The sequence below is a fragment of the Arthrobacter sp. UYCu511 genome (assembly GCF_040547105.1).
Taxonomy (GTDB): domain Bacteria; phylum Actinomycetota; class Actinomycetes; order Actinomycetales; family Micrococcaceae; genus Specibacter; species Specibacter psychrochitiniphilus.
The window spans coordinates 1-57,671 of sequence record NZ_JBEPPB010000008.1; the positions used below are offsets into that span (position 1 = coordinate 1).

General features: G+C 60.2%; 50 protein-coding genes, 3 tRNA genes and 1 riboswitch (1 of these 54 running past the window's edge). Of the genes, 48 read left to right on the top strand and 5 right to left on the bottom strand.

The features are described 5' to 3' along the window. The first annotated feature begins 325 nt into the window (after positions 1-325). The 8 genes from ABIB48_RS11755 (at position 326) to ABIB48_RS11790 (ending at position 7,754) form a co-directional block, all read left to right on the top strand. Positions 326-398, top strand: a tRNA-Pro gene (locus tag ABIB48_RS11755). Positions 399-487: 89 nt separating this feature from the next. Then, entirely contained in the window at positions 488-1,858 is a 1,371-nt protein-coding gene (tig, locus tag ABIB48_RS11760; protein ID WP_354213073.1) for a trigger factor, read from the top strand. A gap of 277 nt (positions 1,859-2,135) precedes the next feature. After that, positions 2,136-2,756, top strand: a complete 621-nt coding sequence (locus ABIB48_RS11765; protein WP_110106324.1) for an ATP-dependent Clp protease proteolytic subunit — start codon at positions 2,136-2,138, stop codon at positions 2,754-2,756. Between the two features lie 35 nt (positions 2,757-2,791). After that, entirely contained in the window at positions 2,792-3,466 is a 675-nt protein-coding gene (locus ABIB48_RS11770; protein WP_110106325.1) for an ATP-dependent Clp protease proteolytic subunit, read from the top strand. Between the two features lie 184 nt (positions 3,467-3,650). Next, the gene (gene clpX, locus ABIB48_RS11775; protein ID WP_315913626.1) at positions 3,651-4,937 is read left to right on the top strand and encodes an ATP-dependent Clp protease ATP-binding subunit ClpX; all 1,287 of its coding nucleotides are present in this window, start codon (positions 3,651-3,653) and stop codon (positions 4,935-4,937) included. A 118-nt stretch (positions 4,938-5,055) separates the two neighbouring features. Continuing rightward, entirely contained in the window at positions 5,056-5,682 is a 627-nt protein-coding gene (locus ABIB48_RS11780) for a DsbA family protein (protein WP_110106327.1), read from the top strand. A 420-nt stretch (positions 5,683-6,102) separates the two neighbouring features. Next, on the top strand, positions 6,103-6,834 hold the full coding sequence (locus ABIB48_RS11785) for a glycosyltransferase (protein WP_502914131.1): 732 nt from the start codon (positions 6,103-6,105) through the stop codon (positions 6,832-6,834). A gap of 101 nt (positions 6,835-6,935) precedes the next feature. Beyond that, entirely contained in the window at positions 6,936-7,754 is an 819-nt protein-coding gene (locus tag ABIB48_RS11790; protein ID WP_354213075.1) for an SGNH/GDSL hydrolase family protein, read from the top strand. Positions 7,755-7,903: 149 nt separating this feature from the next. On the opposite strand, the gene valS is transcribed toward ABIB48_RS11790, so the two are convergent. Beyond that, entirely contained in the window at positions 7,904-10,525 is a 2,622-nt protein-coding gene (valS, locus tag ABIB48_RS11795; RefSeq protein ID WP_354213076.1) for a valine--tRNA ligase, read from the bottom strand. A 51-nt stretch (positions 10,526-10,576) separates the two neighbouring features. On the opposite strand from valS, the gene ABIB48_RS11800 reads away from it, so the two are divergent. From ABIB48_RS11800 to ndk, 7 genes are all read left to right on the top strand, one after another. Then, positions 10,577-11,047, top strand: a complete 471-nt coding sequence (locus tag ABIB48_RS11800) for a MepB family protein (RefSeq protein WP_354213077.1) — start codon at positions 10,577-10,579, stop codon at positions 11,045-11,047. Positions 11,048-11,259: 212 nt separating this feature from the next. Further along, positions 11,260-11,604, top strand: coding sequence for a DUF488 domain-containing protein (locus ABIB48_RS11805; protein ID WP_354213078.1), 345 nt, complete (start codon positions 11,260-11,262; stop codon positions 11,602-11,604). A gap of 50 nt (positions 11,605-11,654) precedes the next feature. Beyond that, complete coding sequence (locus tag ABIB48_RS11810; RefSeq protein ID WP_354213079.1) at positions 11,655-12,419, top strand: SDR family oxidoreductase; 765 nt, start codon at positions 11,655-11,657, stop codon at positions 12,417-12,419. Positions 12,420-12,849: 430 nt separating this feature from the next. After that, positions 12,850-16,140 (top strand): isoleucine--tRNA ligase, encoded by a 3,291-nt coding sequence (gene ileS / locus ABIB48_RS11815; protein ID WP_354213080.1) that lies wholly within the window; start codon positions 12,850-12,852, stop codon positions 16,138-16,140. After that, complete coding sequence (locus ABIB48_RS11820; protein WP_110106334.1) at positions 16,141-17,523, top strand: bifunctional folylpolyglutamate synthase/dihydrofolate synthase; 1,383 nt, start codon at positions 16,141-16,143, stop codon at positions 17,521-17,523. Positions 17,524-17,526: 3 nt separating this feature from the next. After that, a complete protein-coding gene (locus tag ABIB48_RS11825) occupies positions 17,527-17,991 on the top strand; it encodes a DUF4233 domain-containing protein (protein WP_354213081.1) in 465 nt (154 codons plus the stop codon). Positions 17,992-18,033: 42 nt separating this feature from the next. Continuing rightward, on the top strand, positions 18,034-18,450 hold the full coding sequence (gene ndk / locus ABIB48_RS11830) for a nucleoside-diphosphate kinase (RefSeq protein ID WP_110106336.1): 417 nt from the start codon (positions 18,034-18,036) through the stop codon (positions 18,448-18,450). 169 nt (positions 18,451-18,619) lie between these two features. On the opposite strand, the gene ABIB48_RS11835 is transcribed toward ndk, so the two are convergent. Continuing rightward, positions 18,620-19,255 (bottom strand): vitamin K epoxide reductase family protein, encoded by a 636-nt coding sequence (locus ABIB48_RS11835; RefSeq protein ID WP_315913637.1) that lies wholly within the window; start codon positions 19,253-19,255, stop codon positions 18,620-18,622. A 370-nt stretch (positions 19,256-19,625) separates the two neighbouring features. On the opposite strand from ABIB48_RS11835, the gene ABIB48_RS11840 reads away from it, so the two are divergent. From ABIB48_RS11840 to ABIB48_RS11915, 16 genes are all read left to right on the top strand, one after another. Next, the gene (locus ABIB48_RS11840) at positions 19,626-23,216 is read left to right on the top strand and encodes an Rne/Rng family ribonuclease (RefSeq protein ID WP_354213082.1); all 3,591 of its coding nucleotides are present in this window, start codon (positions 19,626-19,628) and stop codon (positions 23,214-23,216) included. Positions 23,217-23,332: 116 nt separating this feature from the next. Then, a riboswitch (TPP riboswitch) is annotated at positions 23,333-23,431 on the top strand. Then, on the top strand, positions 23,422-25,122 hold the full coding sequence (locus ABIB48_RS11845; RefSeq protein ID WP_354213083.1) for a bifunctional hydroxymethylpyrimidine kinase/phosphomethylpyrimidine kinase: 1,701 nt from the start codon (positions 23,422-23,424) through the stop codon (positions 25,120-25,122). Its footprint overlaps the riboswitch before it by 10 nt. A 393-nt stretch (positions 25,123-25,515) precedes the next feature. Continuing rightward, the gene (gene rplU / locus ABIB48_RS11850) at positions 25,516-25,824 is read left to right on the top strand and encodes a 50S ribosomal protein L21 (RefSeq protein WP_110106340.1); all 309 of its coding nucleotides are present in this window, start codon (positions 25,516-25,518) and stop codon (positions 25,822-25,824) included. A gap of 60 nt (positions 25,825-25,884) precedes the next feature. Continuing rightward, positions 25,885-26,142, top strand: a complete 258-nt coding sequence (gene rpmA, locus ABIB48_RS11855) for a 50S ribosomal protein L27 (protein ID WP_044573643.1) — start codon at positions 25,885-25,887, stop codon at positions 26,140-26,142. 173 nt (positions 26,143-26,315) lie between these two features. Then, a complete protein-coding gene (obgE, locus tag ABIB48_RS11860; RefSeq protein ID WP_354213084.1) occupies positions 26,316-27,932 on the top strand; it encodes a GTPase ObgE in 1,617 nt (538 codons plus the stop codon). A gap of 5 nt (positions 27,933-27,937) precedes the next feature. Beyond that, positions 27,938-29,083, top strand: a complete 1,146-nt coding sequence (gene proB / locus ABIB48_RS11865; RefSeq protein WP_315913641.1) for a glutamate 5-kinase — start codon at positions 27,938-27,940, stop codon at positions 29,081-29,083. A 95-nt stretch (positions 29,084-29,178) separates the two neighbouring features. Continuing rightward, positions 29,179-30,459: a glutamate-5-semialdehyde dehydrogenase gene (locus ABIB48_RS11870; protein WP_110106342.1), complete on the top strand. Its 1,281-nt coding sequence runs from the start codon at positions 29,179-29,181 to the stop codon at positions 30,457-30,459. A gap of 457 nt (positions 30,460-30,916) precedes the next feature. Further along, positions 30,917-31,162 (top strand): hypothetical protein, encoded by a 246-nt coding sequence (locus ABIB48_RS11875; RefSeq protein WP_110106343.1) that lies wholly within the window; start codon positions 30,917-30,919, stop codon positions 31,160-31,162. Next, positions 31,137-31,838, top strand: a complete 702-nt coding sequence (nadD, locus tag ABIB48_RS11880; protein ID WP_110106344.1) for a nicotinate-nucleotide adenylyltransferase — start codon at positions 31,137-31,139, stop codon at positions 31,836-31,838. Before ABIB48_RS11875 ends, nadD begins: the two co-directional genes overlap by 26 nt. Then, a complete protein-coding gene (locus tag ABIB48_RS11885; RefSeq protein ID WP_354213085.1) occupies positions 31,838-33,568 on the top strand; it encodes a hypothetical protein in 1,731 nt (576 codons plus the stop codon). Before nadD ends, ABIB48_RS11885 begins: the two co-directional genes overlap by 1 nt. 32 nt (positions 33,569-33,600) lie before the next feature. Continuing rightward, positions 33,601-33,993, top strand: a complete 393-nt coding sequence (rsfS, locus tag ABIB48_RS11890) for a ribosome silencing factor (RefSeq protein ID WP_110106346.1) — start codon at positions 33,601-33,603, stop codon at positions 33,991-33,993. A gap of 46 nt (positions 33,994-34,039) precedes the next feature. Further along, positions 34,040-34,807: a histidine phosphatase family protein gene (locus ABIB48_RS11895; RefSeq protein ID WP_110106347.1), complete on the top strand. Its 768-nt coding sequence runs from the start codon at positions 34,040-34,042 to the stop codon at positions 34,805-34,807. A gap of 110 nt (positions 34,808-34,917) precedes the next feature. Then, a tRNA-Ala gene (locus ABIB48_RS11900) sits at positions 34,918-34,993 on the top strand. 61 nt (positions 34,994-35,054) lie between these two features. After that, positions 35,055-35,130 (top strand) — tRNA-Ala (locus ABIB48_RS11905). Positions 35,131-35,327: 197 nt separating this feature from the next. Continuing rightward, positions 35,328-36,056 (top strand): FadR/GntR family transcriptional regulator, encoded by a 729-nt coding sequence (locus tag ABIB48_RS11910; protein ID WP_354213086.1) that lies wholly within the window; start codon positions 35,328-35,330, stop codon positions 36,054-36,056. A gap of 58 nt (positions 36,057-36,114) precedes the next feature. Next, positions 36,115-36,531 (top strand): YchJ family protein, encoded by a 417-nt coding sequence (locus ABIB48_RS11915; RefSeq protein WP_170120958.1) that lies wholly within the window; start codon positions 36,115-36,117, stop codon positions 36,529-36,531. Here the strand turns inward: ABIB48_RS11915 and ABIB48_RS11920 are convergent. Further along, on the bottom strand, positions 36,525-37,523 hold the full coding sequence (locus ABIB48_RS11920) for an MIP/aquaporin family protein (protein WP_110106350.1): 999 nt from the start codon (positions 37,521-37,523) through the stop codon (positions 36,525-36,527). The two genes, ABIB48_RS11915 and ABIB48_RS11920, sit on opposite strands and share 7 nt — an antisense overlap. Positions 37,524-37,664: 141 nt before the next feature. Between ABIB48_RS11920 and ABIB48_RS11925 the strand changes: the two genes are divergently transcribed. Next, on the top strand, positions 37,665-38,903 hold the full coding sequence (locus ABIB48_RS11925; RefSeq protein WP_354213087.1) for a class I SAM-dependent methyltransferase: 1,239 nt from the start codon (positions 37,665-37,667) through the stop codon (positions 38,901-38,903). 75 nt (positions 38,904-38,978) lie between these two features. Further along, a complete protein-coding gene (locus ABIB48_RS11930) occupies positions 38,979-40,244 on the top strand; it encodes an ROK family transcriptional regulator (RefSeq protein WP_315913648.1) in 1,266 nt (421 codons plus the stop codon). Here the strand turns inward: ABIB48_RS11930 and ABIB48_RS11935 are convergent, their stop codons facing one another. Then, the gene (locus tag ABIB48_RS11935; protein ID WP_110106351.1) at positions 40,245-40,442 is read right to left on the bottom strand and encodes a hypothetical protein; all 198 of its coding nucleotides are present in this window, start codon (positions 40,440-40,442) and stop codon (positions 40,245-40,247) included. It abuts the gene before it with no gap. 161 nt (positions 40,443-40,603) lie between these two features. On the opposite strand from ABIB48_RS11935, the gene ABIB48_RS11940 reads away from it, so the two are divergent. The 9 genes from ABIB48_RS11940 (at position 40,604) to ABIB48_RS11980 (ending at position 51,141) form a co-directional block, all read left to right on the top strand. Beyond that, positions 40,604-41,611: an AAA family ATPase gene (locus ABIB48_RS11940; protein WP_354213144.1), complete on the top strand. Its 1,008-nt coding sequence runs from the start codon at positions 40,604-40,606 to the stop codon at positions 41,609-41,611. 27 nt (positions 41,612-41,638) lie between these two features. Beyond that, positions 41,639-42,583: a DUF58 domain-containing protein gene (locus ABIB48_RS11945; RefSeq protein WP_354213088.1), complete on the top strand. Its 945-nt coding sequence runs from the start codon at positions 41,639-41,641 to the stop codon at positions 42,581-42,583. After that, entirely contained in the window at positions 42,573-43,043 is a 471-nt protein-coding gene (locus ABIB48_RS11950; RefSeq protein ID WP_354213089.1) for a hypothetical protein, read from the top strand. The genes ABIB48_RS11945 and ABIB48_RS11950 overlap by 11 nt, the downstream gene beginning before the upstream one ends. Then, a complete protein-coding gene (locus tag ABIB48_RS11955; RefSeq protein ID WP_354213090.1) occupies positions 43,034-44,017 on the top strand; it encodes a VWA domain-containing protein in 984 nt (327 codons plus the stop codon). The genes ABIB48_RS11950 and ABIB48_RS11955 overlap by 10 nt, the downstream gene beginning before the upstream one ends. Beyond that, positions 44,014-45,012, top strand: a complete 999-nt coding sequence (locus ABIB48_RS11960) for a VWA domain-containing protein (protein WP_354213091.1) — start codon at positions 44,014-44,016, stop codon at positions 45,010-45,012. The genes ABIB48_RS11955 and ABIB48_RS11960 overlap by 4 nt, the downstream gene beginning before the upstream one ends. Further along, a complete protein-coding gene (locus ABIB48_RS11965; protein ID WP_354213092.1) occupies positions 45,009-45,806 on the top strand; it encodes a hypothetical protein in 798 nt (265 codons plus the stop codon). Before ABIB48_RS11960 ends, ABIB48_RS11965 begins: the two co-directional genes overlap by 4 nt. 389 nt (positions 45,807-46,195) lie before the next feature. Continuing rightward, complete coding sequence (locus ABIB48_RS11970; RefSeq protein WP_110106358.1) at positions 46,196-47,158, top strand: methylenetetrahydrofolate reductase; 963 nt, start codon at positions 46,196-46,198, stop codon at positions 47,156-47,158. Between the two features lie 81 nt (positions 47,159-47,239). Continuing rightward, positions 47,240-49,555 carry a 5-methyltetrahydropteroyltriglutamate--homocysteine S-methyltransferase gene (gene metE, locus ABIB48_RS11975; protein ID WP_354213093.1) on the top strand — a complete coding sequence of 772 codons (2,316 nt, stop codon included), beginning with the start codon at positions 47,240-47,242 and terminating at the stop codon, positions 49,553-49,555. Positions 49,556-49,728: 173 nt separating this feature from the next. Beyond that, entirely contained in the window at positions 49,729-51,141 is a 1,413-nt protein-coding gene (locus ABIB48_RS11980; RefSeq protein ID WP_354213094.1) for an aldehyde dehydrogenase family protein, read from the top strand. Positions 51,142-51,197: 56 nt separating this feature from the next. On the opposite strand, the gene ABIB48_RS11985 is transcribed toward ABIB48_RS11980, so the two are convergent. After that, entirely contained in the window at positions 51,198-52,130 is a 933-nt protein-coding gene (locus ABIB48_RS11985) for a LysR family transcriptional regulator (RefSeq protein WP_110106361.1), read from the bottom strand. A 443-nt stretch (positions 52,131-52,573) separates the two neighbouring features. Here ABIB48_RS11985 and nrdH point away from each other — a divergent pair, with 443 nt between their 5' ends. From nrdH to ABIB48_RS12015, 6 genes are all read left to right on the top strand, one after another. Continuing rightward, positions 52,574-52,828 carry a glutaredoxin-like protein NrdH gene (nrdH, locus tag ABIB48_RS11990; protein ID WP_110106362.1) on the top strand — a complete coding sequence of 85 codons (255 nt, stop codon included), beginning with the start codon at positions 52,574-52,576 and terminating at the stop codon, positions 52,826-52,828. A 129-nt stretch (positions 52,829-52,957) separates the two neighbouring features. Further along, positions 52,958-53,434 carry a class Ib ribonucleoside-diphosphate reductase assembly flavoprotein NrdI gene (gene nrdI, locus ABIB48_RS11995; protein WP_110106363.1) on the top strand — a complete coding sequence of 159 codons (477 nt, stop codon included), beginning with the start codon at positions 52,958-52,960 and terminating at the stop codon, positions 53,432-53,434. A gap of 14 nt (positions 53,435-53,448) precedes the next feature. Further along, positions 53,449-55,569 (top strand): class 1b ribonucleoside-diphosphate reductase subunit alpha, encoded by a 2,121-nt coding sequence (nrdE, locus tag ABIB48_RS12000; protein ID WP_110106505.1) that lies wholly within the window; start codon positions 53,449-53,451, stop codon positions 55,567-55,569. A gap of 109 nt (positions 55,570-55,678) precedes the next feature. Then, complete coding sequence (gene nrdF, locus ABIB48_RS12005; RefSeq protein WP_354213095.1) at positions 55,679-56,656, top strand: class 1b ribonucleoside-diphosphate reductase subunit beta; 978 nt, start codon at positions 55,679-55,681, stop codon at positions 56,654-56,656. Between the two features lie 156 nt (positions 56,657-56,812). Next, positions 56,813-57,277 (top strand): inner membrane protein YiaA, encoded by a 465-nt coding sequence (gene yiaA, locus ABIB48_RS12010; RefSeq protein ID WP_354213096.1) that lies wholly within the window; start codon positions 56,813-56,815, stop codon positions 57,275-57,277. Between the two features lie 74 nt (positions 57,278-57,351). Continuing rightward, positions 57,352-57,671, top strand: partial view of an NUDIX domain-containing protein gene (locus ABIB48_RS12015; RefSeq protein ID WP_354213097.1) — the 5' portion only. It continues 226 nt past the right edge of the window; 320 of the gene's 546 nt are visible here — the first part of the coding sequence; it begins with the start codon at positions 57,352-57,354; its stop codon lies off the right edge, out of view.

Below are 57,671 nucleotides of genomic sequence, written 5' to 3' on the forward strand. Positions count from 1 at the left end.
GATCTACAGAGCGATATTCTCGGGCCATGCACCAATCATTAAACGCCGCCAGAGAAAACCCCCGCAACGCCGCACCCCAAAAAGCAACAAGCTCTGGACAGGCCTCCAAACATAACAACTACCTCCTGGACGCTCTGGCGCCGGCTGCGACTGGGCCAGCGGCCGGAGAACGTAAGGGAACAGCGGCGGGTGAGTGTCCGGCGTCGTGCCTCAAAAGCCGCTACTTACGAGCGATTCGCTACGCGCCATGGGCCGTGAAAAGCACCCCGTAAACCCCCGATTGTGCATCTGGGTACTTTTGCCCGTAGACTGTTCCGGGCAACTACGGGGCGTAGCGTAGTGGCTAGCGCGCCTGCTTTGGGAGCAGGAGACCGCAGGTTCGAGTCCTGTCGCCCCGACTTCAGCATTATTCGGTTCACGGTTGGTCAGTGACTGCCCATGTGCTGGGCCTAAATATCCATCAACAGACCATCAGGAGTACCACGCTGTGAAGAGCGCTGTCGAAAACCTCACACCCACTCGTGTAAAGCTTGACGTTGAGGTTTCCTTTGAGGAATTGAAGCCCAGCATCACCGAGGCCTACAAGACGATTGCCACACAGGTACAGGTACCTGGCTTCCGCAAGGGCAAGGTCCCCAACAAGCTGATCGATCAGCGCGTTGGCCGTGGCTACGTTCTGGAAACCGCCATCAACTCCGGCCTCAATGGCTGGTACCAGGATGCTGTGGTCGAGAACAAGCTCATCCCGTTGAGCCGTCCCGAGGTAGAAATCACCGAGGTTCCTGACCCCACCGCAACCGACGGCGTTGTCAAGTTCCACGTTGAGCTGGATATCCGCCCCGAGATTGAGCTGCCCAGCTACGAAGGCATCGAGGTTGAGGTTGCCGCTGTTGAGGCTACCGAAGAAGATAACGTCAAGGCTCTGGATGAGCTGCGCGCCCGCTTCGGCACCCTGGTTGCTGTTGACCGCCCGGCCGTTGACGGTGACTTCCTGACCATCAACATCGCTGCCAAGATCGACGACGTCGAGGTTGACGCTGCATCGGATCTCTCCTACCAGATTGGCGCAGGCAACATGCTTGACGGCCTGGATGAGGCCGCAACCGGCCTGTCCGCTGGCGAGGAAGCCATCTTCAACACCAAGCTTGCCGGCGGCGAGCACGCTGGTGAAGAAGCTCAGGTCACGCTCAAGGTGACCTCAGTGAAGGAACGCGAACTGCCCGAGGCAAACGATGACTTCGCTCAGCTGGCTTCTGAGTTCGACACCATTGACGAACTCAAGGAAGACCTGGCCAAGCAGGCCGCCGAGTCCAAGACCGTAGAGCAGGGTGTTGAGGCCCGCGACAAGGTTCTTGAGAAGCTCGTAGAGCTCGTTGAGGTGCCCGTCCCGGATTCGGTGGTTGCCGATCAGCTCGAGCAGCACTTCAAGGCCGAGAACGCTCACGGCCCCGAAGAGCATGACACCGAAGAGCACCGCGCCGAGGTCAAGGAAAACACCGAGAAGGCCTTCCGTAACGAGATCATCCTCGATGCCATCGCTGAGAAGGAAGAGATCGGCGTCAGCCAGGCTGAACTGATCGATTACATCGTCTCCTCGGCCAGCCAGTACGGCATGGACCCGAACCAGTTCGCACAGATGCTCGATTCCTCCGGCCAGGTCAACATGATTGTTGGCGAAGTACGCCGCCGCAAGGCTCTTGCCGTTGTCTTGGGCAAAGCCACCGTGACGGATTCCGAAGGTGCCGTAGTGGATCTGACCGACTTCGTCTCAGTTGCTTCTGAAGAAGAAGACATTGCTGGCGAGGACGAGGTCATCGAGGCCTCAGCAGTTTCCGATCCGGGCGAAGTCCGCATCTAATGCTGCTTGCCCCATGACAGGGCAACAAAGATTGAACACCGTTGCCGGTTCTCCCAGGAGAGCCGGCAACGGCTTTTTTATGCCCACGGATTAACGCCCGTGGGAGCGCTTTCATTCCCCTACGCGTAGGGCGAACGGGGATCGTGCGCCGACAGCGAACAGCACCGCCACGGGCCCCAAAGGCTTGTGAAAAAGGGCTACTGTCCAAGTAGTGAACATTAGTGATGGTTCCGCCGGGCACGCTCGGCAGGCCACACGAAGGAGAGGTAAACCCACCATGGCACAGCAAACCACCCCCACGATGGCCAGCGCGGACTCAAACGGTCAAGATCAGTACATTTTCAACCGCCTGCTGAAGGAACGCATCATCTGGTTGGGCTCGGAAGTTCGCGACGACAACGCGAATGTCATCTGCTCGCAGCTGTTGCTGCTCTCGGCCGAGGACCCTGACAAGGACATCTTCTTGTACATCAACTCACCCGGCGGCTCAGTGACAGCCGGCATGGCGATCTATGACACCATGCAGTACATCCCGAATGACGTTGTCACGGTCGCCACCGGGCTGGCAGCCTCCATGGGCCAGTTCCTGCTCTCCTCGGGCACCAAGGGCAAGCGCTACGCAACTCCCAACGCACGCATCCTCATGCACCAGCCATCAGGCGGCATTGGAGGAACGGCGTCGGACATCAAGATTCAGGCCGAGCTGATCCTGCACATGAAGAAGGTCATGGCTGAACTGACGGCAGAGCAGACTGGCCAGAGCATCGAGAAGATCCTCGTGGACAATGACCGCGATAAGTGGTTCACCGCAGAGCAGGGCTTGGAATACGGCTTCTTCGATAAGATTGCCCGCCACGCCGGCTCCGTTGCCGGTGGCGGCGGAACCAACGCCAAGTAATTCGCCAAAGCACAAGATTTCAGGAGCAACAAGACATGACTTACAACTTTGGCAGCACAGCATTTGGCAACACTGCCGGCAACCTACCCACCAGCCGCTACGTGCTCCCTCAGTTCGAGGAGCGCACACCCTACGGCTTCAAGCGCCAGGATCCGTACACAAAGCTCTTTGAAGACCGCATCATCTTCTTGGGCGTCCAGGTTGATGACGCCTCAGCCGACGATGTCATGGCCCAGCTGCTGGTGCTGGAAGCTGATGACACGGACCGCGACATCACCTTGTACATCAACTCTCCCGGTGGATCATTCACGGCCATGACGGCCATCTATGACACCATGCAGTTCATTCGCCCCGAGATTCAGACCGTATGCCTGGGCCAGGCCGCCTCCGCAGCCGCCGTGCTGCTCGCCGCCGGTGCACCCGGTAAGCGTTTGGCCCTGCCGAACGCACGCGTGCTGATCCACCAGCCGGCACTCTCCGGCGGTCAGGGTGGACAGGCCTCCGACCTGGAAATCCAGGCTAACGAGGTCATGCGTATGCGTGAATGGCTGGAAAACACGCTGGCTGACCTTTCCGGCCGCACGCCTGAGCAGGTCAGCAATGACATTGAGCGTGACAACATCCTCACGGCCGCCCAGGCCAAGGAGTACGGTTTGATCGATGAGGTACTGGCGCCGCGCAAGATGAAGCCGGCGGCCATCACTCGCTAAAGTACTTGCGATTGCCGGAACAAGGGAGGAAATCCCTTGTTCCGGCGTTGGCATACCAGCCAATGTCAGTGCCGTGGCTTAGAGTGGAATGTAATTGGTAGGACGTTCTCGGCACCAGCTGTGGAATGAAGAAGTAGTAGAAGTAACTGCGCCGTCGGCGGGTTATTCGCGGAAGGACACATCAATGGCCAGGATGGGCGAAAGCACAGATCTGCTGAAGTGTTCTTTCTGCGGAAAGAGTCAAAAACAAGTTCGCAAGCTTATTGCCGGACCCGGCGTCTACATCTGTGACGAGTGCATTGAATTGTGCAACGAGATCATTGATGAAGAACTCGCTGAGGTGGCAGATCTTGACGCCTTTGAGCTCCCCAAGCCCCGCGAGATCTTTGATTTTCTGCAGGAATATGTGATTGGTCAGGAACCGGCAAAGCGCTCTTTGGCCGTAGCCGTGTACAACCACTACAAACGTATCCAGTCCGGCCATGCGGTTAAATCCAACACCATCTCCGGCGGTGTTCACGATGAGGTGGAGATTGCCAAGTCAAATATCCTGCTGGTGGGTCCCACCGGTTGCGGTAAGACGTATTTGGCGCAGACCTTGGCCCGCCGTCTCAATGTCCCCTTTGCCGTTGCAGACGCAACAGCTCTCACTGAGGCCGGGTACGTGGGCGAGGATGTAGAAAACATCCTGCTCAAGCTCATACAGGCAGCCGACTTTGATATTAAGAAGGCAGAGCAGGGCATTATCTACATTGACGAGATTGATAAAATCTCGCGTAAATCAGAGAACCCCTCCATTACCCGTGACGTGTCCGGGGAAGGTGTGCAGCAAGCGCTGCTGAAAATTCTTGAAGGAACCGTAGCGTCAGTACCGCCGCAGGGCGGGCGCAAACATCCGCATCAAGAGTTCATTCAGATCGACACCACCAATGTTCTATTTATTGTGGCCGGGGCGTTTGCTGGGCTGGAAGAAATTATTGGTTCCCGCGCGGGCAAGAAGGGCATCGGCTTTGGTGCCCCGCTCAGTGCCCTCAAGCAGTCCGAGGCAAGCTACGCGGACGTTATGCCTGAGGACTTACTGAAGTTTGGTCTGATCCCTGAATTCATTGGCCGCCTGCCCGTTATTACCACTGTTACTCAACTGGACCGCACAGCCCTGATTCAGATCCTCACGGAACCCAAAAATGCGTTAGTCAAGCAGTACCAAAAAATGTTCACCCTGGACGGCGTCGATCTTGAATTCGATGAAGACGCCATGAGCGCCATTGCTGATCTGGCCTTGGCCCGGGGCACTGGCGCCCGCGGATTGCGTGCCATCTTAGAAGAAGTTCTACAGCCTGTCATGTTCGATCTTCCCAGCCGCGAAGACATTGCCACAGTGGTGATTACTGCCGATGTGGTGGCCAAGAAGTCTGAACCCACGTTGATTCCCCACGAAGTGGTTGCTAAGCGCAGGAACAAATCGGCTTAGGCCACCCCTTTCGCATCTGTGTACATACTGACGGAATAGTTGGGTAGCTGCCGCCGTTGCACCAAATGGTGAAGTGGTTTTAGCTGCTTCGCACCCCGCACTACTAAGGAGATTCTACGTGTCTGAGAGTAATGTCGGCGCCACTGAAAAGGCCGATTTTTGGTTTGATCCCACCTGTCCCTTTGCATGGGCCACATCGCGCTGGATCGCTGAAGTGGAGCAGGTACGTAACATCAAGGTGGACTGGCACGTCATGAGCTTGGGCGTTCTGAACGAGAACAACACTGACTTACCTGCTGAGTACCAGGAGCACGTGAAGAAGGCGTGGGGACCTGTCCGCGTCATCATGGCCGCCGTCGCAGCTCATGGACAAGACGTCATCAAGCCGCTCTACGACGCCATGGGAACCGAGATCCACAACAATGGCAATAAGGACTTAGGAGATGTCATTGCCAAGTCCCTGGCCGAGGTGGGTCTGCCGGCCGAACTTGCAGCGGCAGCCACCACAGACGCCCATGACGTGGCCTTGCGGGCAAGCCACGCTGAAGGAATCAACAAGGTGGGCGAGGACGTGGGAACGCCCATCGTGGCATTCAACGGCACTGCCTTCTTTGGCCCCGTCGTCACCCGTATCCCGCGCGGTGAAGAGGCAGGCAAGCTCTGGGACGCCACCGTCACACTGGCTAGCTTCCCGTACTTCTTTGAGATCAAGCGCAGCCGCACGGAATACCCTCAGTTCGACTAACACCCTTGATACGGCGCTCACGTAGAGCGTGATACTTCCGGCCGGGTTGAAAACGTTTAACTTTTTCCACCCGGCCGTTGTTTTTGCCCCAGCAGAAGCGCATACTCTTTAATACCCGATCCGCCAAGGAAAGGGCTAGTACGAACCATAAATTCAGTGACTGAACCATCTTGATCAATGAGCACCGCCTCGGCGGGACGCTCGAATAGGTTCCTTGACACCGGTGATGCGGTGAATTGTCCTGAACTCCATGGCAAGCGCTAGACCGTTAGCATCACATGACGGCATGAAAGTCGAAGCCCCACCGACGGCACTCTGGCCGATGGGGCTTCCCCTTTGTCCAAAAACGTTCACCCACTCTTCACCGGTTCGTTTGCTCCGCAGCCCGCAGCGCCAACCTGGGCACGCCATGGTTAAACCGTGAAACTTGCAATCATTGCTGAATCGTTTCTGCCCGAGATGAACGGGGTCACCCATTCACTGCTAAAGATCCTGCAACACCTGGATGCGCGAGGCGACGAGGTGCTGGTGATTGCCCCGTCCGCTGCCGGCAAGGAGCCGCGCGTGGTCGAAGGGGCAAGAGTCAGGCGGCTGCCCGCCATTGCCCTGGCGCGATATCCGAACATCCGGATTGCCGCCGGCGGGGTTTTGCGGGTGAAAACGCTGCTCACCGAATTCCAGCCCGATGTGGTGCACCTGGCCTCACCCTTCGTGCTCGGTTGGCGGGCTGTGCGGGCCGCGGAGGCGCTGGGGATTCCCACGGTGGCCGTCTACCAGACGGACGTGCCGGGTTACGCCGCACGCTACGGCTTGTCTTTTCTGGAGAACTGGGCCTGGCGGCGTCTGGAAAACATCCACACCACCGCCACCCGGACCCTAGCGCCGTCCACCGACTCCCTCGAGAAGCTGCGCGGGCACGGCATTCCCCGCGTGGAACTGTGGCGCCGCGGGGTGGATACCGAACGTTTCCAGCCCACAAAGCGTAGCGCCGCCTTTCGCAGGAAGCATGCGGCTCCGGGGCAGAAGATCATTGGCTACGTGGGGCGCTTGGCCCTCGAGAAGCAGGTCCAGGACCTGGCCGAGGAGGTCAATCTCGATGCGAGGGACAGGCTGGCAGAGACGGCAACGCAACTGTTGGACGGTTCCGTGTGAGGTGGCCCGGCAGGGGGCCGAGCTGGTCCTGCTGGGACTACACCGGAGTGGGCAAGGGGACGCCGGTACGGGCGCGGCCCCAGAGCGGTACGTAACGGTCAATGATTGTTGGGGGAACCGACCGTTACCTCGCACTGGGGGACTCCTTCACGGAAGGGGTGGGTGATGATAAGAAGCACTGGCCAAATGGAGTCAAGGGCTGGGCCGACAGGGTTGCGGAAGGGCTCGCCCGGGACGCTCCGGGCTGGGAATATGCCAACCTCGCGGTACGCAGTAAAAGGCTGCGTCACGTGGCGGCCGAGCAACTCGAAGCAGCCATGGATCCAAAACCCACACTGGTCACCTTGTATGCAGGCGGCAACGACGTCATGGACGTGGGCACGTCGATGGCCCGGATCCTGCAGGAGTACGAATCACTCGTGGCCCGGCTGGCCCAGTCAGGGGCAGCCCCGCTGTTGTTCACCGGATACGATGTGGAGGTTTCGCCACCGCTGGCTCCACTGCGCAGCAAGAACCATGCGTACAACGACGGCATCAGAACCATCGCTGCGAAGTATGGTGCCACGGTGGTGGACTACGCGTCTTGGACGGCTTACGAGAACCCCGCCATGTGGTGCTCGGACCGGCTGCACATGTCCAAGCGCAGGCACAAATACCTGGCTGGACGGGTCCTAGACCTGCTGGAGGTACCCCATGGCATCAGCCTCAAGGACAAAAGCCACCCTCCAACTACCTGGAAACATCGCGCATATGGGCATTACCGGTGGTACATGGAGTGGGTGGTGCCGCTGATCGGCCGAAAAATGCGGCGCACAACCCTCGGCGATTCGTTGGGTCCACGCTGGCCAGAGCCGGTCCGGGTGCCACCCAAGAAGGGTCTGCGCAAGCTTGTCCGGGCGAGCCTGCAAGCTACCCGATGAGCCCTGCAGCAGAGCCCCGCTGAGCCCCGCCCGCTGATATTAAAAAGGGAACGCCGCACCGTGTGGTGCGGCGTTCCCCAGTAGCGTCCTCCAGAAATGTTCTCCGCAGGAGCGTTGACGCTGCGGAGTGATCCGAAGAGCAGCGGCGGCTAGGCCTGTGCGGGCTCCTGAACCGGCTCCAGCACAACATTGGAGACGGTGATCTGGCCCTCACCCACGGATACCGTGATCTCCACGGCATTCGCAGCAGCCTTCAAGTCTGACAACCCAGCGCCCAACTGTGCGGCTTCCACCTCGCCCGCAGTCACGGTGGCCGAGAGTACCTGGGTGCGCTGCTTGACCTTGGCCTCAGACTTGGCCTTGCGGATGCCAGAGAGGGCGTCGCCCACGGTCGCCAGCAAGGTGGTGTCGCCGTCGTCCACGCCAACAGCGGTGGGCCACGGTGCGCGGTGAACAGACTCTGTACGCCACCAGCTCCATACTTCCTCCGTGGCAAACGGCAGGAACGGGGCGAACAAGCGCAGCAGTGAATCCAGCGTGGTGGCCAGAGCAGCCAGCACGGATGCCTGGCCTTCCTCGCCGGATGCACCGTAGGCGCGGTCCTTGACGAGCTCCACGTAGTCGTCCGTGAAGTGCCAGAAGAAGCTCTCGGTCAGCTGCAGAGCGCGGGCGTAGTCATACTTTTCAAACGCAGCCGTGGCGGCCGTGACTACTTCGGATAGCTGGGCCAGTAGGCCACGGTCCAGAGGGTTGCTCAGCACGGCGCTGTCAGCAGAAAGCACATTGGCCTCGGTGGCGCCCAGGTTCAGCACAAACTTGGAAGCGTTGAGCAGCTTGATGGCCAGGCGGCGGCCAATTTTCATCTGCGCAATCTCATACGCCGTATCGGCACCGAGCTTGGCGGAGGCTGCCCAGTAGCGGACGGCGTCGGCACCGTAGTCGTTGAGCACGTCGGTGGGGACCACCACGTTGCCCTTGGACTTGGACATCTTCTTGCGGTCCGGGTCAAGGATCCAGCCGGAGATGGCGGCGTGCTTCCACGGGGCGCTGCCCTGCAGAGCATCGGCGCGCACAGCAGAGGAGAACAGCCAGGTACGGATGATGTCATGGCCTTGGGGGCGCAGGTCGAAGGGGTAGACCTGCGCGAACAGGGTCTCGTCAACGCCCCAACCGCCCACAATCTGCGGGGTCAGGGAGGAGGTGGCCCAGGTGTCGAGCACATCGGCGTCTCCTACGAAACCGCCGGGAACGTTGCGCTGCTCCTCGGTGTAACCGGGGGCCGCGTCCGCTGCGGGGTCAACCGGCAGCATCGCGGTGGTGGGCAGGATGGGGTGATCGTAATCCGGGTTGCCGTCGGCATCCAGCGGGTACCAGACGGGAACCGGCACGCCGAAGAAGCGCTGGCGGGAAACCAGCCAGTCACCGTTTAGCCCGGAGATCCAGTTGTCATAGCGTGAGCGCATGAACGCCGGGTGGAACTCAATGTCCTTGCCACGGTTGATCAGCTTCTCGCGGCGGTCCTCGTCGCGGCCACCGTTACGGATGTACCACTGGCGTGAGGAGACGATCTCCAGGGGCTTGTCACCCTTTTCAAAGAAGTTCACGGGGTGCATGATCTTCTTGATTTCGCCGTCCAGCAGCTCAGCCTCAGTAAGCATCTCAACAACGCCTTCCTTGGCACTGAAGACAGTCTTTCCAGCGATCTTCGCGTAGTTTTCGCGGCCCTCCTCGGAGGTGATCCAGTCAGGGGTATCGCCGAGGATGCGCCCGTCACGGCCTACGATGGCGCGGGTGGGCAGCTGCAGTTCGCGCCACCAGATGACGTCAGTCAGGTCGCCGAAGGTGCAAACCATGGCGATGCCGGAACCCTTATCGGCCTTGGCCAATGCGTGCGGTCGGACTTCAACCTCAACGCCAAACAGCGGCGAGGTGACCTTCTTACCGAATAGCGGCTTGTAGCGCTCGTCATCCGGGTTGGCTACCAGGGCGGAGCAGGCTGCAAGCAGCTCAGGGCGTGTGGTCTCAATGTAAATCTTGGTGCCGTCTTCGGCGAAGAACGGGTAGCGGTAGTAGGCGCCCGGCATTTCGCGGTCTTCTAACTCGGCCTGGGCCACGGCGGTGCGGAAGGTGACATCCCACAGGGTGGGCGCCTCGGCCATGTAGGCGTCGCCGGCACTCAGGTTTTCTAAGAAGCCGCGCTGGGAGACTGCACGGGAGTGGTCATCGATGGTGCGGTACGTCAGCTCCCAGTCAACGGAGAGGCCCAGCGTCTGGAACAGGTGCTCAAAGACCTTCTCATCCTCAACCGCCAGCTCTTCACACAGCTCAATGAAGTTCTTGCGCGAGATGACATCGAAATCACGCTGGTTCTTGGCCGGGGACGCGGGAGGGCGGTAGTCGGCGTCGTACGTGATTTTCGGATCGCAACGCACACCGTAATAGTTCTGTACGCGGCGCTCGGTGGGCAGGCCGTTGTCATCCCAGCCCATAGGGTAGAAGACGTTCTTGCCGCGCATACGCTGGAACCGGGCCAGTACGTCGGTCTGCGTGTAGGAGAACATGTGCCCCACGTGCAGCGATCCGGACGCGGTGGGCGGGGGAGTGTCAATGGAGTACACCTGCTCCCGCGTGGTTTCACGGTTAAACTTGTAGGTGCCCTCTTCCAGCCAGCGCTTGGTCAGGGACTCTTCAAGACCCTCCAAAACGGGCTTGTCGGGGACGTTGCTTGACGTGGGTGCGGGCGTGTCTGTGCCCGGAATGATTTCAGCCATGCATCAATTCTTCCATGAAGTGGTGCCGAACCTAGATTCAGGGGATTTTAGATGCAGAACGCAGGCAATCTATGGGAACGCTGGGGTGTCACCTGGGCTGATGTGGTGCCTGAGCAAGAAAGCGCCGAATACTGTGCCCACACGCTCACCCTGGGTGGGCGGGCCGCCATTTTCCGCCGCGCCAAGACCACCCCCACCAAGGTTGGCCAGTTCGTGACCCTGTGGCAGCGTTCTGCCGCGGGCCCTATCCGTCCCTTTGACACGCACGACGGCGTTGCCCTGTTCGTTGTTGAGGCTGGCGTGGGTGCGGGGCTGGGCCAGTTTGTGTTCCCCCTTTCCGTGTTGGCCCACCGTGGGGTGATTTCCGTCTCCGGGGTGGGCGGGAAACGGGCCATGCGTGTTTACACCCCTGATGTGCAGACCACCAGCGCACAGGCCCGGCGCACCCAAAAGTGGCAGTGCGAATGGTTTCTGCCTGCCAAGGCAACGCCGGAGCACGCTGCTCGGTTGTTTGCAGCCTGACTTCCGCTGGGTACGCCATTCACTATGCGCTTTTTGAAAGTTCCTCCACGGCGCATGGGCAATGCTCGTCATGAGCCGGGCCGGATCCGACAGCTTCCGCGCACGGTTATGGGCCAATGGTGCGCAGAAACAGGAGCTGCGCACCATTGCAAGATAACGGTGCGCAGTTGCATATGTGCCACTGGAGCGAACACCGGGGTTATGATGCAAATATGGGCACAATCAGGATTTTGCGTGTTTATGAAGAGCCGGAGCCGGGGGAGTACCGGGTACTGGTGGACAGGCTGTGGCCGCGTGGGGTCAAAAAGGACAAAATTGACCTCTGGCTCAAGGACGTGGCCCCCAGCACGGAGGTCCGCAACGCGTTTGGTCACGTCCCCGAGCACTTTGAAACCTTTGTCCGCGACTACACGGCAGAACTCAACAAGAACCCGACAGTGACAGACTTGCGCGAGATCTTGACTGGACATGAACAGGTGGTGCTGCTGTACGGCGCCAAGGACCACGAGGAAAATCAGGCGGCTGTGCTGCTTAGCTTTTTGAATGCATCGTCCTGACTGCAGCTTTGTGACCGCATCCCGGAGATGCAACACGATACATTTGAAGCATGTCTGAAAACACTACAAAGAATGCAGTTGTCACCGGTGCTAGTTCAGGAATCGGTGCCGCCACGGTCCGCAAACTCCGCGCCGACGGCTGGAACGTCATTGCCGTGGCCCGCCGCGAGGACCGCCTTGCGCAGCTTGCCGAGGAAACCGGCGCCATCGCCTTTGCTGCCGATGTCACCAAGGCCGACGACGTCGCCCGCCTCCGTGACTTCGCCTCCGACACGTTCCCTGCGCCGGGCGTGGACACGCTCATCAACATTGCCGGCGGCGCCCGCGGTGTGGACAGTGTGGCCACCTCGCAGGTGGATGATTGGGAATGGATGTTCCAGGTCAACGTCCTGGGAACCCTGAAGGTGACGAAGGCGCTGCTGCCTGCGCTGCGTGAACACGGCTTCGGCACCGTCTTGAACCTGACTTCCACCGCAGCGTACACAGCCTACGAGGGTGGCTCCGGCTACAACGCAGCCAAGTTTGGCCAACACGCACTCACCGGTGCCCTCCGCTTAGAAGAAGCGGAGCACAATGTGCGCGTCATTGAGGTAGCTCCGGGATTGGTTCACACGGAGGAGTTTGCGCTCAACCGTCTCTCCGGGAATCAGGAAGCCGCCGAGGCGGTCTATCAGGGTGTTGAAAAACCACTCACCCCGGAGGACGTGGCGGATGTGGTGAGTTACGCCGTCGGGCTTCCCCACCATGTCAACCTGGACCAAATCATCATGCGCCCCGTGGCACAGGCGGCCGCTCACAAACTCATCCGCAAGTAGCAAACCAGGCTCCGCATCGGCTGTAGTTTGGAAGCGGCGAAATTGACCCGTGAGATAAGGCGCTTCTGGCAGGCTCAAAGCAGCCATATCTCACGGGTCGATTCTCGCAGGTCGATGAGGTTGCGGTGCCCCCGATGGTCCGAGCGCTGACCACCAGCCTCGGACCGAAGAAGCAGTACGGCCACCGTGGAAGTATCCGGTAAGATAAGGAACAAAGCACAGACCCGGCCATCACCGGTGAGCTTCCGGAAGAACGCCCCAGTCACCCTGAGAAGGAAAGCTGGCGTCAGTAGAACCGGGCGGGTAAGCCCGTTACAGCAGTCAACAAGCGGCCGGGCCCGGTGAAAATCAGGTGCGGCAAGCGAGGTGGTACCGCGGCGCAAGCCGTCCTTGCATCCTGAAAAAGTTCGCCCACCACCAGGATGATGTGATGACCCACTTCCCGAAGGCCTCAGCCGCCGCCGGCCTCCACGCCGAATCCAACCATGTTCCCTCCTCCGTGAATTTTCCGAAGGTGGAAGAACTGGTCCTGAAGTACTGGGATCAGGACGGCACCTTCCAGGCCAGCATTGACGCCCGCGACGCAGGTGTTGACGGGTCCAACGAATTCGTCTTCTATGACGGCCCGCCCTTCGCCAACGGCCTGCCGCACTACGGGCACCTGCTCACCGGCTACGCCAAGGACCTGGTGGCCCGCTACCAGACCCAGCGCGGGCGCCGCGTGGAGCGCCGCTTCGGCTGGGACACGCACGGGCTGCCCGCCGAGCTGGAGGCCATGAAGCAGCTGGGCATGACGGACAAGGCCCAGATCGAGGCCATGGGCATTGACAAGTTCAACGACGCCTGCCGCTCCTCCGTCATGAAGTACGCCGGCGAATGGCAGGAGTACGTCACCCGCCAGGCCCGTTGGGTGGACTTCGAGAACGACTATAAAACGCTCAACGTTGAGTACATGGAGTCGGTGCTGTGGGCGTTCAAGCAGCTCCATTCCAAGGGGCTCACCTACAACGGCTACCGCGTGCTGCCTTACTGCTGGAAGGATGAGACCCCCCTCTCCAACCATGAGCTGCGCATGGATGAGGATGTTTACAAGGACCGTCAGGATGGCACAGTCACCGTCACGTTCCCGATCCTGCCCGGCGAATCCGCCCTCTCGCAGGAACTGGCCGGTGTGGCCGCGATCGCCTGGACCACCACGCCCTGGACCCTGCCCACCAACCAGGCCCTCGCTGTTGGGCCCGCCGTGAGCTACGCCGTGGTCCCTGTTGGGCCCAACGGGATCGCCCTCGCAGCTACCGCCGAGCGTTTCCTGCTTGCAGCTGACTTGGTGGGCGCGTACGCCAAGGATTTGGGGTACGACGACGGAGCTGCCGCAACGGCCGCCGTCTCCGCTTCCTATGCGGGCACCGAGCTTGAGGGACTTAAGTACGAGCCACTGTGGGACTACTTTGCCGACGATGAAAAGTACGGCACCGCCAAGTCCTGGCAGTTCTTGGTAGCAGATTACGTCACCACCACGGACGGTACCGGTATTGTCCACCAGGCACCCGCCTACGGTGAAGAGGATCAAAAGGTGTGTGAGGCGTACGGCATCCCCGTGGTTCTCTCCATCGATGAGGGCGCCAACTTCCTGCCGCTCTTCGCTGAAGGACCGCTGGCCGAGATTGCCGGTGTTCAGGTCTTTGACGCCAACAAGACCATCACCCGTGTGGTCAAGAATGCCGGACGCCTGGTCCGCCAGGCCAGCTATGTGCACAGCTACCCGCACTGCTGGCGCTGCCGCACACCTCTGATCTACCGCGCCATCTCCTCCTGGTACGTGGAAGTCACCGCGTTCAAGGACCGCATGGTGGAAATAAACCAGGACATCAACTGGATCCCCGGCAACGTCAAGGACGGCCAGTTCGGCAAATGGCTGGCCAACGCCCGCGACTGGTCCATCTCCCGCAACCGCTACTGGGGCTCACCCATCCCCGTCTGGCAGTCCGACGACGAAGAGTACCCGCGCACCGACGTGTACGGCTCCCTCGCCGAAATGCAGGCCGACTTTGGCCGCCTGCCACTGAACAATGACGGCGAGGTGGATCTGCACCGCCCGTTCATTGATGAGCTCACCCGCCCCAACCCGGATGACCCGCGCACCCCCGAAGAAGGCCAGTCCACCATGCGCCGCGTGGAGGACGTGCTGGATGTCTGGTTCGATTCCGGCTCCATGCCCTACGGCCAGGTCCACTATCCGTTTGAGAACGAGGACTGGTTCAACACCCACAACCCGGCCGACTTCATCGTGGAATACATTGGTCAGACGCGCGGCTGGTTCTACATGCTGCACATCCTCTCCACGGCACTCTTTGACCGCCCGGCGTTCCGCAACGTCATCAGCCACGGCATTGTGCTGGGCTCCGACGGCCAAAAAATGTCCAAGTCGCTGCGCAACTACCCGGACGTCTCAGAGGTCCTGGACCGTGACGGCTCCGACGCCATGCGCTGGTTCCTGATGTCCAGCCCCATCCTGCGCGGTGGCAACCTGGTAGTCACCGAACAAGGCATCCGCGACGGCGTCCGCCAGGTCATCCTGCCCCTGTGGAACGTGTACAGCTTCTTCACCCTGTACGCCAACACGGCCAACCAGGGCAAGGGTTACGACGCCAAGCTGCGCTATGACGGCTACTCCGATCCCATGGACCAATACCTGCTGGCCAACACCGGCGATCTGGTCCGCGCGATCACGGCCAAGCTGGATGGTTACGATGTTTCCGGCGCTTGTGATTCCCTGCGCAGCTACTTCGACATGCTCACCAACTGGTATGTGCGCCGCAGCCGAAACCGCTTCTTCGACGAAAACGAGGATGCGTTTGACGCGCTCTATACCGCTCTGGAAACCGTGTGCCGGGTGGCCGCCTCGCTGCTGCCTCTGCTCACCGAGGAAATCTGGCGCGGGCTCACGGGCGGGCGCTCCGTGCACCTGACCGACTTGCCCAACGCCGATCTTTTCCTACCTGACGCCGCCTTGGTGACGCAGATGGAGACCATCCAGCAGATCTGCTCCACGGGCTCCAGCCTGCGCAAGGCCGCCAAGCTGCGCGTGCGCCTGCCTTTGGCCGAACTTACCGTGGTGGCACCGAACGCCGCAGCCTTGACCAGCGGCGCCGGAATCGTGGCCGAGGAGCTGAACATCCGTTCCATCCGCTTTGTGGACGCAGCGGACGCCTCCCCGGAGGAATTCGGCGTCAGCCAGAAGCTGGTAGTCAACGCCCGTGCGGCAGGACCGCGCCTGGGCAAGAACGTCCAGCTCGCCATCAAGGGCTCCAAGTCCGGGGACTGGTCCGTCACTGACGGTGTGGTCACCGCCGGTGGCCTGGCTCTGGAACCCTCCGAATATACGCTGGAGACCGTGGTGGCAGACGCGGCCGACGGCGGTAAGAGTGCCGTTGCAATGTTGCCCACCGGCGGCTTTGTGGTGCTCAACACCGAGCTGAACCCCGAACTTGAGGCTGAGGGCACCGCACGGGACATGATCCGCGCCGTTCAGCAGGCCCGCAAGGACACCGGCCTGCAGGTCAGCGACAGGATCCGCACCATCATCAGCGCCCCTCAAGAGACAATCGACGCACTGCACGCCAACGCGGAGCTGCTGAAGTCCGAGACTCTCACGCTCAAGCTTGAACTCATCCCCGGTGACGTCGAAACCACCATCACAGTTGAACGGAGTGCCGTCTAAATGAGCGCCCAGCACGATGAATTTTCGGTGGAGAGCGTTTACGCCGAGCTTTTGGGCCGTGCGCCCGAAAACAAGATGGAGCCGCGCCTGGCTCCGCTCTTTCGCGCCATGGAAATTCTGGGTGAGCCCAACAAGGCTTTCCCCATCATCCACATCACCGGCACCAACGGAAAAACATCCACAGCGCGCATGATCGAGGCGGGGCTGATGGCCCACGATCTGCGCACCGGCCGGTACACCAGCCCGCACCTGACAAAAGTCACCGAACGCATCAGCATTGATGGGGCGCCGGTCAGTGATGGGACGTTCGTAAGGATTTGGGATGAGATCCGCCCTTATCTGGACATTGTGGACGCCGAACTTACGGCAGCCGGTGAAACTCGACTGACGTACTTCGAGGCGCTGACCATCCTGGCTTTTGCCATCTTCGCTGACGAGCCTGTTGATGTGGCCGTCATGGAGGTAGGGCTGGGCGGGATCACCGACGCCACCAATGTGGGAGACGGCCAGGTTGCCGTGATCACCCCCATCTCCTTGGATCACACCGAACTGCTCGGAGACACTACAGGGCTTATTGCACAGGAGAAGGCTGGCATCATCAAGGAGGGCGCGTTTGTCATCAGCGCCGCCCAGCCTACTGACGCCGCCCAGGTCATCCTGGATGCGGCCCGGGAAAAGCATGCCGATTTCCGCTTTGAAGGCGTGGAGTTCGGTGTTGAGTCACGCACGGTTGCCGTGGGCGGGCAGCAACTGGACCTGCAGGGACTGGCCGGGCGTTACCCGGGCATCCTGCTCCCGCTGCACGGTGCCCACCAAGCCCAGAATGCCGCCGTCGCACTTGCCGCGCTGGAAGCTTTCCTAGGCGGGGGAGAGAGGGAACTGAACCACGAACTCGTGCAGGAGGGCTTTGGTGCCGTCACCTCGCCGGGGCGTCTGGAAGTCATGCGCACCTCACCCACCATTGTGGTGGATGCGGCCCACAACCCGGCAGGTATTGCGGCCAGTGCGGCTGCCTTGCAGGAGTCCTTCGCGTTCAGCAAGCTTGTGGTGGTGCTGGGTGTGCTGGCGGAAAAGGATGCCCAAGAAATCCTGAACTCGCTCAAGGAAGCCTATGGCGATGAGGCGCAGGAGCTGTGCCTGACACAGTCGAACTCCCCGCGCGCCATCCCGGCAGCGGAATTGGCTGAGCTTGCCGTTGACCTTGGCTGGAATGAGGAAGACGTCCACATTGCGGAGAAGCTTGATGACGCCATTGAGTGGGCGGTGGAACGTGCCGAAGCCAATAACGATCTCGCCGGCGGCGTACTGATCACCGGCTCCATCACCGTGGTGGGTGAAGCCCGGATACTGCTGGGCCGCCCCGGCGAAAAGGCAGGCGCCTAAGCCATGGCAAAATTGACAAAGGCGCAGCGCGAATGGAAGCCCAACACGCCGAAGAAGCCACGCTCCACACGGCTGATGTTCGCCTCCGTGGTGCTGTTTCTTGAAGCTTTCGTGGCCCTGTTCCTGGCCCTGGCACTCTTTGGCCTGAAGGACAAAAATCCGGCCTATCTCATTGCCGGCGGCGTGCTGGCCGTGGTGCTGATCCTGACGTGCGGGGTGATCCGCAAACCCTGGGGCCCGGCGTTGGGGTGGATTTTGCAGATTGTGCTGATCGCGGGTGGCTTCTGGGAACCGTCCATGTTCGTGGTGGGTGTGTTGTTCGCGGTGGCCTGGTGGTATGCCCTGTATGCCGGAGCCCGGATTGACCGTGAGAACGCCCAACGCGCCAGGGTCCAGGCGCAATGGGATGCAGCGCACCCCGAGGAATCGGCTCCAGAGGAATCGGCGCCTGAGGAACCGGCCGAGTAAGCTAAGAGTGAATGTCCTTTTTATCTATTTATTGGAGTTATTGTGAGCACTGAGCGCACCCTTGTCCTTGTGAAGCCCGACGGCGTGGCCCGCAACCTCACCGGCGCCATCCTGGCTCGCGTTGAAGCTAAGGGTTACACCTTGGTTCAGCTCGAAATGGTCAACGCGACCCGTCAGGTCCTCGAGGCTCACTATGAAGAGCACGTGGGCAAGCCGTTCTACGAGCCGCTGGTTGACTTCATGCTCTCAGGGCCCATGGTGGCGGCCATCTTTGAAGGGGACAGCGTTATTGCCGGGTTCCGTTCACTGGCCGGCGCTACCGATCCCACGGTGGCTGCCCCGGGCACCATCCGCGGCGACTTTGGCCGTGACTGGGGCCTGAAGGTTCAGCAGAACCTGGTCCACGGTTCCGATTCCGTGCTCTCTGCAGAGCGCGAGATCGGTATCTGGTTCGACTAGTCCCCACGCCCTCCCGCAGCTCGCAAGCTCGTTGCGGGTCCCTCGGGCGCGTGGGCCCATCCACGGAAGTTCGACGGCGGGGGCTCACCTTATGGTGAGCCCCCGCCGTCGTTTTTAACCCCGCGGCCACATCCAACGCTCGGTTGGTAGTTAACCGAGCGTTGGAAGGCTAGGCGTTGGAGGGGATGATCAGGTGAATGAACCGGAAGAAGATTGATGCCAGGGTGGCCAGGTAGATCAGTCCCACAATGGTCCAGGACCAATCGTTGAGGAACTTTCTCAGCGCAGCGGGTGCGGGGATGATGCCGTGATTGATGTTCCGCAGCGTTGTCCACACGAAGAGGGGGATCATCATGGCCCACACCACCATGCAGTACGGGCACAAGATCGCCAAGGTGTACAACGCTGTGAACCAGAACCAGGACACCAGGGCCATGCCTGCGGTGATGCCAATCTGCAGGCCGATCCAGTACCAGCGGCTCATTTTTGCCCCCGCCAGCAGGACCATGCCTGTGGTGATCACCACGGCAAATGCGGCCACGCCAATGAAGGGATTCGGGAAGCCAAGCAGGGCTGCCTCGGGCGTCTTCATGACGTCGCTGCAGGATATCCAAGCGTTGACGTCGCAGCTGGCAATGGCGTTCGGATTCTTATAAAGCTCTAGCCTCTCCAGCACCAAGGTGAAGGATGCAATCCAGGCGATGGCGCCGGTAATGACCAACAGCCAGCCAAAGGGTTTGGCGCGCGCCAGGGCAGGTTTGTCCAGATCAGCTGGCTCAATGGGGGAAACTGTGGTGCGTGGCATGGCGTCCTATTCATCGAGACCGGTGATTGTGTCCTGATTGTAGCGTGCCAATCATGGCGCGCCCTGCGCGAAATCGCAGGTAGGACAAGTGCGTGTGAGACAATATAAAAGGCTGGGCGGCGATCCACATGCGCCTTTCGGTCCTATGGCACGCCTACTGGCTGCTGGAGAAGACGTTGCCTGTGTGTGCAACCATCCACCAGCTCAGTATTTGGCAAACCATTGGCTTTTCAGAGCTTGCGCACCCGGAAGTTGGTGCCGCCTGGAAAGTAATTAGACGACTTCCGTCAACGCCCGAGGGTGTTGGCACATCAGCCGACTTTGGCGCCCGATGTGGAGGTGCCAAATCGGTGCGAAGGCACTGCCCACAATGGAAAATGAACAGCCCACACTAGAGAACACAGAAGTTGCTCCGGCCGCAGCTCCAAAGACTCGCACCACGCGGTCCCGCCGAGCCACCTCAGCCGTCACCAGCCCTGGGACAGCCGCCGCAGCACCGGCCGAGGCTGAAACGCCAGCCAAGAAAGCTCCCGTGCGTCGCAGCCGCGCCAAAAAGAGCGATTCACCGTTGAGTAGCTCCGCAGCGGAAGCAGAGGCGCCGTCCGTCAGCGATGCTGGCTTGTCGCTGCTCGACGCCATTTCTGGAGACGCCGTTTCTGAAGCCGCCAACTCTGAGAAAGCCGGCTCTGAAGCCGCAGCCAATGACGTGGCCGCCCCCGCCAAGAAGGCCCCCCGTCGCCGTGCCAGCGCCCCCGTCACTGCTCCCGTTTCGGGTGAAGTTGCCGGCCAGGGTGAACTGATCCTGACAGGCGGCGCCCCAGCCACAGTTGTGCCTGAAGAAGATGCTCCTGCACGCAAGGCTCCGGTCAGGCGCAGCCGTGCAGCAAAAGCTCCCGTCACCAAGGTTGCAGCAGAGCAGCACGCAGACACGGGCGTTGTCGAAGTGCAAGCGACGGCTGAGGTTGCCACCGAGAAGGCAGACGCTCCCAAGGCCGCCACTTCCCGCACCCGATCAACCTCACGCCGCGCCTCTGCGAAAGCGGCAGATGTAGCCGCGCCGGAGGCCGCCCAGGTAGCCGACCAGGAGAGCGTCAGTGAGGTAGGGGCTGCCACCGAAGAAGCGCCCGTGCAGGTTGCTGCTGCAGTAGCGCCCAAGGCAACGCGCAGCCGCCGCCGGAGCTCAGCCCCCACGTCTACCCCCGCATCCGAGTCCGCAGCCTCGGCCGTAACCGTAACCGCAGCCGAGGCTGACGTACCTACCGTGGCCGGTGCGGCTGCCGAAGGAACCGTTGCGAATTCCGAAGAAGCTGCCCAAGAACTCGTTGAAGCACCGCAGGCCATTGATGCGCCCGAACAAGCCGAACCCGCTGTGACGGACTCCTTGTTCCATGCTCCGGATTCCGGCATCTCGGCACTGTTCTTGGCGCCGGATCTGAGCCTAGTGGTACCCGTTGCTACCACGCAGGGCGGGAACCCTGAGGAGAACACGCAGGACGGCGCGGATGCCGATCAGCGTGGCCGCTCACGCAACCGTAACCGCCGGCCCCGCGCAGCCGATACGCAGCCGGTGGATGAGAGCCAAGATGTCGACGTCGCTGAGAGCGATTCTGATGACAGCGACGACGGCGTGACCTCCCGCCGCCGCCGCCGTCGCCGCCGTGGCGATACGGATCTGGAGTTGACCGGCGGCAGCGATGAAGATCCGCCCAACACGGTGACCCGTGTGCGAGCCCCCCGCGTACCAGCCGAGCCCACGGCAAGCGTCTCTAACCGTGTTACCAGCCTGCGCGGCTCTACCCGTCTGGAAGCGAAGAAGCAGCGCCGCCGCGACTCCCGCGATTCCGGCCGCCGCCGCACAGTCATCACAGAAGCCGAGTTCCTGGCCCGCCGCGAATCCGTGGACCGCGTCATGGTGGTCCGCCAAGCCGATGACCGCATCCAGATTGGTGTTCTCGAAGACGGCATCCTGGCCGAGCACTTTGTTTCCAAGACGCAGCAGGATTCCCTGATCGGCAACGTCTACGTGGGCAAGGTCCAAAACGTGCTGCCCAGCATGGAAGCGGCCTTCGTGGATATTGGCCGCGGCCGCAATGCGGTTCTTTACGCTGGCGAAGTTGACTGGGACGCAGCGGACCTCAACGGCCAGCCGCGCCGCATTGAAAACGCGCTGAAGTCCGGCGATTCGGTTCTGGTCCAGGTCTCCAAGGACCCTGTTGGCCACAAGGGTGCCCGCCTGACCAGCCAGATTTCCCTGCCCGGACGCTACCTGGTGTTTGTGCCCGGCGGCTCCATGACAGGGATCTCACGTAAGCTGCCCGACGTCGAACGGAACCGTCTCAAGCGGGTCCTGAAGGACCACCTGCCCGAGAACGCCGGGGTCATTGTGCGCACAGCAGCCGAGGGTGCCAGTGAGGAAGAGCTCACCAATGACATCAACCGTTTGCGCGCCCAGTGGGAAGGCATCAACAACCGTGCCGCCTCCTCCAAGACGCTGGCACCAGAAATGCTCTACGGCGAGCCGGATCTGACCATCAAGGTGGTCCGTGACGTCTTCAATGAGGACTTCTCCAAGCTCATCGTCTCGGGTGAAGACGCCTGGGACACCATTGAGGCCTATGTGACCTACGTGGCCCCGGATCTGTTGGACCGTCTGGAAAAGTGGACCAACCCCGAAGACATTTTTAGTGCACACCGCATTGACGAGCAGATCAACAAGGCCCTCGAACGTAAGGTGTTCCTGCCTTCCGGTGGTTCACTGGTCATTGACCGCACGGAAGCCATGACAGTGGTTGATGTGAACACGGGCAAGTTCACCGGATCCGGCGGCAACTTGGAAGAGACCGTCACCAAGAACAACTTAGAAGCTGCCGAGGAAGTGGTGCGCCAGCTGCGGCTGCGCGACATTGGCGGCATCATTGTCATTGACTTCATTGACATGGTTTTGGAATCCAACCGCGATCTGGTGCTGCGCCGCCTGGTTGAGTGCCTGGGACGTGACCGGACCAAGCACCAGGTGGCCGAGGTGACGAGTTTGGGTCTGATTCAGATGACCCGCAAGCGTATGGGCACCGGCCTGCTTGAGGTCTTCGGTGAGCAGTGTGGCACCTGCGCCGGCCGCGGCATGGTCACCCACGAAATTCCCGTGGAGCACCGCCGCCCGCACACACCCGGCGTGGAAGGCGCCCAGGTTCAGGCTCAGGTTCACGCACCCACCGTGGAGCAGCGCGAGCCGGAACGCACCGCTAACCGCTCAACCCGAAGCGAGCGGAAGCGCAACCGCAACCGTACGCAGGGGAACGAGGCGGAGCAGCATCAGGAAACCCCCGTGACGCCGCTGTCCGATGAGGCTGCCGAGGCCCTTGAAGCCGCGAAGGCGCAGAAGGCTCACGAAGCCCGTGCCGCGCTGGCGAATATTGCTGCCGCAGCTGCTGCCACGCATCACGAGCATTCCCCAGCGCAGGGGCACCACCAGGCTGCGGATGCTTCGGAGCAGCATGTAATGCACGACGCCGGAATCCTCACCTTGGGTGGGGAGGCCATTGAGTTGCCGCGTGGGCATCGCAGTGAAAGCGGTGGCATGGTTGCGCACAACAATGCTGATCAGGCAGCCGCTCTGGCGGGGCTGACTCAGGCGCTGGACCAGCTCTCAGCCCCCGGGGCAGAGCACTCTGCGCCCGAGCACTCTACACCCGAGCCCTCTACGCACGAGCACAAGGTAGCGGAGGCGGAAGAGTCCGGCAGTAACCGTTCCCGAGCACGCCGTGGCCGCCGCAACCGCAGCGCACGCAGTGCTCAAGGTGGTGCTGATATGACGGTAGAAACGTCAGAGGCGCCTGTTACAAGCCAAGGTTCAGCTCCCCACAGCAGCGCCCAGGTGCGCATCTCTACACCGGCGCCGGTAGTCCACAAGAGTGCCGAGCCCATCATTTTGGGTGTAGGGGTTCCGGCTTCCGAGCTGTAACCGCCTAGGCCTTCTCTCAATGGCCCGCAGCAGTGCTTGAAGAAACGCAAATGTGCGTCACTTTACAGGCATTGCTGCGGGCTATTTTTTGTTGGCCTGCTAGCAGGGTTAGGGTGGAAACAGACACGGGGTGCCAGGCCATCAGGGCCGGCTGAGACAATACCCGTTGAACCTGCCCGGTTAGCACCGGCGAAGGGATGTCCCCATGGATACAACTGCACTAGTTTCTTCTGATCAAGACGCGCTACCCCTAGCCTCAACAGTCCAAGCCTCAACAGTCCAAGCCTCAACAATCCCAGCCTCAACAGTCCACGGCTCGCTTGTTGCAGGCTCGCCTGCTGCGGCACTGCCAGTGCCACATCTCCCGGGAACACGCCACCCACGGGTTTTGAGTATTGCCGGTTCCGACCCTTCGGGAGGGGCCGGTATCCAAGCCGATATCAAAGCAATCAGCGCCCATGGCGGTTACGCAATGGCCGCCATCACGGCATTGACGGCCCAAAATACGCGAGGCGTCCGCGAGATTCACGTGCCGGATGTTGGATTCCTTAGGGCACAGCTGGAAGCCATCTCCGAAGACATCAGCATTGATGCGGTGAAGATCGGCATGCTGGGCACGGCCGAGGTGATGAGCGCGGTAGGGCAGTGGCTGGCGGCAACCCGGCCTCCCGTCGTCGTGCTTGACCCGGTCATGGTGGCTACCAGCGGTGACACGCTCATGGCTCCCGAGGCCCGCAACGCCATGCTCTCTCTGCTTTCCCTGGCGCACCTGGTCACCCCCAATATTCCCGAGCTTGGTGTCCTGCTGGGCAAGCCCGCGGCCTCAAGCTGGGACGAGGCGGTGCAACAGGGCAAGGAACTGGCAGCCGAACACCAGATCCGGGTGCTGGTCAAAGGTGGGCATCTTGCGTCTCGGAAATGTCCGGACGCCCTGGTTTCCGCGGACGGCACAGTGCATGAATTCATGGGGACACGCATTGACACCCCCAACACTCATGGCACCGGCTGCTCACTTTCGGCGGCTCTGGCAACTCTTATGCCCCAGCTCAATGATTGGCCCCGCAGCGTGGCCCGTGCCAAGGCGTGGCTGGCTCGAGCCTTGGAAACATCTGCTGAACTGGCGGTGGGTCACGGTTCGGGGCCCGTCAATCACCTGAGCGAACTGTGGGCAACTGCTGCTCCTCACGCAGATAGCTTCAGCCAAGAGCTCTGGGCGGACTGCGCTGAGCAACGTGCCGCGATTGCTTCCCTTGATTTCATTAGCGAACTTGCCGCGGGAACACTCGCCCGCAGGCACTTTGCCTACTATCTGGCCCAGGACGCACTCTACTTAGGCACGTACTCGCGAGTGCTCGCGAGGGCCAGTGCCCTGGCGCCTACCGAGGCGGAGCAGAAGTTTTGGGCGGGCGGGGCACAGAACTGCCTGGAAGTGGAAGTCTCATTGCACCGAGATTGGCTAAGCCAGTATCCGTTGGAGCGTGAACACGATGCGGCAGGGCTGTTGGAGGGCGGGCAAGGCGCCGGGCTGATGCAAGGACCTGTCACCAAACACTATGTGGATCACCTGCAGGGCGTGGCCTTCTCGGGAAGCTACGGCGAAGTAGTGGCCGCAGTGCTGCCCTGCTATTGGCTGTATGCGGATGTGGGCCGCATGCTGCACACCGAGTACCTGGCGTTTGAGGGTGAGCACCCCTACGGGGCCTGGTTGCAAACGTACGCCTCCGAAGAATTTGCCAAAGCCACGGAGACGGCAATTGCCATCCTGGACAACGCAGCACGGAGCGGTTCAGTGCGTGAGCGGGCCGGCATGAAGGCAGCCTTTGCCTATTCCGCCGCGTACGAGGCGGACTTCTTTGCGGCCCCGCACCTGCACGCTCCTGCGCCCCGAGGTACCCAGAGTGATTAACACCACGCCGGATAAAGTAAAAAATGCGGCGAGTCACGCCCGGAAATGCGTTTTTCTCCTCGGAGTCGCGCTAAAGTTGCCTAGTACGGTTTCGGGGATCGCCGCAGCCATCGGATGAAAATATTCACTTGTCCGAGGATGCGCAGGATACGAAATCAGTCTCATTTGCTCCCGGAGCCAGAATTAGCGTATTCTTGATCTTCGGTGCTTACGCCAACACCTAGGGCAACCACTCCATGGCAGAACTCCATTGAGGTCCACGGCGTTGAGGCACATAGTATGCATACCGTGTCTGTTCAATCTTGAACTGCGGCGCATACGGTTAGCATGGTCAATTATGATTCATGTTGGCATAAAAACTTTGTAATAACGTCGAGAGAAGTGAGTTCCCCAGTGGTGTACGCGATTGTCCGCGCAGGCGGCCGTCAAGAAAAGGTTTCCGTAGGAGACCACGTGACCATGAACCGCGTCCCCGGTGGAGTCGGTAGCACATTTGAGCTGCCCGCTTTGCTCTTGGTTGATGGTGACAAGCTCACCACAGCCGCGAAGGACCTGGCTAATGTGAAGGTTACGGCTGAAAAGTTGGAGGATCTTCGTGGACCGAAGATCGTCATCCAGAAGTTCAAGAACAAGACCGGCTACAAGAAGCGTCAGGGTCACCGTCAGGAACTGTCCAAGGTCAAGATCACCTCAATCGCTTAATAAGCGCACTGAGCGTTAGATCCACTTAGATACTTTTAGTAAAAAGGCAGGCATTTTCAAATGGCACATAAAAAGGGTGCGAGTTCCACTCGCAACGGTCGTGACTCCAACGCTCAGTACTTGGGCGTAAAGCGCTTCGGCGGTCAGGTTGTCAAGGCTGGCGAAATCATCGTTCGCCAGCGCGGCACTCACTTCCACCCCGGCGTTAGCGTCGGCCGTGGCAAGGACGACACGCTGTTCGCATTGGACGCTGGCGCAGTCGAGTTCGGCACACGTCGTGGACGTCGTGTTGTAAACATCGTTGCAGCTACGGTCTAATACCAAAGCTTTTCCAGTGGAGCGGGCCGCATGGCTCGCTCCACTGGCTTTTAACACAGGCAGTTTTAACATCAGATTTTATTACCATCAGCAGCGCCAACCGATATCGGTGTGCAGCTGTGCAGCGGACTAGAATTAGTACGCAGTAGCACGTTCTATTCAAGGAGATTTCAGTGGCCAGCTTTGTTGACCGGGTTGTTCTGCACGTATCCGGCGGGACTGGCGGCCATGGCTGCGTCTCAGTTCACAGCGAAAAATTCAAGCCGTTGGGCGGGCCCGACGGCGGCAAGGGCGGCGACGGTGGCAGCGTCACCTTCCGCGTCAGTGACCAAACCACCACCTTGCTTGACTTCCACCACGCACCCCACCGCCGCGGCGGCAACGGCCAGCCCGGCATGGGTGACTGGCGGGACGGCAAGGACGGGGCATCCCTGATCCTAGAAGTACCCGATGGCACCGTTATCAAGGACCGAGACGGCAATGTTTTGGCCGATCTGGTGGGCATCGGTACCGAATATATTGCTGCCGCCGGTGGCCAAGGCGGACTTGGCAACAATGCTCTGTCCTCACTCAAGCGCAAGGCTCCGGGCTTCGCGCTGTTGGGTATTGCGGGCTCAGAGGCTGACATTGTCCTTGAGTTGAAGTCCATAGCTGACATTGCCCTGGTGGGCTTCCCATCCGCCGGTAAGTCCAGCCTCATCGCTGCCATGTCTGCGGCCCGGCCCAAAATTGCTGACTACCCCTTCACCACGTTGATCCCCAACTTGGGTGTGGTCCAAGCCGGTGACGTACGTTTCACCATGGCTGATGTGCCCGGCCTCATTGAAGGTGCCAGCGAAGGCAAGGGCCTGGGCCACAACTTCTTGCGTCACGTAGAACGCTGTGCCGCCATTGTGCATGTCTTGGACTGTGCCGCCCTTGAAGCTGATCGTGACCCCATCAGTGACCTCGCCATCATCGAGCGCGAACTTGACCGGTACGACGTTGACATGAGTTTCGCAGGAGCCGACGGTGACGTGGTGCCTTTGAACGCCCGCCCCCGCCTGATCGCCCTGAACAAGGTTGATTCTCCTGATGGCCGTGACATGGCTGGTTTTGTCCGTGCCGACCTGGAATCACGCGGCTACCGCGTCTTCGAAGTCTCCGCCGCAAGCCACGAAGGTTTGAAGGCACTCGGCTTTGCCATGGCTGAAATTGTCATGGCGGCGCGCAAGGCCCAAGCGGACATGGCCGTTAAGGTTGCGCCCGTTGTGCTGCGCCCCCGTGCAGTCAATGAATCGTCCTTCACCATCCATCGTGAAGAGCGCAATATGCTTCCGCTATTCCGTGTTCGCGGGGAAAAGCCCGAGCGTTGGGTTGAGCAGACTGACTTCCAGAACGAGGAAGCCATTGGCTACTTAGCAGACCGGCTGGCGAAGGCGGGAGTCGAGAAGGAACTCTTCCGCATCGGTGCCACACCTGGGGATACCGTGGTCATTGGCGGGGACAACGGCATGATCTTCGACTGGGAACCGACCATGATGGGTGGCGCCGAGCACCTGGCCGCACCCCGTGGCACCGACCTGCGCCTGCTGGATCTGGGTGATCGCCCCACACGTTCTCAGAAGCGCCAGGAACAGCAGGATCGCCGCGACGCAAAGTCCGCTGCACGCGCCGAAATGGCTGCCGAGCGCGAGGCCGGTATCTGGACCGAGCTCAGTGATGACCGTACCACCAGCAAGGCGCACAGTATCGCCGCGGATCTTGCTGCCGAAGGCTCATCCGACGCCACAGGTGCAGCTCAGGACTAATGGCAATGACGGGGCAGGATCAGGCGGGTTCAGGTACATCGCGTAGCCATATAGCGACTGCGGCGCGAATCGTGGTGAAGGTAGGCTCGTCGTCGTTGACGTCAGTTGCCGGTGGTATTTCCGAGGAGGCGCTACGGGCGCTGGTAGCTGTTGTGGCGCAGCGTCAGCGCGCCGGCACAGAGGTCATCTTGGTCTCCTCCGGAGCCATCTCCGCCGGCCTGCTCCCATTGGGCCTGTCCAAGCGACCCAAGGATCTTGCCACTCAGCAGGCAGCTGCCAGTGTGGGGCAGGGCCTTTTGATGGCGCACTACAACCAGGCGTTCGCCTCTCACGGGGTGACAGCCTCCCAGGTCCTGTTGACCGCTGAGGACCTCACGCGCCGTCACCAATATGTCAATGCTCACCGGGCCCTGGAGCGTCTGCTGCATCTGGGCGTGGTCCCTATTGTCAATGAAAATGACACCGTGGCCACCCATGAAATCCGGTTTGGTGACAATGACAGGTTGGCTGCTCTGGTGGCCCATCTTGTCAAGGCTGATGCGCTGGTCCTGCTCTCCGACGTCGATTCCCTCTACGACGGTCCGCCCGCGGAAGGTGCCACGCGCATCAGCAATGTGGACTCACCCGAGGACCTCGAAGGCATTGTGATAGGCAGTTCGGGCAAGGCCGGGATTGGTACAGGCGGTATGGCCACCAAGGTTCAGGCTGCCCTGATTGCCGCCGAAACAGGCATCCCGGCACTCGTCACCTCCACGGAGCAGGCAGCGCAGGCTCTGGCTGGTGAAGACGTGGGCACCTGGTTTGGGATCAACGGAAATAAGCGCCCCGTCCGCATGCTCTGGCTGGCGCATTTGGCCGATATTCGTGGTCGGTTGGTGTTGGACGACGGCGCCGTCCGGGCCGTGGGGGAGCGGCACAAATCGCTGCTGCCCGCCGGTATCACGGCCGTCACCGGTGATTTTGACCCTGGCGATGCGGTGGAAATTTGTGATTCCGCAGGAAATGTTTTTGCCCGGGGATTAGTCAATTACAGGTACTCGGATCTACCCCAAATGTTGGGCCGCTCAACCAAGGCGTTGGCCAAGGAACTGGGCCGCGAATTTGAACGTGAGGTTATCCACGTCGATGACCTGGTGCTCCTGAACCCCTAAGTAGATTGCCCGGCAGTTTACAGGGGTGGCACAGCCGGGACGCTCTGAGGGAGACGCCACAGCATCTCATTCGCAGGTACCTTAGACTTGGTGACATGACCGAGCAGATTGTAGAACTAGATATTGCCGCCGAAGTTCGGGCGATCACCGACCGCGCCCGCCGGGCAGCCCGCCGCATGGCCGGGGCCAACCGTGCATGGAAAGACAAGGGCTTGCGAGCCATTGCCAAGGCACTCCTGGAGAATCAGGACACCATCCTGAGCGCCAACGCAAAAGATGTGGCCAATGGCGCTCAGAACGGCACCTCCGTGCCCATGCTGGATCGGCTTACCCTCACCAAGCCACGCATCAAAGGACTCGCAGATGCACTTGAGAACCTTGCAACCCTGCCGGATCCTGTAGGGAATGTGGTGCGTGGTCAGACACTTCCCAACGGTCTGCGCATGCGTCAGATCAACGTACCCATGGGCGTTGTGGCCGCCATTTACGAGGCCCGCCCCAACGTGACAGTTGATATTGCCGGCTTGGCGCTCAAGAGCGGCAACGCCGTCATCCTGCGTGGCGGCACTGCCGCAGCGAACACCAACAAGGCGCTCCTGAGTATCCTCCGTGATGCCCTCGATTCCGTTGGCCTGCCTTCGGACGCAGTCCAGTCAGTTGATCAATTTGGCCGCGAAGGCGCCAACCTGATTATGAAGGCCCGCGGTGCCGTGGACGTCCTTATTCCCCGTGGTGGACGCGAACTGATCCAAACCATCGTGAACAACGCCTCCGTCCCTGTCATTGAGACTGGTGAAGGCAATGTGCACATCTTCATTGACGCCAGCGCCAAAGAAGAGATGAGCGTAGATATTTTGCTCAATGCCAAAACCCAGCGTCCCAGCGTGTGCAACACCGTAGAAACACTCCTGGTGCACAAGGATGCCAAAGTACTTGGCCCCGTCCTCTCCGCCTTGGCCAAGGCAGGGGTTCGGCTCCATGTTGACGAGCAGGTGCAGGCGGTGCTGCCCGCAGGGCTCACAGCGGATCTTGCCACTGACCAGGACTGGGCCACTGAATACATGGACCTGGACCTGGCAGTGAAAATGGTTGACTCGATGGATGAAGCGATCAAGCATATTCGCAGATGGAGTACCGGTCACACAGAAGCCATCCTGACCAACGACCTATCCAACGCCGAAAAATTTGTGGCTGAGATAGATTCCGCGGCCGTCATTGTCAATGCCAGCACCCGGTTCACGGACGGTGGAGAACTGGGGCTGGGGGCTGAAGTTGGCATTTCGACCCAAAAGCTGCACGCTCGCGGGCCCATGGGACTGACCGAGCTGACTACCACCAAGTGGATTGTTCAGGGCGAAGGTCAGATCCGGGGCTAATCCCCAGGCCCTCCCACTACTCGCAGGCTCGCGGCGGGTCCCTCGGGCCTGGGGGCCCAGTGCGTTAGGTGTGCTTCCACTACTCGCAGGCTCGCGGCGGGTCCCTCGGGCCTGGGGGCCCAGTGCGTTAGGTGTGCTTCCACTACTCGCAAGCTCGCGGCGGGTCCCTCGGGCCTGGGGGCCCAGTGCGTTAGGTGTGCTTCCACTACTTGCAGGCTCGCGGCGGGTCCCTCGGGCCTGGGGGCCCAGTGCGTTAGGTGTGCTCCCACTACTCGCAGGCTCGCGGCGGGTCCCTCGGGCCTGGGGCCTGGCTTGGAAATTAGCCACGTGTGGCCCACACGGCGCGGCCGGTGTCCCTGAGCATGCCGATTGCACGTACCATTAGAAGGAATACAAGCAACAATTGGCCTTGGTGCGGTGACATAACCGCCAGGCCACGTACCCAAGGGGAGAAATAATGCTGACCCAGCTTGCCGGCGTCGTACTGGCTGCCGCAGAAGAACACGATCTTGCGCCGCTGATTGCGCCGCCGTATGTGATTGGCGGTACTATGCTTGCTGCCCTGCTGTTGCTGATGTTTGTTACGGTCTCTTTCATGAACTTGGGCAACCGCCACAGTGTTGTTGAAGCAACTGAAGACCCGCACCGCCAGCACACCAACAAGCACCTGCACAACGATGGCCAGGCGTCTTCCCATCACTGAGGGAACCCCCCGGGTATCTTGCGCTAAAGGTACCCGGGACCGTCTCCGGGTTGGAGTCATGGGTGGCACGTTCGATCCGATCCACCATGGACACCTTGTTGCAGCCAGTGAAGTTGCGAGCGTCTTCAAGCTAGACGAAGTCATCTTTGTGCCCACCGGCCAGCCATGGCAAAAGTCAAAAGGCCAGGTCAGCGCCGCTGAACACCGCTACTTGATGACTGTCATTGCAACGGCTGCGAATCCGCAATTCACGGTGAGCCGTGTGGATATTGATAGGCCAGGGCTCACATACACCATTGACACATTGCGTGATTTGCGCAGGATGCGTCCTGAAGCGGACTTGTTCTTCATCACAGGTGCCGATGCCATGGCGCAGATCATGTCATGGAAAGACAATGAAGAACTCTGGGATTTGGCCCACTTTGTGGGTGTCACCCGGCCAGGGCATGTGCTCGATGACAGAGGGCGAACCGATGTAAGTTTGCTGGAAGTGCCTGCTATGGCAATATCTTCTAGCGACTGCCGCCAGCGAGTGGCAGAGCACAATCCCGTTTGGTACTTGGTTCCGGACGGTGTGGTGCAATATATTGCCAAGTACGGGCTGTACGTGCAACCCGTAACAGATGCCGGAGCAGGCATAGTGCCGGTGACTAAAGAGAACCGAATGAGTAAGTGATGAGCAAGGAAACAGAGCCGATTCGTAGTCGCAGAGAAATGCGCGAGCAATCTGCACACAGAACGGGTGCCCCGGAAGTCTCCGCGGTGCCTGAGATCATGGCGCCTGTTTCGCCTGCTAACCGGGCTCACGGCGCAACAGAAGTACCAACAGGCACCGCCGACGCCGGCAAGGAAGCCAGCGCCGCGGAGGCACCGTTACCTCGGGAACGTCAATCACAGACTCGGGCACGCGACAGGGCTGCCTTGCGTGCCTACAAGGACCTTGTCGATCCGGGCGAACTGAGCCCGCTGCCATCACGAAAGACGCTTCGTCAGGCTCAGCTTGATGCAGAACGGGCACCCATCACGGCAGTGAACCCTGTCATCTCTGTCACCTCACGGGCGGGAAAGGCGGGTGCTTCGCCTCAGACGAGTCAGAGCCCGGCTGTGGCGTTAACGGATACTCACGCTTCCCACACCACCAGCGAGGCCACGGCGGACAGCGCCCGCGATGTCCCCGCGGACGCCACCGAGCAGTCTGCCTCTGCTGGTGCCCCTACGCCTGCTGGAAGTGCGGTTCCGGGCCTAACGCCTGTGCCTCGTACCAGGGCAGGGCGCCGTGCAGCCCCTGCTACCAGCCGGAGGCAAACCGGGATCAGTACCGCCTCCGCAGGTACTGATGATAAAAAGCTGCCCGGCGCATCGGCGCCTGAGGCTGTGACACCACTGGACGTGCCGCCGGCCGCCGTGAAAATGCCAAGCCCACCGACAGCTTTGCCTAGCAGTGCCGCCCTGTTCACCGTGGATCAGGCTGGCGCAGACCAAGGTGCCGCGTCCATCTCAGCTGATGGCGAGGGTGCGCCAAGCCCGCAGACTGCCGCAGCACCTGACGCCGCCGCTGCCGCGGAAGTTCAGGCGCAGACACCGCTTGAGAGTGAACTTGAGCGTAATTCTCCTCCCATGCCCGGACTTGTTCCCGGTGGGAGCTATTATCCGATCTCGGCGGGGCCGCCAGTTGCTCCCAGCACTGAAGAACTTCAAATGCTGGCAGCCAAGCGGGCTGAATCGGAAAGGGCCGCTATTTTGGCCCGGCGCGCACAGGCCCGTGAACGGCTGGTTCAGGAAAATGCCAAGAATCGGCGTCCGCCGGCTGACCCCACGGCCACGAATAACTTGGCCATGGTTACGCCCATGGAGTTTATTGACGTACCCGGGATGGACCAGCGCGTTATGCGTCCGCCGGCCACTACCCATGTGCCAATTGTCACACGTTCCACTCCACGGCAGGCGCCAGCCAAGGCACGGGCAGTGGTACAGCCCAGCCGCGAAGCGTCAGGGGAAATCCCGGATTCCGGCCCCACCGTGCCCAACGTTAGTGCTGAGAGGTTCGATGCGGCGCTGGCAGCACGTGCCGTGCACCGCCCTGGTCCGGGAAACCGCCCTTTGACGGGTGGCAGGAGTAGCACTATCAAACGTGCTGAGGCCATGGCGAACGGGGAGCATACTGCTACTGCTGCTGAAGTGTCAGGTCCTTATCCCTCACACGCCGCGACTGCAGCGGAGCCGGTGCAACGCTCACAAATGCCCCCCATGCCCGCAGACTACGCGCACGGGCTCGAGCCCCTGGATGCCATGACTGCCGGGCTGAGACGAACGCAACGCAACCTGCTGATTCAGTGGGGGAGTATTATTCTTGGCGGTGCGGCTCTTGTGGTCAGCGTCATCGTGATATTGACCAATACTCTTTAAACAAGATTTTTTCAACAATCAAAGGAACACCAGTGACAGCATCAGAAACGTCGATTGACTTGGCACGCGCGGCAGCGCGGGCAGCATCGGAAAAATTGGCTCAGGATGTGACAGCCATCGATGTCAGCGACCGCTTGGCTATTACGGACATCTTCTTCATCGCCTCCGCAGCAACTGAACGCCAGGTCAACGCCATTGTTGATGGCATCGAGGACGAACTGCACAAGTTTGGTCTGCGTCCGGTACGCCGCGAAGGCCGCTCGGGAGGCCGCTGGGTTCTTCTGGATTACGCCGACATTGTGGTCCATGTCCAGCATGAAGAGGACCGCGTTTTCTACGCACTCGAGCGTCTTTACGGGGAATGCCCCATCATTGACCTTCAGTTGGATGCCGCTGACCCCTCAGCTGCTGCCGTAACAGAGTAGTAGGAAAAAGAATCAGCACTGTGATTGTCCCTTTGGGGGACCTTGGATGGGACGGTGGCCATTGATAGCCAACCAAACACCGGGACGTTCAGTTCTGCAGCCCGCCGGCCCTCGCCGGCGGGTCATCTTTTGGCGCCATGGCCGCACATCATGGAATGCTGCCGGACGCTTTCAGGGTCAGAGCGATATTCCTCTGGACGAGGTGGGAGCATCTCAGGCTAGCCGGGCCGCGGCACTTCTAGCCGGCAAGCTCGGTTCTGCCGTCTCCGGTGGGCATCCGGTGCAGATACTTTCCTCCGATCTCTCCCGGGCTTTCTCCACTGCCCAAGAGCTGGCATCCCTCACTGGTGGTCCTATTCAGGTGGATCCACGCCTGCGTGAAACCTTTGGTGGTGAGTGGGAGGGGAGGACTTTCGATGAGATAATTGCGAGCTTTCCCGAGCAGATCAAACAGTGGCAACGTGATGAACCCGGTGTCCGGGCCGGTGGTGGGGAAACCCGGGTTGAAGTAGCCCAACGGATGGTTGATGCCGTTCTGGAAGGTGTCTCTGTACTTCCCGACGGCGGCACTCTGGTGGTCACCACCCACGGAGGAGCCACCAGGGTAGCCATGGCTAAGCTGTTGGGTCTGCCGGAGCCGTTGTGGCGCACCTTGTCCGGGCTCTCCAATTGTCATTGGTCTGTGGTTGAAGCTGCCCATTCCGCTGATTCAGGATCGGGAGTGGGCCACTGGAGGCTACTTGAACACAATGTTGGGACGCTTCCGGAACCGTATGAATCACCCGAAGGTCTTGACCAGCCTGTAGAGGACTAGGTGCCCTGAACACGCCGATTTGGCACTACGGTAAAACGTGTTCTAGGATAGACAGGTTGCTTCAGCCAAGACCGCTAGGTCAAGGAAATCGGCAAATAAATACAGTGTTTGGGGCTGTGGCGCAGCTGGTAGCGCACCTGCATGGCATGCAGGGGGTCAGGGGTTCGAGTCCCCTCAGCTCCACCAAACACGCTGAATGAGCTAAAGAAGTTATTCAGTGGGTTTACAACTAAATATCGTTAGTTTTGGGGCTGTGGCGCAGCTGGTAGCGCACCTGCATGGCATGCAGGGGGTCAGGGGTTCGAGTCCCCTCAGCTCCACCAAAACAAGGTCCGGCCATTCGTGAGAATGGCCGGATTTTTTCTTGCCCTCCGTGTGGGGGAGTTCCTCTGCCTGGGCGTGAAGCGTTGGCAACTGAGCCGGATTACGGATTTATTCCCACGCCTCGCTGCTTGCTCGCTCTGTGCCAAAAACGGGTGCCGATTCACTCTCTGGCGGCACTGAATGCGAGAATGATCCAGTGCACGCCTCAGAACCCGATCCCACGCCTATTACCCGCAGCTACGAGGCGGTGCTGAACAGTATTGAAGCCGATCTTCGCGACGGCAAGATTAAAGTGGGCGATCAATTGCCGGGGGAGCGGGCCCTGGCGTTGAAACACGGTATTTCCCGCGCGTCCGTCCGCGATGCGATTCGTGTCTTGGACGTGATGGGAGTGGTCCGCACAGGAGTAGGCTCCGGACCGCAATCCGGTGCTGTGGTCATAGCTAATCCTCGAGCCGGACTGGCGGCAACACTTCGCCTACATATGGCAACGAGTCATTTTCCCGTTGCAGACATTGTCCGGACTCGCATCATGATGGAGACGTGGGCGGCTGTGGAAGCTGCCGGGAAGCCACGCACTGCCTGCCAAGAGGCCACCCTGCACCAACTTTTTGAAGCCATGGCAGCCCCCGGCCTGGACCGGGAGGAATTCCATGTCTTGGATGCCGCCTTCCACGTGCTGCTCAGCTCACTGGCAGGAAACGCGGTTGTCACGGCCATGATGGAATCCCTGCGCTTGGCCATCCAGGGCTATGTCAGCGAGGCCATTGACAGTGAAGCCAAGTGGGACTCCATGGTCCCATCCTTGCGTACCCAGCACGGTGAGATCCTTGCCGCAGTGCTAGCCAACGACGGCGTCCGGGCAGCCAAAGAACTCAAGAACCACATCGAATGGTTCCATGCACAAACCCACCCGCTCCAATAGATCCACTGAGCACTGAGCACTGAGCATTGAGGAACTAAGGACAAGAAAGGTGAGAACCATGACGACGGACACAATGCGCTGCCCCTGCCACAGTGGGGAACTGTTGCTCAATTGCTGCGGGCGCTACCTAGACAGCGCCAACACTGTGGCCCGGACGTTCCCGCCCACAGCAGAGGCGCTGATGCGCTCACGCTTCAGCGCCTTCGCCCTGGGCGATGCCGGCTACCTGCTGCGAACCTGGCACAGTGACACTCGCCCTGAGACTTTGGAATTGGACCCCGACCAGAAGTGGTATCTATTGGAAATCCTCGGAACTGAACGCGGCGGTCCCTTTGAGCGTGAGGGCGTGGTGACTTTCCGCGCACACTACCGCTCAGCGGCGAACCGTAAACTGCGGGACTCCTTCACGGAAACCAGTAGCTTTACCAAAGTTGGCAGCCAGTGGCTGTATGTCCAGGCCTTGGAGCTTCAGTAGTCTTCCTCTTCTTCGGCCGGACCCGGTTCCGTCTTATCCTGGTCAATGCGTGGCTTACCACTAGCAGCTGCCTCCTGATCCGCCAGTGCGCGGCGGGCATGCAGGATATCGCCAATGAACCAGTCGTAGAGCAGCACGCCTATGATGCCGCCAATGAGCGGACCTACAATAGGCACCCAGAAGTACCAACTGAATGCGCCAGGAACCCCCGTGATGGTGCCCGGCAAGGCAACATCACCCCAGCCTGCTAGCCACGCAAACACGCGAGGACCAAAGTCACGGGCGGGATTGATGGCGTAACCGGCGTTGGCACCGAAGGACATCCCAATGGCCGCCACAGCGAAGCCGATCATCAGCGGTCCCAGATTGGCCTTAACAGCTGTGTTGCGCAAATCGATGATGGCCACAATGAAGATCACCAAAAATGCAGTACCAACAATCTGGTCAATCAGCGGGATGGTCAAATTGCCCTTGAAATACGGCGCAGGGAAGGTGGCGAAAATGGAGAACGTGGCTAAGCCGCCGGCTTGATCCCGTTGTGTTTTGGATGCGGCGTTGAAGGCGTCAATGGCGTTGAAATAGACTACGTAGAGCAGCGCCGCAGCCGCAAAAGCTCCCACAACCTGAGCCACCACGTAGGGAATAACCTTGTTCCATGGAAACTTTCTCCGGACGGCGAACGCCAACGTCACTGCGGGGTTCAGGTGTGCCCCGCTAACGCCACCGGCCACATAGACGCCTAACGCTACCGCCAACGCCCATCCCCACGTGATCAGTAGCCAGTCCCCGGCAGCCATGAAAATTGTTGTGTCAGTCGCGGCGCGGCCACTGCCAGGTAGCGCAGCTACGGCCATGGCTACAACACCGTCACCAAAACAAATCAGGACAAAGGTGCCGAGGAATTCAGCCAGGACCTCTCCCCACACACCTCCAACACGTTTGAGTCCGCTGCCATCACGGACGGTTCTGCGAAGTGGCGTAATTTGACTCATAATAATCATCCTTCGAGTCGTCGATGACGGCGACGTATCTGTGACTTAGGTGATTGCCTCAAGTATATATCCTGTGTGATTTTGGGCACCAAGGCAGGGGAAGAAACTTGGGCTGAAAATGCGGCGCGGTAGAGTTGGTCGGTGGAGGAAAACAGTGAACTTGAGGGCATTGTCTTTGATTTTGGGCACTTGCGGAGGTTCCCGGACATAGAGGCAGAGAACCTCTTCGCCCATGACGCCACAGACGAGCTGATCCTCCAGCAGGCCTATGCCGCGCTGGAGACCTCCGCCCCCGGATCCGTCACCGTGTTGGGGGACCGGTATGGAGCGCTGACCCTTGCCTCTGCAACGGTTCATGATCTGTCCGGACTGCGCGTGAGCCAGGATGGTATTTCAGGGGAATATGCGTTGGCATTCAACGCAGACCGCAGCGGACACGCCGATGTGTACACGTCCATGGCGTTGGGGCCGGAGCTCTTTACCGAGGCAGAGGTTGTGTTGTGGCAGTTGCCGCGCAGCCTCGACGAACTGGCAGAAGTGGCGGCCCTTATCAGCACCTACGCCTCGCCAACCGTGCAAGTTTTTGCTGGCGGCCGCATCAAGCACATGACCCTGGCCATGAATACAGTGCTGGCAGAATACTTTAGCTCAGTTGTTCCAGGGCGGGCCTGGCGAAAATCCCGCCCACTGCACCTCAGCGGCCCACGCAAGGAGGCAACGGCGCTGAGCTTTCCAAAAAAGGAGTTCCATGCGGAGCAAGGGCTCTGGATCTGCGCCCACGGGGCTACGTTTGGTGGCACAAAAATTGATGTCGGCACACGCTTCCTCCTCGACTATGTTCCCCAGATGCGCCCGGATGCGAGCCTGGCCATTGATTTGGGCTGTGGCAATGGCACCATTTCAGCGGCCCTGGCCAAGGCCCGTCCGGAGCTGAAGGTCATTGGCACGGATCAGTCTGCTGCGGCGGTGGCCTCAACAACAGCCACAGCGCTGGCCAACGCTCTGGCCGATCAAATTGAGGTGGTCCGTGATGATGCGCTGGCCGGGTTCGCCTCTGGCTCAGCGGAGTTAATAGTCCTGAACCCGCCCTTCCACGTGGGGGCCACCGTGCATGCCGGAATTGCACATAAATTGTTCGCAGCCACAGCACGTGTACTGGCGCCTGGGGGAGAGCTGTGGTGCGTTTATAACCGCCATCTGGACTACAAGGGTGCCTTGGCGAAAGCGGTGGGAACCACGCGCGTAGTAGCTCGTAACAGCAAATTTACTCTCACAGTTTCCACCAAGGCGGCATCCGGTACGGCCGAAGGCTCTAGTTCTTATCCTGAAGTTTCGCGCGCCCGCCGTGGCGTTCACGAGTCGCCACCTCCGCCGGGGTAATCTGGCAGCTGGGGAATGGGGCCGGCTTCATCCACGAGGCCGGCAATCAGCAGCTAATGATTTGTCAAGGAGATAATGTTGGGACTTCCCAATATGGTTGTGCCCCAGCGCCGCCGCGGCACAAACCTTCCTAAGATGGGGGATTTCAACCAGGCAGTGATCCTGGACTCCATTCGACGTTCCGCGGAAGGCCTTAGCCGGGTTGAACTGGCGGCTTCGGCCGGGTTGGCGGCACAGACAGTATCTAATATTTGCCGGCGCCTTCTGGATTCAGAGCTCATTGTGGAAGCCGGCAAGGAGACCTCGGGCCCGGGGAAGCCGCGCACCATTTTGCGGTTGAACCCCAAAGGCATGTACGCGATCGGACTTCACATTGATCCGGCGACCACCAACTATGTGTTGTTGGACGCGGTAGGAACCGTGCTGGTCTCGGTGGATGAAGTCACTGATCTTGCCAGCCCGCCTGCCCAGGCCGTTGCCGCCATGGGTTCTCAGATTCGCCGCATCATTGCCGAATCCGGTATTCCCGAGCACCGTATTGCCGGTGTGGGTGTTGCTACGCCGGGCCCTGTTGATGCGGGCAGTGGAACAGTGGTTGACCCGCCCCATATGACGGGCTGGAATAGGGTCCCTCTGCGAGACATCTTGCAGGGCTCAACCGGGTTGCCCGTGGTGATGGACAAAGACGTCACGGCCTCGGCAGTGGCCGAGCTGTGGGCCGGGGCCGAGAATAACGCCACGGATTTTGTGTTTGTGTACATTGGCACGGGTATAGGTGCCGGCTTGGTGCTCAATGATCAGGTGGTGAGGGGTTCCTCAGGTAACGTGGGAGAGATTGGGCATATCATTGCGGACCCCGACGGCCCGCCGTGTGATTGTGGGCGGCGCGGCTGCGTGAAGGTCACCTGCATGCCCGAAACCTTGGTAGCTCAAGCCCGTGCTGTTGGTGTTCTTCCCGCTGCGCCTGAGGGCGTGGAACCGTCACTGCCTGCGGACCTGGCGGCTCTTGCGGAGGCCGCTGCCCAGGGAAACAGGAAAGCCAAAGAGGTGTTGGCGCAATCGGCACGGCGTCTTGCTGGCGCTGTTTCGGTCCTGACCAACCTGCTCGATGTGGACAAGGTGGTGTTCGGCGGTCCCTTCTGGCCGGCGCTGGCAACCACCTATCTGGAGCTGATTCCGGAGCTTCTGAGGCAGCTAAGCGTCACCAGTTGTGTGCACTCGGTGGAAGTCACCGGCACCGTGGTGAACTCGGGTGAGGAAGCGTTCGGGGCGGCCTGCCTGGTCATGGAAAAAACGTTCAGCCCCAATGCCGCACAGTTGTTGCTGGACGCGAAGTTCTGATCAGTCCGGTCCCTCAATAATCTCGCCAAAGGGAATGGCAGGATCGGTGTGGGCCTGAAGGGCATGCGGGGTCACTACCACCCGCACCCCGTGGGTTTTCTCGGCCACTGACTGCTGCAGCACCGGGCGGACTGTGGCAATGAAGTTCTCATCCTTGCCTTGTAGGTACTCCTCATAGACAGCTGGCAACTGGTTCATGGGTTCACTCTAGTCCGCGCCGTGCACTCTGGACAGTGGGCATGGGAAGTTCTCCCCATTGCGGGAAAACCACTAAATGTATGAACTTGTCTATAAGATCCACCCCGAAATTGTGTCAGAAATTGTGTCAGAAATTGTTTCAACGAAAGGCCCCCTTGACAGTGTTATCCACCAGCGTGAACCCGTCCCTCGATCAGGCGGAGCTGGCGCATGCGCAGCAGGTTCTGAACAAGATCTCCCGCAGCTTTGAACACAAGGTGGTGGGACAAACCCGGTTACGGGAAACCCTGCTGATCTCCCTGATGACCGGGGGCCACGTCCTGTTGGAATCCGTTCCGGGCTTGGCGAAGACCACGGCTGCACAGACCCTGGCAGAATCAGTCAGCGCACTGTTCCACCGGATCCAGTGCACCCCGGATCTTTTGCCCAGTGACATTGTTGGCACCCAGATTTACGACGCCGCCCAAGGCACCTTCGCCACGCAGCTGGGCCCCGTGCACGCCAACATTGTGCTGCTGGATGAGATCAACCGCTCCAGTGCCAAGACACAATCTGCCATGCTCGAAGCCATGCAGGAACGTCAAACCACCATTGCTGGCCAGGTTCACCCGCTGCCACACCCGTTCATGGTCCTGGCCACCCAGAACCCCATTGAGCAGGAAGGTACCTACCAGCTCCCCGAAGCCCAGATGGACCGCTTCATGCTCAAGGATGTTCTGGATTATCCCAGCCCCGTGGAGGAAGCCGAAGTCATCCGGCGTATTGATTCCGGGGTGTTCCTAGCCGGGGCGGCGCCAGCTCCCGTGGCAGGGCTGGCAGATATCGTTGCCCTGCAGGACGCCGTCAAAAAGGTTTATCTGGACCCTGCTCTTATCAATTACATTGTGGGGCTGGTCTATGTAACCCGCCATGCCGGAGCGTACATTGACCCTGCGCTGGCCAAGCTTATTGAGTTTGGTGCCAGCCCCCGCGCCAGCATCGCCTTCACCCAGGCATCGCGTGCTTTAGCTCTGCTGCAGGGACGGGACCACGTGATCCCCGAAGACATCAAGGCACTGGCGGAACGTGTTTTGCGGCACCGGATCATTCTGGGCTTTGAAGCCGTGGCGGAAAATATTCGGGTGGAAACCTTGATTGCCGCCATCCTTGACTCAGTTCAAACACCGTAGCCTGCCGTGAGTAGCCTCTTGACTGGCGTGAAAGCAAAGATGTACATCTTTGCGCACCGCCGGGCCCGCGGTGTCCTTGACGGAGAGTACGCTTCCATTTTCCGCGGCCGTAGCCTGGACTTCGATGATCTGCGCGATTATGTTCCGGGGGATGAAGTCCGCGACATCGATTGGAAAGCCACTGCCCGGGTGGGGACGCCGCTGATTAAACGCTACGTGGCTACCCGCCGCCAACAGGTACTTTTTGTGGCTGACACTGGCCGGAACATGGCTGCAACCTCTCGCGGCGGCCAGATCAAAAAGGATATTGCCGTCATGGTCATGGGGGTCATCGGCTTGCTGGCCTGCAGACACGGTGATTCCGTGGCCCTTATCCACGGAGACTCCAACGCAACCGCCGCACTGCCCGCCAAAGGCACCGAAAGTCACGTGGAGAATGTGTTGCGCCGCATGGATGCAGCCTCAGAGGACAGCGGGCGCAGTGAGCTGTGCACGCAGTTGGAGTATGCTGCCACCCACATCAAGGCCCGCACACTCCTGGTGGTTGTTGCGGATGAGCTCGCACCCAACGAGCGCCTCGCTAAGGTGCTTCGCCGGCTCAACGCCCAGCATGAAATCCTGTGGGTAGAAATTGCTGACGCCATCTTAGCCGGACCCGGTGCTGTCCACGGCTCTGCCGGAAGGTCAAGAGGCAGCCTGGACAAGGGCGCTACGGCATCTGCGCACCCAGCATCCGGGTGGGCGGGCACCGAGGTTATAGCAACTGACGTTGAGGGGGAGCGGCAGGTGCTGCTGCTACTTGCCAACGATCCGGAACTTGCCCGCAGCTATGCCCAAGCTGCCGCCGAAAGGTCCCAGGGGCTGGCCGAGCTGCTGCGTACCCAGGGAATTGCCATGACCTGTGTGGGTGCCACAGAGCAGGTCATGACTGCTGTCTTCGCCTTGTTGGAGAGGCATCGACGTGCCCGCTGACACAACGTTCTATGCCCCCGTTGGCTACTCGGCGTGGTGGCCGCTGCTGGGGGTGGCGCTGCTGATCCTGTGCGCCGCAGCGGTGGCCTGGATCTGGGTCGCCACCAAGCCGCCCGGCACCATCGGCGTCCCCAATTTTGTTCCGCCACGGCACCCGCAGGGCGTCAAAGCCAAATACCTGGCCCTCATTGATGGGCTGCAAAACCAGCACGACGCCGGACACCTGGCTACGCGCGCAGCCCACAGTGAGCTCAGCCTGGCTGTGCGCACCTTCGTCCATGAGATGACGGGGTTGCGGACTCAGCGCATGACACTCACCGAGTTGCGTGAGCACCGCCTGCCACTGGCTGAGGAGGCTGTGGAACTGTTTTATCCGGGGGAGTTTTCCCGCACAGGAGGAGACCGCTTAGTGTCCGACTCGGCTCAGGCGGCTAGGAATGTGGTGAGAGAATGGCGTTGAAATACTGGTGGTTGCTGCCTGTGGGGCTGGCCGTTCTTGGCACTGTCCTTGTACTGCTGTTCCGGCGTGGAACGGCGCCGGTGTGGCGCCTTCCGGTGGCCCATACCGAACGGCTCACGGCCCTACCCGCCTACCAAAACGCGCTGCGCCAGCGCCGCACGTGGCTCACTGTGGCGGTTGCTGCCGTTGCGGTTTTGGCGCTCTCGCTGCTGGTGGCCGCGGCCCGGCCCGTCACGGAGCGGACAAGCATTCCTGAACAACTTAACCGGGACATCATCTTGTGTCTGGATGTCTCCGGTTCCATGTTGGATACCGATGAGGCCATTGTGAGTGTTTTTTCCACCTTGGTTGCGAACTTCAAGGGTGAACGGATTGGCTTGACCATCTTTGATTCAACGGCCGTCACAGTTTTTCCGCTCACGGACGACTATGAGTTTGTGGCGAATGAGCTCAAAATTGCGCAGAAGGCGCTGAACCCGGACGCGAGTTCGTTTGATTATTTCACTGGAACATATGAGGCGCCGGGCTCCTCTCTCATTGGCGACGGATTAGCCAGCTGCATCAACGGCTTTCCGGCAGCAGCCCAATCCCAACGATCCAGATCGGTCATCTTTGCCACCGACAACCTCTTGGCAGGAAAACCCTTGTTCAGCCTGGCGGAAGCCACCACGCTGGCTCAGAAGGACAAGATACGTATCTATTCCCTTAACCCCAACGACTTCGGCATGGAAACATTCTTGGGCAAGGCCGCACAAGGCCTCAAGACGACCTCCACCTCCACGGGCGGGGCCTACTTTGCGCTGGAGAGTGAATCTGCGGTTCCTGGAATTGTGCAAAAAGTTCAAGCCACTGAGGCGGCACTGCTCAAGGGCGCCCCGCAGCGCAGTGTGCTGGATCAACCAGGTTGGGCCTTGGGTATGGCGCTGCTTTCCCTGCTGATGATGGGTGTAGCTGGTTGGCGGCTTCGGAGATGAGCCTACTGCCGATCCTGCCCCTGTGGCTGTACCTGGCTCTGTCTCTGATGCTGCTAGCCGTTGCTGGTTTCTTTCTGCTCAAGGGGGCCACCGCCGCCCGTTGGCGCTACGCAGCCTTGGTTGTGCTGGTCTTGGTTGCTGGAGCCCGGCCCGGACTGGTGGGCGCGCCCGCACCAGTAGCGAACACCGAACTCAACGTGTACTTTGTGGTTGATGTGACACCCAGTTCAGCTGCCGAGGACTTCAATGGAAAATCTCCCCGGATTGAGGGAATGAAGGGGGACATTCAAGCCCTGGCCACCGAACTGGCTGGGGCCCGGTTCTCCCTGATCACCTTTGATAGCAAGGCCTCCGTCACGCTTCCGCTGACCACCGACGCAACAGCGCTGGCCACCATGACTGAGGTCATCTCACCCAAACCGGCCTACATCTCTCAAGGCAGCAGCATCAGCGTGGCCCATCAGCTGCTGGCCCAACGGCTGGCGGATTCTGCGAAGAACCACCCGGAGCGGCCGCGGCTGGTGTTTTACCTCGGTGACGGGGAACAAACAGCAGCTCAAGCACCCGAACCGTTCAAGGACAAGATGGAACTGATAGATGGTGGCGCTGTGTTGGGGTACGGGACAACTGCCGGAGGAAAAATGCGTGAGTACAGCTTCAGCAGTACATCCTCCGGGCCCTACATTCTGGACAAAAGCGCCAACTATGCGCCAGCGATTTCCCGTATTGATGAGAAGGCGCTGGCCGGCATCGCCTCCCAGCTGGACGTGCCCTATGTTCACCGGGAGCAGCCGGGAAACATTGCTGCGGCGTTGGGCAAGTCTGCCCCCAAGGTTTCTTCCTCGCCGGGTGGAACAGAGGTCCGTGTTGGTGCCGGGCGCACTGAATTATATTGGCTCTTCGCTTTGGCCGCTTTTGGTGTGGCCACCGCAGAACTGGCCTCACTGAGCCGTGCCCGCCGTTTCTTGGCGGCGCCCCGAAAGGACCGCGCATGAATGCCTCTTCCTCGGCAGCGCAACCCGGGCCAGTTGCACCCAGTGGGACTGCATCCAGTGGGACTGCACCCAGCGGGGCTGGCGACGCCCGGCAACGGCGGAAGAAACTGCTGCTCTGGAGCGCACCTGCCATCCTTGTCGCCGCCGTTGTTGCACTGAAGTTGCTGAGCCTGCCACTCGCCGCAGGGCAGGCCGGCGCAGCCTACGGCAGCTCTAACGCGGACGGGACCGTGCACGCCGGGCAGGCCATGGGGGTACTGAACCTGGTTGAACGGTACAAGTCCCACTTTGCCGTGGGTGATGGATATGTGCTGCGCGGCGACTTTGAACGGGCCAGGAAGGAATTTGCCACGGCCTTGGAGCTGGTCCCCGCAAAGGAGTCATGCAAGGTTCGGGTTAATTTGGTACTTAGCCTAGAGAAGTTGGGTGAGGAGGGGCAGAAGGCGGGGGACACGGCGCGTGCCCTGGAGTTCTTTGCCCAGGGCAGCGCAACTGTAGAGCAAGCGCCGCGGGACTGCTTCACCCCTGATAGTGCCAATAACAGCGACGGTGAAGGTGATGCGCTGCGGGACGCTGCGCAGCGCCTGGAGGAGAAGGCGTCCGCCTCCCAAGATGGTGGCCAGGACGGCGAAGGCGGCGAGAGTGAGCCGGGGCAGGATACGCCAGCGCCACCCGCCAGCAAGCTGGACAAGCTCAAGGAATCCGGCCAGAAAGCGCAGCAGGAACGTAGCAAGGGCCAGAAGTTGGATGAACTGCTTGAGGAAGAGCCAGAGCAGCACCCCAAGCCGTGGTGACGTGTGCGTTTTGGAGTACAGAGGGACTCTGACTGCTCACTTATTCGGTCAAGGTGCAGGATTCACTAGCTTCTCCGAATGTAATTGCTGAAATATTCCGTAAAGGCGCGTAGTAATTCGATCATGAATTTGCGCCGCATGTCACGGGGTGCTTATATTTGGTGCACGTTATCTCCTCAACGTGTGTCAGCGACCTTCGGATTAATCGAGGGTGTGGGTGCCCCCATGTGGGTCTGACATTTGCTCGCGGATCACGCCCGCTCGCTGTTGCTCTCTAGACAGCTCCGGGTGGTCTGCGCCGCTTTCTTCGAAAATGTGATTGTTGCTGCCTTCCGGTGTTCTAGACGCTTGGGGCAGCAGCGGCCAACCCATCCTCAAGGACCCAGCAAATGTCTCCACCGAGCCTGATACAGGTATCGGCGCCAGCTTCACAAAGTGCGCCGATAGCCCTCTCTTACGAACTCTTTCCACCCAAGAATGCGGCCGCGGAAGCCACGCTGTGGCAAACCATCCGTGAATTGGAAAGCACCAATCCGGACTACGTCTCCGTCACCTACGGTGCCAATGGCAGTAACCGCAACACAGCAGTGGAACTCTTGAACAGGCTCCTGACGGAAACCTCACTGAGACCGTTGGCACACCTGACCTGCGTGGGAAACACGGCTGATGAACTTGCCGAGATCATCTCTGAACTGCTCGACCATGGTGTGCGCGGCATCCTGGCCCTGCGCGGAGATCTGCCCCAGGACGGTCCCGCCGAACCACGGGCTGGATCCTTGGCCTACGCGCAGGACCTCATTGAGTTGATCCGCCGTGTGGAGCAGCGCCGTTCGGCGTTGCTCTGTGCCGGCAAGGTTGCTATTGGTGTGGCGGCCTACCCTGCGCGGCACCCGGAGTCACCCTCGATTGAACATGATGTGGAGGTCCTCCTGGCCAAGCAGCGCTCAGGAGCCGACTTTGCCATCACCCAAGTGTTCTTCCATGCGGACCAGTACCGCGACCTTGTGAGCCGGGCACGCCGCGCCGGGGTCAGCATACCCATCATCCCTGGTGTCATGCCGCTGACCAGCCTGCGCCGGGTCCAGCGTTTGGGTGATCTGACGGGTGTGGAACCCTGCCCCAAGCTGCTGGATAGTCTGGGCCGGGCCGACGACGCAGCACAGAGCCGCCGTGTGGGGGTCAAGGCCACAGTGGACTTGGCCCGGGCGGCCTTGGACGCTGGCGCACCCGGTATTCACCTCTACACCTTCAATGAACATGCCGCCGCCCTGGAGGTCCTGAATAAACTCGAACTACTGCGTCCGGGACGGCCCCAGCTGGGCTCCAGAAGTGCCGCATCAGCCTTGGCCTAACACCCGCCTTGGCCAAGCAGTGGCCGCTGCATCTGACTTTTTTATCTTGAAATATTTGTCTTAAAAATCTAAGGAAATTCCATGTCAAAGAACACTGCATTCCCCTCCGCCTCCCTGCTGGGCTACCCCCGCATTGGCCGCCGCCGCGAATTGAAGAAGGCCATCGAGGGTTTCTGGGCGAACAAGATCGACGCCACCGAGCTGGATGCTGCCGCCAAAGAAATCCAGTTGGGTACCGCCCGCCGCCTGACTGAGCTGGGACTGAACGAAGCAGCAGCCATTCCCGGCACGTTCTCTTACTACGATCAGGTGCTGGACGCCATCACCCACATCGGTGCCGTCCCGGCCCGCTTCGGTGAACTGCGCAACGCCGATGGCCAGCTTGACATCAACGCCTACTTCACTTTGGCTCGCGGCACGGTTGAGCAGCAGCCGCTGGAAATGACCAAGTGGTTCGATACCAACTACCACTACCTGGTGCCGGAGATTGGCCCGGAAACCACTTTCTCACTCACCTCAACCCGCGTGGTGGAGCAGTTCGAATACGCTCTGGCCAACGGCTTTGAGACCCGCCCGTACCTGGTTGGCCCTGTCACGTTCTTGCTGTTGAGCAAGGCCAGTGATGAAGCCCCGGCAGACTTCAACCCGCTCTCCCGCCTGGAAGAGGTACTGCCGGTCTACGCTGAACTGCTGAGCCGCCTCGGTGCCGCCGGCGCCTCCTGGATCCAGCTGGACGAGCCCGCCCTTGTTGCCGATCAGGATGTGCCCGTTGCCGAAATTCAGGCTGCCGTTACACGCAGCTACGAGGTACTCGGAGCAGCTGCTGGCCGCCCGCAGATCCTTGTCTCCACCCCGTTCGGTGCACTCAGTGAACTGCTGCCCACCCTGGCTGGCGCCCCCATCGAGGCTCTGCACATTGACGCCTTCAAGGGTGCCGTTCCTTCCGCGGAAGAGCTGGCCCTGCTCGCAGGCAAGACCGTTGTTGCAGGTGTAGTGGATGGTCATAACATCTGGATCAACGATCTGGCCGAATCCGCTGCGCGGCTGGATATTTTGAAGGCTGCCGGTCTAGCGGTCACCGTCTCCACCTCTACCTCCACCCAGCACGTCCCGCATGACGTCACCGAGGAAACCCAGCTCTCTGAGGAACTACGCAGCTGGTTGGCGTTCGCAGACCAGAAGGTCACCGAAGTGGTGACGCTGGCAGCGCACCTGGTGGACCCGGCATCGTCCGCGGTAGCCATTTGTGAAGCCTCTGCTGTCATCGCATCACGGGCAGTAGCCGCTGGGGTCAAGCGCCCCGAGGTCCGTGCCCGCTTGGCAGCCCTGACCCCGGCGGACTTCAACCGCTCCAACTTTGCCATCCGCGAAGCCGCCCAGGATGAGGCTCTGGCCTTGCCGCCACTGCCCACCACCACCATCGGCTCCTTCCCGCAGACCGGCGAAATCCGCTCCGCACGGGCCCGGGCCAACAAGGGCGCCATTACGGCGGATGAATACACCACCTTGATGAAGGAAGAAATCAAGCGCGTGGTGGAGCTGCAAGAAGAACTCGACTTTGACGTGCTGGTCCATGGCGAGCCCGAGCGTAATGACATGGTTCAGTACTTTGCCGAAAACCTCGAAGGCTTTAACGTTACGGTTCACGGCTGGGTCCAGTCCTACGGCAGCCGTTGCACCCGTCCTTCCATCTTGTGGGGGGATGTTACCCGTGAGAAGGCCATCACCGTTGAATGGGCGGAATATGCGCAGTCGCTGACGAACAAGCCGATGAAGGGCATGCTCACGGGCCCTGTCACGATCCTGGCCTGGAGCTTTGTCCGTGACGATCAGCCCTTGGGTGACACCGCCAACCAGGTGGGCCTGGCCTTGCGTGATGAGATCGCGGATCTGGAAGCTGCCGGCATCAAGATCATCCAGGTGGATGAGCCTGCCCTGCGCGAGCTCCTCCCGCTGCGCCGTGCCGATCAGCCCGCCTACCTGGACTGGTCCGTGAATTCCTTCCGCCTCTCCACCGCCGGAGCTGCCGACGCCACTCAGATCCACACGCACCTGTGTTACTCCGAGTTCGGTGTCATCATTGATGCCATTGACGGTCTGGACGCAGATGTGACCTCGATCGAGGCTGCCCGTTCCCGCATGGAGGTTGTCAACGACCTCGAGAACCATGGCTTTGGCCGCGGTGTTGGCCCGGGCGTCTATGACATCCACAGCCCCCGCGTCCCCGGTGCGGCCGAGGTCTCTGAACTGCTCGGCACCGCCGTCAAGCACGTGCCGGCTCGCCAGCTCTGGGTCAACCCGGATTGTGGACTGAAGACCCGTGGCTACGCCGAGACTGAGGAGTCCCTGCGGAACCTGGTTCAGGCCACCAAGGAAGTCCGCGCCCAGCTCGTCTAACACTCGCGCCTGCTCCACCGGCGAAACCTGCTCCACCAGCGTCACCCTCAGCGCCTCTGGCCTCTCCTCACGGAAAGGCCAGGGGCGCTATCCTTTTGGCCACTAGCGCACATTACCGGGGCACGTTACCAGCGGGTAACGTCCTGGTCCCGGGGAGAGGGTAGATTAAAGCCATGAGCGTACAAGAGAGTGTGGCAAGCGCCCGGGCAGTTTTCACCAGCGGCACCACGAAGCCCTTGGCGTGGCGTGTCAGTGCGTTGAAGGCCATGAATAGCATGCTCGTTGAGCACCGTGATGATTTTTCCGCAGCCCTGGCCGCAGATCTTGGCAAACACCCGGCCGAAGCCTGGCTGACAGAGATCGGCTTCCTCACCGCCGAGATTTCCCACACCTTGAAACATCTTGAGCAATGGCTCAAGCCACGCCCAGTGCCCGTACCCTTGGCGCTCCAGCCAGCACGGGCCCGCACGGTGCTGGATCCGCTCGGCGTGGTGCTGGTCATTGCGCCGTGGAACTACCCCATCCAACTACTTTTGGCCCCCATGGTCGGAGCCCTCGCAGCCGGGAACACCGTTGTGGGCAAGCCCAGCGAGATGGCACCTGCCAGCTCGGCGGCGCTGGCCCGCTGGGTCCCGGAATATCTTGACGGCGCCGTGAGCATTGTGGAGGGCGGTGTGGCCGAAACCACCGAACTGTTGGAGGAGCGCTTCGACCACATTTTTTACACCGGTAATTCTCGTGTTGGACGGATCGTCATGGCCGCCGCAGCCAAGCACCTGACACCGGTGACGCTGGAACTGGGCGGAAAATCGCCGGTCTACATTGACGAGTCAGTGGACATGATTGCCGCAGCACGCCGCATTGCCTGGGGCAAGTTCATGAACGCCGGGCAGACCTGCGTGGCGCCCGATTATGTTTTGGGCACTGACGCCGCACTGGCCAAACTTGCCAAGGAACTTCCGCTGGCCATCGAGGACCTCTACGGTACCGAGCCTGCACATAGCCTGGCCTACGGGCGGATAATCAATGACCAGGCCTTTGCCCGTATTGCCGGGTTGCTGGCAGAAGACTTAGCGGAGCACTCCGGCTCCGCCCTTGTCAGTGGCGGGCGTACGGATGCGCCCACCCGCTACATCGCCCCCACAGTGCTCCATGTGGATGCTGATGCCAAGCTCATGGAGGCGGAGATCTTCGGCCCGGTGCTGCCGCTGCTCACCGTCAATTCGGCCGCAGAGGCCATCGCCTACATCAATGCGGGGGACAAGCCGCTGGCCCTGTACGTCTTCAGCGAGGACGACGGCGTACGGGCGCAGTTCCTGAGCCAAACCTCCTCGGGCGCACTGAACTTTGGTGTCCCCGTGGCGCACCTCTCGGTGCCCGGCCTGCCCTTTGGTGGTGTGGGGGAGAGCGGCATGGGGGGCTACCACGGGCAGCACTCGGTGGCGACGTTCTCACATCACAAGGCGGTGTTGGAAAAGACATTGTTCCCGGACACGCTCGCGCTGATCTACCCGCCGTTTGGTGCGGTGAAAAAGCAGCTCATCAAACGCTTTGTGGCACCGGCCAAGAAGTTCCGGAAGCAGTAACGGCTCCTACAATGCCGAGCCAGCGCCGGATGGGCTCGCCATCACGGCTTGAGGACTCACGGTGTCCGGTCCACATGGCTGATATCCGTGACCTCTGCCAGGATGCTGGCCAGTTTGTCCACAAACACCTCGACGCGGGCCGTGCGATTCTCATTGATGAGCAGGGCAAAGATATTGCGGGCCAACCGGATTTCAGGCACGTCCAGGACTACCACGTTCTCGGGCCGGGCGGCCAGAGCCAGTTCCGGGACCAGTGCTGCGCCCAGCCCCACTCCCACCAGTTGCAGGCTGGCATTGAAATCGTCGCTGTAGGCGGCCACGCGCGGATGCAGGTTGCAGCTGGCGAAGAGCCGCTCTATCACGGCGGCGTCACTGGTCCCGGGATGGTGCATGATCCAGGGCATGTCTGAGAGGTGGGCAGCGTCCATGGTGGAGCCCGGGCGAATGCCCCAGGACGCGGGAAGGACAACACGAAAATTATCGTCGCCAATCCACTGCCGGTTCAGGCTGTGCGGCCACGCCAGCCCTGACTGACCTACCTGATACACCAGGGCCACATCCAGCTCTCCGCCCGTGCGCAAGCCACCAATGGTCTGCTGCGGTTCCCCCACGGAGACGTGGAGATTAATTCCCAGCTCCGGCCACTGTGAGGAGCCAAATAAGCGCGGCAGGACATAGGTGGCCAGCGAGGGAAAGATGCCCAGCCGCAATTCCTGGCTTGTCCCCTCAGCCGTGCGTGCGCTCGCAGCCAACAAGGCATCTATATCGGTCAGCACCTTGGTGGCATGGCGGCACATGACCAAGGCGGCTTCCGTAGGCAGGATGCTGCGTGCTGAGCGGTGAAATAAATCGACTCCGGAATCACGCTCCAGAGCTGACATCTGCTGTGAAACAGCCGACGCCGTGTACCCCAGCGCGGTGGCTGCGGCGGCAAAGGATCCGCGGCGAACAACTTCTAAAAGGGTGCGCAGGTGCAGGGGATTGATCACAGGATGGCTCTTTCTGCCGGAGCGGCTGATTCCTAAGCAAGCATAAGCAAGCATAGACGGGCTGTGGTGGTGCACATGGGCCAGCCGCCCCGGCACGACACGCCGAAATTATGAGACACGCCGCACGTTTAGTGTGCACCCAGGCTGTCCACAGCCTGTGGACAGCTCGGTTTAAACGTTGAGTTCACGGGCTTTTAATTCTCCTAGGCTGTGGACGAGCGGTGCATAAGAATGACATACTTGTAATACATCATGTAGGGGTCGGTGCTGGAGACTCGCACTACATGTAGTATCTATTACAGAATTCAAGCGGTTCTGAAAAGGGCCGCTGAAACAGCTCTAAAAAGCTGGCGAGGCCGTTGCGTGACCCGTAGCCCCCACCGACAGCGAGCATGCCGACAGAGGCAGCCACAGGCAGAAACAGACAAAGGGGAACTTCGATCATGACCGTCACGGTTTACACCAAACCATCTTGCGTCCAGTGCAACGCAACATACCGGGCGTTGGATAAAAAGGGCATCACGTACCAGAGCGTAGACATCTCCACTGATCCGGCTGCTCTGGAACACGTACTCAGCCTTGGTTACCAGCAGGCGCCCGTGGTGATCACTGATGGCGACCACTGGTCAGGGTTCCGTCCGGATAAGATTTCCGAACTTGCCGCAGCCGTCCAGGCAAACGCCGCGAGCGTAGCGTAAGTCAGGAAGTGGGCCTTTTGGGCCCGCACGAAACACATAATTTCATGTGCGGATAACGCACACATGTGGGGCTGGCCCGTCAAACGGCTGGCCCTACAACCGCAAGTAAGCAGTTGGAAAGCGAAAGCCATGTCAGCCGTTGCAGCAGAAGCCGCAGTAACAGCGATACCTTCTCGAAACACCAGCAGCCGGCTGATATATTTTTCCTCCTCCTCCGATAACACCCACCGATTCATGGTGAAGCTGGGGATGGACGCGGCACGGCTGCCGATCTACACCAAAGAAGAAACGCTTCTGGCACAAGTTCCCTTTGTCCTGATCTTGCCCACTTATGGCGGGGAAAATCGGAGCGGGGCAGTGCCGAAGCAGGTCATCAAGTTCCTTAACGTGGAACAAAACCGGAAGTTGATTCGCGGTGTCGTAGGCGCCGGGAACACCAACTTCGGGGAAACCTATTGCCTGGCCGGTGACATTGTCGCCGAGAAGTGCAAAGTACAGCATTTATACCGTTTTGAACTGATGGGTACGTCTGAGGACGTTGCCCGCGTTCGCGAAGGATTGGAAGAATTTTGGACACGATTGTCTCAGACCAAGGCACTGGCGTGAAGGCCTCCAAGGAGATGCCCGCAGCATGGGAGGGCTTGGGTTACCACGAGCTCAACGCCATGCTCAACCTGTACAACTCCAAGGGTGAAATCCAGTTCGACGCCGACCGTGCGGCCGCCCGTCAGTATTTCCTCCAGCATGTAAACAACAACACCGTTTTCTTCCATGACCTGGAAGAAAAGCTGGAATACCTCGTGAAGAATGAGTACTACGAGCGCGAGACGCTGGACCAGTACTCCATGAACTTCACCCGCGAGCTCTTCCAGCGTGCGTACAAGAAGAAGTTCCGCTTTGAGACCTTCCTGGGCGCGTTCAAGTTTTACACCTCCTACACGCTGAAGACTTTTGACGGTAACCGCTTCCTGGAGCGCTACGAGGACCGTGTGTGCATGGTTGCCCTGCACTTGGCCCGCGGCAATGAGGAACTCGCCAAGAGCATTGTCGATGAAATCATGGACGGCCGCTTCCAGCCTGCTACCCCCACCTTCCTCAATGCCGGCAAGGCACAGCGCGGCGAGCTTGTCTCCTGCTTCCTGCTCCGCATCGAAGACAACATGGAGTCCATCGGCCGCTCCATTAACTCCGCTCTGCAGCTCTCCAAGCGCGGCGGCGGCGTGGCATTTGCCCTGACTAACATCCGTGAAGTTGGTGCCCCGATCAAGCAGATCGAGAACCAGTCCTCCGGCGTCATCCCCGTCATGAAGCTCCTCGAAGACAGCTTCTCCTACGCCAACCAGCTTGGCGCACGCCAGGGCGCAGGCGCCGTGTACCTGCACGCCCACCACCCGGACATCAACCGCTTCCTTGACACCAAGCGTGAGAACGCTGATGAGAAGGTCCGCATCAAGACCTTGTCTTTGGGTGTTGTCATCCCCGACATCACCTTTGAGCTGGCCAAGCGCGACGAGGACATGTACCTGTTCTCCCCGTACGATGTTGAAAAGGTGTACGGCATGCCGTTCTCCGACATCTCTGTTACTGAGAAGTACTACGAGATGGTTGACGACGCCCGGATCAAGAAGACCAAGATCAAGGCCCGCGAGTTCTTCCAAACTCTCGCCGAGATCCAGTTCGAATCCGGCTACCCGTACATCATGTTTGAGGACACGGTGAACCGCGAAAACCCCATCGAGGGCAAGATCATCATGAGCAACCTCTGCTCTGAGATCCTTCAGGTTTCCGCACCCACCACGTACAACGATGACCTCTCCTACGCCGAGACTGGCAAGGACATCTCCTGCAACCTGGGTTCACTAAACATTGCCAAGGCCATGGATTCCCCCGATTTCGGTGCCACGATTGAGACGGCCATCCGTACCTTGACCGCTGTCTCTGACATGTCAAACATCACCAGTGTCCCCTCCATTGCCAAGGGCAACCGCCAGTCGCGCGCCATTGGCTTGGGCCAGATGAACCTGCACGGCTACCTTGCCCGTGAGCGCGTCCATTACGGATCCGTTGAGGGCCTGGACTTCACCAACATTTACTTCTACACGGTGGTGTACCACTGCATCCGTGCTTCAAACCTGTTGGCCATTGAGAATAACTCCACGTTCATCAACTTCGAGAACTCCAAGTACGCCTCGGGTGAGTTCTTCGACAAGTACACGGACCAGGAATGGCTGCCGCAGACCGCCCGCGTTGCGGAGCTTTTTGACGGCATGCACATCCCCACACAGGAAGACTGGCGTGCGCTGAAGGCTTCCGTTATGGAGCACGGGATCTACAACCAGAACCTGCAGGCTGTCCCGCCCACAGGCTCCATCAGCTACATCAATAACTCCACTTCCTCGATCCACCCGATCGCCTCCATGATCGAGATTCGCAAGGAAGGCAAGCTGGGCCGCGTGTACTACCCGGCTCCCTACCTGACCAACGACAACGTTGAGTTCTACAAGGACGCGTACGAGATCGGCTTCGAGAAGATCATCGACACCTACGCCGCTGCCACGCAGCACGTGGACCAGGGCCTGTCCCTGACGTTGTTCTTCAAGGACACCGCCACCACGCGTGACATCAACAAGGCCCAGATTTATGCCTGGCGTAAGGGCATCAAGACCATCTACTACATCCGTCTGCGCCAGCTCGCGCTGGAAGGAACGGAAGTGGAAGGTTGCGTCTCGTGCCAGCTTTAGCACCACGGAACTAAAGTGCACGACGGCGGGGGCGGCCCCGCCGTCGTGCCTTTGGCTTAAGATTGATTTGGCTCATGGAGCCACCAGAATTTAGTGAAGAGGAAAAGCTATGACACCGGAGAAGCTGAAGTTGGCGAGCCACGTAACGGCCATCAACTGGAACCGCATCGAGGACGATAAGGACGTGGAAGTCTGGAACCGCCTGTGCAACAACTTCTGGCTGCCGGAGAAGGTGCCGCTGTCCAATGACATTCAGTCGTGGGCAACACTGACCCCGGAAGAGCAGTTGCTGACCATGCGTGTCTTCACCGGTTTGACCTTGCTGGACACCCTGCAGGGCACTGTGGGCGCCGTGTCATTGATCCCGGATGCCATCACCCCGCACGAGGAAGCCGTCTACACGAACATTGCGTTCATGGAATCGGTCCATGCCAAGAGCTACTCCTCGATTTTCTCCACCCTGTGCTCCACGAAGGAGATTGACGAGGCGTTCCGCTGGTCGGTGGAGAATGTGAACCTGCAGAAGAAGGCTCAAATCATTGAGTCTTACTACTACGGCGACGATCCTCTCAAGCGCAAGATTGCCTCCACCTTGCTTGAGTCCTTCCTGTTTTACTCGGGCTTCTACCTGCCCATGTACTGGTCCTCACGGGCCAAGCTGACAAACACGGCAGACATGATCCGCCTGATCATTCGTGATGAGGCCGTGCATGGCTACTACATCGGCTACAAGTACCAGAAGGGCTTGGAAGGGGTTCACGAGGAGCGCAAGGAAGAGTTGAAGGCCTGGACCTTTGAGCTTCTCTTTGAGCTGTACGAGAATGAGGTCCAGTACACGCATGACCTTTACGATTCCGTTGGCCTGGCCGAGGACGTCAAGAAGTTCCTTCATTACAACGCCAACAAGGCGCTGATGAACCTAGGTTACGAGGCCATGTTCCCGGCCGCGGTCACTGACGTGAACCCGGCCATCCTCTCGGCGCTCTCGCCCAACGCGGATGAGAACCATGACTTCTTCTCCGGTTCCGGTTCCTCCTACGTCATAGGCAAGGCTGTCAACACCGAAGACGACGACTGGGACTTCTAGTACCCTTCTAAAATCACTGCGCGCAAGCGGGCCCCTCCTGGGGCCCGCTTGCGCGCATTCTTTTTATCCACTCAATAGCGTAATATTCTTCGGGCTCGTTTATGCTGGTGATTCACTGATAGGCCAATGCTGGAACGTATAAGGGAAAAAGACGCTATGAGCCAGGTAAATCAGCTGGGCAAACCAACTGGAGCTTTCATTGGGGCGTCCTGGATCGCTTTGGGGCTGGGCATGGCCGTGTACTTTATTGGCCTTTGGAACGCCAAGATGGAGCTTAACGAGAAGGGTTTCTACTTGACGGTGTTCTTGTTTGGGCTCTTCGCTGCCGTCTCGCTCCAAAAAGCTGTGCGGGACAAGGCCGAGGAAATCCCCGTCACCTCCATCTATTTGGGCATCGCCTGGTTTGCGTTGCTGGCCTCGTTGCTCTTGTTGGCGATTGGCCTGTGGAACGCTGAGCTGCTGCTCTCGGAGAAGGGCTTCTACGGCATTGGCTTCGCCATGAGTTTGTTCGCTGTGGTGGCAGTGCAGAAGAACATCAGAGATCTTGCTGCGCACAAGGCTGTCTACCCCGATCAGCACCAAGCGGCCAAGCCCGGATATCGTGGCGGCCCAGAGCTGTAGAAAAGCCCCAAGGCCACGCTCCGGGCGCTTTGCCTGCGCACTTGATGGCCCGCCCACTTGATACCGTGGAAGTCATGGATGATCAAAAGGCCAACGGCCTCCAGAACACCGCGGCGGCCCGATTCATCCGGGAGGCCGCGGCAGTTGCTCCTCCGGGTCACCTGGGGCGTAACCGTGACCCCGGCGATGCTTGGGTTGAAGGAGAAGCTGGCAAATTCTGGGGCCGCTTCGGTTCTGCCGGTCTTTTGGTGTTCGACGCCGGACGTGGAGTCCTGCTCCAACACCGGGCCCTCTGGTCTCACCATGGCGGCACGTGGGGGCTTCCCGGAGGAGCTCTCCATCAGGGTGAAGCTGCCGCGGATGGTGCCCTACGTGAGGCGTGGGAAGAAGCAGG

Coding starts and splice junctions, on each gene's coding strand:
- ABIB48_RS11765 (WP_110106324.1), top strand. CDS start 2,136: ATGGCACAGCAAACCACCCCCACGATGGCCAGCGCGGACTCAAACGGT.
- ABIB48_RS11770 (WP_110106325.1), top strand. CDS start 2,792: ATGACTTACAACTTTGGCAGCACAGCATTTGGCAACACTGCCGGCAAC.
- clpX (WP_315913626.1), top strand. CDS start 3,651: ATGGCCAGGATGGGCGAAAGCACAGATCTGCTGAAGTGTTCTTTCTGC.
- ABIB48_RS11790 (WP_354213075.1), top strand. CDS start 6,936: ATGATTGTTGGGGGAACCGACCGTTACCTCGCACTGGGGGACTCCTTC.
- valS (WP_354213076.1), bottom strand. CDS start 10,525: ATGGCTGAAATCATTCCGGGCACAGACACGCCCGCACCCACGTCAAGC.
- ABIB48_RS11800 (WP_354213077.1), top strand. CDS start 10,577: ATGCAGAACGCAGGCAATCTATGGGAACGCTGGGGTGTCACCTGGGCT.
- ABIB48_RS11805 (WP_354213078.1), top strand. CDS start 11,260: ATGGGCACAATCAGGATTTTGCGTGTTTATGAAGAGCCGGAGCCGGGG.
- ABIB48_RS11810 (WP_354213079.1), top strand. CDS start 11,655: ATGTCTGAAAACACTACAAAGAATGCAGTTGTCACCGGTGCTAGTTCA.
- ileS (WP_354213080.1), top strand. CDS start 12,850: ATGACCCACTTCCCGAAGGCCTCAGCCGCCGCCGGCCTCCACGCCGAA.
- ABIB48_RS11820 (WP_110106334.1), top strand. CDS start 16,141: ATGAGCGCCCAGCACGATGAATTTTCGGTGGAGAGCGTTTACGCCGAG.
- ABIB48_RS11825 (WP_354213081.1), top strand. CDS start 17,527: ATGGCAAAATTGACAAAGGCGCAGCGCGAATGGAAGCCCAACACGCCG.
- ABIB48_RS11835 (WP_315913637.1), bottom strand. CDS start 19,255: ATGCCACGCACCACAGTTTCCCCCATTGAGCCAGCTGATCTGGACAAA.
- ABIB48_RS11840 (WP_354213082.1), top strand. CDS start 19,626: ATGGAAAATGAACAGCCCACACTAGAGAACACAGAAGTTGCTCCGGCC.
- ABIB48_RS11845 (WP_354213083.1), top strand. CDS start 23,422: ATGGATACAACTGCACTAGTTTCTTCTGATCAAGACGCGCTACCCCTA.
- rpmA (WP_044573643.1), top strand. CDS start 25,885: ATGGCACATAAAAAGGGTGCGAGTTCCACTCGCAACGGTCGTGACTCC.
- proB (WP_315913641.1), top strand. CDS start 27,938: ATGACGGGGCAGGATCAGGCGGGTTCAGGTACATCGCGTAGCCATATA.
- ABIB48_RS11870 (WP_110106342.1), top strand. CDS start 29,179: ATGACCGAGCAGATTGTAGAACTAGATATTGCCGCCGAAGTTCGGGCG.
- ABIB48_RS11875 (WP_110106343.1), top strand. CDS start 30,917: ATGCTGACCCAGCTTGCCGGCGTCGTACTGGCTGCCGCAGAAGAACAC.
- nadD (WP_110106344.1), top strand. CDS start 31,137: ATGGCCAGGCGTCTTCCCATCACTGAGGGAACCCCCCGGGTATCTTGC.
- ABIB48_RS11885 (WP_354213085.1), top strand. CDS start 31,838: ATGAGCAAGGAAACAGAGCCGATTCGTAGTCGCAGAGAAATGCGCGAG.
- ABIB48_RS11895 (WP_110106347.1), top strand. CDS start 34,040: ATGGGACGGTGGCCATTGATAGCCAACCAAACACCGGGACGTTCAGTT.
- ABIB48_RS11915 (WP_170120958.1), top strand. CDS start 36,115: ATGACGACGGACACAATGCGCTGCCCCTGCCACAGTGGGGAACTGTTG.
- ABIB48_RS11920 (WP_110106350.1), bottom strand. CDS start 37,523: ATGAGTCAAATTACGCCACTTCGCAGAACCGTCCGTGATGGCAGCGGA.
- ABIB48_RS11930 (WP_315913648.1), top strand. CDS start 38,979: ATGTTGGGACTTCCCAATATGGTTGTGCCCCAGCGCCGCCGCGGCACA.
- ABIB48_RS11935 (WP_110106351.1), bottom strand. CDS start 40,442: ATGAACCAGTTGCCAGCTGTCTATGAGGAGTACCTACAAGGCAAGGAT.
- ABIB48_RS11955 (WP_354213090.1), top strand. CDS start 43,034: ATGGCGTTGAAATACTGGTGGTTGCTGCCTGTGGGGCTGGCCGTTCTT.
- ABIB48_RS11960 (WP_354213091.1), top strand. CDS start 44,014: ATGAGCCTACTGCCGATCCTGCCCCTGTGGCTGTACCTGGCTCTGTCT.
- ABIB48_RS11965 (WP_354213092.1), top strand. CDS start 45,009: ATGAATGCCTCTTCCTCGGCAGCGCAACCCGGGCCAGTTGCACCCAGT.
- ABIB48_RS11970 (WP_110106358.1), top strand. CDS start 46,196: ATGTCTCCACCGAGCCTGATACAGGTATCGGCGCCAGCTTCACAAAGT.
- metE (WP_354213093.1), top strand. CDS start 47,240: ATGTCAAAGAACACTGCATTCCCCTCCGCCTCCCTGCTGGGCTACCCC.
- ABIB48_RS11980 (WP_354213094.1), top strand. CDS start 49,729: ATGAGCGTACAAGAGAGTGTGGCAAGCGCCCGGGCAGTTTTCACCAGC.
- nrdH (WP_110106362.1), top strand. CDS start 52,574: ATGACCGTCACGGTTTACACCAAACCATCTTGCGTCCAGTGCAACGCA.
- nrdI (WP_110106363.1), top strand. CDS start 52,958: ATGTCAGCCGTTGCAGCAGAAGCCGCAGTAACAGCGATACCTTCTCGA.
- nrdE (WP_110106505.1), top strand. CDS start 53,449: ATGCCCGCAGCATGGGAGGGCTTGGGTTACCACGAGCTCAACGCCATG.
- nrdF (WP_354213095.1), top strand. CDS start 55,679: ATGACACCGGAGAAGCTGAAGTTGGCGAGCCACGTAACGGCCATCAAC.
- yiaA (WP_354213096.1), top strand. CDS start 56,813: ATGAGCCAGGTAAATCAGCTGGGCAAACCAACTGGAGCTTTCATTGGG.